Annotated in this window: 47 protein-coding genes (2 of these 47 cut by a window edge); 35 read left to right on the top strand and 12 right to left on the bottom strand. The window is 32.6% G+C overall.

Annotated elements, in window-relative coordinates; genetic code table 11:
- From J8L88_RS08190 to J8L88_RS08160, 7 genes are all read left to right on the top strand, one after another.
- Window positions 1–2,392, top strand: partial view of an efflux RND transporter permease subunit gene (locus J8L88_RS08190; protein WP_211060477.1) — the 3' portion only. The gene continues 1,292 nt to the left of window position 1, outside the view; 2,392 of the gene's 3,684 nt are visible here — the last part of the coding sequence; its start codon lies beyond the left edge, outside the window; it ends in the stop codon at window positions 2,390–2,392.
- A 5-nt stretch (window positions 2,393–2,397) separates the two neighbouring features.
- Window positions 2,398–3,678, top strand: coding sequence for a TolC family protein (locus tag J8L88_RS08185; RefSeq protein ID WP_147404025.1), 1,281 nt, complete (start codon window positions 2,398–2,400; stop codon window positions 3,676–3,678).
- A 39-nt stretch (window positions 3,679–3,717) separates the two neighbouring features.
- Complete coding sequence (locus tag J8L88_RS08180; RefSeq protein WP_211060476.1) at window positions 3,718–4,284, top strand: DUF3347 domain-containing protein; 567 nt, start codon at window positions 3,718–3,720, stop codon at window positions 4,282–4,284.
- Window positions 4,281–5,009 (top strand): heavy-metal-associated domain-containing protein, encoded by a 729-nt coding sequence (locus J8L88_RS08175; protein WP_211060475.1) that lies wholly within the window; start codon window positions 4,281–4,283, stop codon window positions 5,007–5,009. Before J8L88_RS08180 ends, J8L88_RS08175 begins: the two co-directional genes overlap by 4 nt.
- A gap of 16 nt (window positions 5,010–5,025) precedes the next feature.
- Window positions 5,026–5,724 carry a PepSY domain-containing protein gene (locus J8L88_RS08170; protein ID WP_211060474.1) on the top strand — a complete coding sequence of 233 codons (699 nt, stop codon included), beginning with the start codon at window positions 5,026–5,028 and terminating at the stop codon, window positions 5,722–5,724.
- 2 nt (window positions 5,725–5,726) lie between these two features.
- Window positions 5,727–7,448 carry an efflux RND transporter periplasmic adaptor subunit gene (locus J8L88_RS08165; RefSeq protein WP_369899297.1) on the top strand — a complete coding sequence of 574 codons (1,722 nt, stop codon included), beginning with the start codon at window positions 5,727–5,729 and terminating at the stop codon, window positions 7,446–7,448.
- A 232-nt stretch (window positions 7,449–7,680) separates the two neighbouring features.
- Window positions 7,681–8,439: a M15 family metallopeptidase gene (locus J8L88_RS08160; RefSeq protein ID WP_118387720.1), complete on the top strand. Its 759-nt coding sequence runs from the start codon at window positions 7,681–7,683 to the stop codon at window positions 8,437–8,439.
- A 50-nt stretch (window positions 8,440–8,489) separates the two neighbouring features.
- Here J8L88_RS08160 and J8L88_RS08155 read toward each other — a convergent pair whose 3' ends face one another.
- Both J8L88_RS08155 and aceB read right to left on the bottom strand, forming a co-directional pair.
- Window positions 8,490–9,788 (bottom strand): hypothetical protein, encoded by a 1,299-nt coding sequence (locus tag J8L88_RS08155; protein ID WP_211060473.1) that lies wholly within the window; start codon window positions 9,786–9,788, stop codon window positions 8,490–8,492.
- Between the two features lie 181 nt (window positions 9,789–9,969).
- On the bottom strand, window positions 9,970–11,568 hold the full coding sequence (aceB, locus tag J8L88_RS08150; protein WP_211060472.1) for a malate synthase A: 1,599 nt from the start codon (window positions 11,566–11,568) through the stop codon (window positions 9,970–9,972).
- 119 nt (window positions 11,569–11,687) lie between these two features.
- On the opposite strand from aceB, the gene J8L88_RS08145 reads away from it, so the two are divergent.
- On the top strand, window positions 11,688–13,169 hold the full coding sequence (locus J8L88_RS08145) for a helix-turn-helix domain-containing protein (RefSeq protein WP_233557498.1): 1,482 nt from the start codon (window positions 11,688–11,690) through the stop codon (window positions 13,167–13,169).
- Window positions 13,170–13,187: 18 nt separating this feature from the next.
- Here J8L88_RS08145 and J8L88_RS08140 read toward each other — a convergent pair whose 3' ends face one another.
- The 8 genes from J8L88_RS08140 to miaB all read right to left on the bottom strand — a co-directional run bounded on the left by J8L88_RS08140 (window position 13,188) and on the right by miaB (window position 20,866).
- A complete protein-coding gene (locus tag J8L88_RS08140; RefSeq protein ID WP_027394999.1) occupies window positions 13,188–13,958 on the bottom strand; it encodes a hypothetical protein in 771 nt (256 codons plus the stop codon).
- 184 nt (window positions 13,959–14,142) lie between these two features.
- Entirely contained in the window at window positions 14,143–15,780 is a 1,638-nt protein-coding gene (groL, locus tag J8L88_RS08135) for a chaperonin GroEL (protein WP_027395000.1), read from the bottom strand.
- A gap of 79 nt (window positions 15,781–15,859) precedes the next feature.
- On the bottom strand, window positions 15,860–16,135 hold the full coding sequence (groES, locus tag J8L88_RS08130; RefSeq protein WP_027395001.1) for a co-chaperone GroES: 276 nt from the start codon (window positions 16,133–16,135) through the stop codon (window positions 15,860–15,862).
- 149 nt (window positions 16,136–16,284) lie between these two features.
- On the bottom strand, window positions 16,285–16,617 hold the full coding sequence (gene secG, locus J8L88_RS08125) for a preprotein translocase subunit SecG (RefSeq protein WP_211060471.1): 333 nt from the start codon (window positions 16,615–16,617) through the stop codon (window positions 16,285–16,287).
- 9 nt (window positions 16,618–16,626) lie between these two features.
- Window positions 16,627–17,568, bottom strand: coding sequence for a hypothetical protein (locus J8L88_RS08120; RefSeq protein WP_027395003.1), 942 nt, complete (start codon window positions 17,566–17,568; stop codon window positions 16,627–16,629).
- A gap of 19 nt (window positions 17,569–17,587) precedes the next feature.
- Window positions 17,588–18,091, bottom strand: coding sequence for an LptE family protein (locus J8L88_RS08115; protein ID WP_233557497.1), 504 nt, complete (start codon window positions 18,089–18,091; stop codon window positions 17,588–17,590).
- A 35-nt stretch (window positions 18,092–18,126) separates the two neighbouring features.
- Complete coding sequence (locus J8L88_RS08110) at window positions 18,127–19,386, bottom strand: sigma-54-dependent Fis family transcriptional regulator (protein WP_027395005.1); 1,260 nt, start codon at window positions 19,384–19,386, stop codon at window positions 18,127–18,129.
- A gap of 34 nt (window positions 19,387–19,420) precedes the next feature.
- Window positions 19,421–20,866 carry a tRNA (N6-isopentenyl adenosine(37)-C2)-methylthiotransferase MiaB gene (miaB, locus tag J8L88_RS08105; RefSeq protein ID WP_211060470.1) on the bottom strand — a complete coding sequence of 482 codons (1,446 nt, stop codon included), beginning with the start codon at window positions 20,864–20,866 and terminating at the stop codon, window positions 19,421–19,423.
- Between the two features lie 138 nt (window positions 20,867–21,004).
- Between miaB and J8L88_RS08100 the strand changes: the two genes are divergently transcribed.
- The 8 genes from J8L88_RS08100 (at window position 21,005) to J8L88_RS08065 (ending at window position 31,469) form a co-directional block, all read left to right on the top strand.
- Window positions 21,005–21,787: a hypothetical protein gene (locus J8L88_RS08100; RefSeq protein ID WP_211060469.1), complete on the top strand. Its 783-nt coding sequence runs from the start codon at window positions 21,005–21,007 to the stop codon at window positions 21,785–21,787.
- 199 nt (window positions 21,788–21,986) lie between these two features.
- Window positions 21,987–24,485 (top strand): type I DNA topoisomerase, encoded by a 2,499-nt coding sequence (topA, locus tag J8L88_RS08095; RefSeq protein WP_027395008.1) that lies wholly within the window; start codon window positions 21,987–21,989, stop codon window positions 24,483–24,485.
- A gap of 9 nt (window positions 24,486–24,494) precedes the next feature.
- Window positions 24,495–25,658, top strand: coding sequence for a formimidoylglutamase (locus J8L88_RS08090; protein ID WP_027395009.1), 1,164 nt, complete (start codon window positions 24,495–24,497; stop codon window positions 25,656–25,658).
- A 110-nt stretch (window positions 25,659–25,768) separates the two neighbouring features.
- Window positions 25,769–27,142 (top strand): gliding motility lipoprotein GldK, encoded by a 1,374-nt coding sequence (gldK, locus tag J8L88_RS08085; protein ID WP_027395010.1) that lies wholly within the window; start codon window positions 25,769–25,771, stop codon window positions 27,140–27,142.
- A 90-nt stretch (window positions 27,143–27,232) separates the two neighbouring features.
- Entirely contained in the window at window positions 27,233–27,859 is a 627-nt protein-coding gene (gene gldL, locus J8L88_RS08080) for a gliding motility protein GldL (protein ID WP_108805060.1), read from the top strand.
- Between the two features lie 42 nt (window positions 27,860–27,901).
- Window positions 27,902–29,449, top strand: a complete 1,548-nt coding sequence (gene gldM / locus J8L88_RS08075) for a gliding motility protein GldM (RefSeq protein ID WP_027395012.1) — start codon at window positions 27,902–27,904, stop codon at window positions 29,447–29,449.
- Between the two features lie 15 nt (window positions 29,450–29,464).
- On the top strand, window positions 29,465–30,355 hold the full coding sequence (gene gldN / locus J8L88_RS08070) for a gliding motility protein GldN (RefSeq protein WP_027395013.1): 891 nt from the start codon (window positions 29,465–29,467) through the stop codon (window positions 30,353–30,355).
- A gap of 67 nt (window positions 30,356–30,422) precedes the next feature.
- Window positions 30,423–31,469 carry an FAD-binding oxidoreductase gene (locus J8L88_RS08065; protein ID WP_211060468.1) on the top strand — a complete coding sequence of 349 codons (1,047 nt, stop codon included), beginning with the start codon at window positions 30,423–30,425 and terminating at the stop codon, window positions 31,467–31,469.
- Here the strand turns inward: J8L88_RS08065 and J8L88_RS08060 are convergent.
- Entirely contained in the window at window positions 31,461–31,847 is a 387-nt protein-coding gene (locus J8L88_RS08060; protein ID WP_027395015.1) for a DUF983 domain-containing protein, read from the bottom strand. The genes J8L88_RS08065 and J8L88_RS08060 overlap by 9 nt on opposite strands.
- Before the next feature lie 56 nt (window positions 31,848–31,903).
- Between J8L88_RS08060 and J8L88_RS08055 the strand changes: the two genes are divergently transcribed.
- From J8L88_RS08055 to J8L88_RS07975, 17 genes are all read left to right on the top strand, one after another.
- Window positions 31,904–33,820 (top strand): ABC-F family ATP-binding cassette domain-containing protein, encoded by a 1,917-nt coding sequence (locus J8L88_RS08055; RefSeq protein WP_211060467.1) that lies wholly within the window; start codon window positions 31,904–31,906, stop codon window positions 33,818–33,820.
- Between the two features lie 226 nt (window positions 33,821–34,046).
- Entirely contained in the window at window positions 34,047–34,502 is a 456-nt protein-coding gene (locus tag J8L88_RS08050; protein ID WP_035086231.1) for a MarR family winged helix-turn-helix transcriptional regulator, read from the top strand.
- Between the two features lie 167 nt (window positions 34,503–34,669).
- A complete protein-coding gene (locus J8L88_RS08045; RefSeq protein ID WP_051336278.1) occupies window positions 34,670–35,833 on the top strand; it encodes an efflux RND transporter periplasmic adaptor subunit in 1,164 nt (387 codons plus the stop codon).
- Window positions 35,834–35,838: 5 nt separating this feature from the next.
- Window positions 35,839–39,063, top strand: coding sequence for an efflux RND transporter permease subunit (locus tag J8L88_RS08040; RefSeq protein ID WP_035086235.1), 3,225 nt, complete (start codon window positions 35,839–35,841; stop codon window positions 39,061–39,063).
- Window positions 39,035–40,405 carry a TolC family protein gene (locus tag J8L88_RS08035; RefSeq protein WP_240337522.1) on the top strand — a complete coding sequence of 457 codons (1,371 nt, stop codon included), beginning with the start codon at window positions 39,035–39,037 and terminating at the stop codon, window positions 40,403–40,405. The genes J8L88_RS08040 and J8L88_RS08035 overlap by 29 nt, the downstream gene beginning before the upstream one ends.
- Before the next feature lie 66 nt (window positions 40,406–40,471).
- Window positions 40,472–40,654, top strand: a complete 183-nt coding sequence (locus J8L88_RS08030; protein ID WP_211060466.1) for a CPXCG motif-containing cysteine-rich protein — start codon at window positions 40,472–40,474, stop codon at window positions 40,652–40,654.
- A gap of 145 nt (window positions 40,655–40,799) precedes the next feature.
- Window positions 40,800–41,210: a response regulator gene (locus J8L88_RS08025; RefSeq protein ID WP_211060465.1), complete on the top strand. Its 411-nt coding sequence runs from the start codon at window positions 40,800–40,802 to the stop codon at window positions 41,208–41,210.
- A gap of 46 nt (window positions 41,211–41,256) precedes the next feature.
- Complete coding sequence (locus tag J8L88_RS08020; RefSeq protein WP_211060464.1) at window positions 41,257–41,802, top strand: heme NO-binding domain-containing protein; 546 nt, start codon at window positions 41,257–41,259, stop codon at window positions 41,800–41,802.
- A complete protein-coding gene (locus J8L88_RS08015) occupies window positions 41,795–42,997 on the top strand; it encodes an ATP-binding protein (RefSeq protein ID WP_211060463.1) in 1,203 nt (400 codons plus the stop codon). Before J8L88_RS08020 ends, J8L88_RS08015 begins: the two co-directional genes overlap by 8 nt.
- Window positions 42,994–44,127 carry an FIST signal transduction protein gene (locus J8L88_RS08010; RefSeq protein ID WP_211060462.1) on the top strand — a complete coding sequence of 378 codons (1,134 nt, stop codon included), beginning with the start codon at window positions 42,994–42,996 and terminating at the stop codon, window positions 44,125–44,127. Before J8L88_RS08015 ends, J8L88_RS08010 begins: the two co-directional genes overlap by 4 nt.
- 3 nt (window positions 44,128–44,130) lie before the next feature.
- Window positions 44,131–45,183 carry an ATP-binding protein gene (locus J8L88_RS08005; RefSeq protein WP_211060461.1) on the top strand — a complete coding sequence of 351 codons (1,053 nt, stop codon included), beginning with the start codon at window positions 44,131–44,133 and terminating at the stop codon, window positions 45,181–45,183.
- 7 nt (window positions 45,184–45,190) lie between these two features.
- Entirely contained in the window at window positions 45,191–46,291 is a 1,101-nt protein-coding gene (locus J8L88_RS08000; protein ID WP_211060460.1) for an FIST signal transduction protein, read from the top strand.
- Window positions 46,288–47,451, top strand: a complete 1,164-nt coding sequence (locus tag J8L88_RS07995) for an ATP-binding protein (RefSeq protein ID WP_211060459.1) — start codon at window positions 46,288–46,290, stop codon at window positions 47,449–47,451. Before J8L88_RS08000 ends, J8L88_RS07995 begins: the two co-directional genes overlap by 4 nt.
- A 4-nt stretch (window positions 47,452–47,455) precedes the next feature.
- Window positions 47,456–47,776, top strand: a complete 321-nt coding sequence (locus J8L88_RS07990; RefSeq protein ID WP_118387690.1) for an Hpt domain-containing protein — start codon at window positions 47,456–47,458, stop codon at window positions 47,774–47,776.
- A 13-nt stretch (window positions 47,777–47,789) separates the two neighbouring features.
- On the top strand, window positions 47,790–48,515 hold the full coding sequence (locus J8L88_RS07985) for a LytTR family DNA-binding domain-containing protein (RefSeq protein WP_211060458.1): 726 nt from the start codon (window positions 47,790–47,792) through the stop codon (window positions 48,513–48,515).
- 388 nt (window positions 48,516–48,903) lie between these two features.
- Window positions 48,904–49,521 carry a matrixin family metalloprotease gene (locus J8L88_RS07980; protein ID WP_211060457.1) on the top strand — a complete coding sequence of 206 codons (618 nt, stop codon included), beginning with the start codon at window positions 48,904–48,906 and terminating at the stop codon, window positions 49,519–49,521.
- A gap of 332 nt (window positions 49,522–49,853) precedes the next feature.
- Entirely contained in the window at window positions 49,854–53,813 is a 3,960-nt protein-coding gene (locus J8L88_RS07975; RefSeq protein ID WP_211060456.1) for a DUF4114 domain-containing protein, read from the top strand.
- 58 nt (window positions 53,814–53,871) lie between these two features.
- Here the strand turns inward: J8L88_RS07975 and J8L88_RS07970 are convergent, their stop codons facing one another.
- Window positions 53,872–55,965, bottom strand: coding sequence for a lipopolysaccharide assembly protein LapB (locus tag J8L88_RS07970; RefSeq protein ID WP_211060455.1), 2,094 nt, complete (start codon window positions 55,963–55,965; stop codon window positions 53,872–53,874).
- A 508-nt stretch (window positions 55,966–56,473) separates the two neighbouring features.
- On the opposite strand from J8L88_RS07970, the gene J8L88_RS07965 reads away from it, so the two are divergent.
- Window positions 56,474–56,770 carry an STAS domain-containing protein gene (locus tag J8L88_RS07965; RefSeq protein WP_211060454.1) on the top strand — a complete coding sequence of 99 codons (297 nt, stop codon included), beginning with the start codon at window positions 56,474–56,476 and terminating at the stop codon, window positions 56,768–56,770.
- A gap of 108 nt (window positions 56,771–56,878) precedes the next feature.
- Window positions 56,879–57,671 carry the 5' portion of an oligosaccharide flippase family protein gene (locus J8L88_RS07960; RefSeq protein WP_211060453.1) on the top strand. Its footprint extends 452 nt past the window's final position, so 793 of the gene's 1,245 nt are visible here — the first part of the coding sequence; it begins with the start codon at window positions 56,879–56,881; its stop codon lies beyond the right edge, outside the window.

Here is a 57,671-nt window from a genome sequence, read left to right as displayed (position 1 = left end):
TGGGGTGATTCTTTCAGAAAATATCATAAGACATCTTGATGATAATAAAAATAACTTATCAATTAATACTGTAGTTTATAATGCAACTAGTGAAGTTTCCGGTGCTATACTAACAGCCGTTTTAACGACTATTATAAGTTTTATTCCTGTTTTTACGATGATAGGAGCAGAAGGAAAACTTTTTCGGCCATTAGCTTTTACCAAGACAATGGCACTTGTATCATCAATCATTATAGCATTATTTTTGATACCGCCTTTTGCTGCATTTTTATTTAAAAAACGATCTACTAAAAAAGTTATAGGGTATGTTTTTAATACGATATTAATTATCTCAGGTATTGTAGCACTTTATTATGGAATTTTATTAGGTCTTGTTCTTATAGCATTTGGTGTAACTAAATTGTTACAGTTTGTATTACAACTTTCTGTAGATAGAATAAATACAATTCAGATTATTATTTCTGGAATCACTATTGTTTTTCTTTTAGCGGTGTATTGGAGACCATTGGGAGTAGAAAAAAGTGTTGTTTGGAATGTAATCTTTGTTGGTTTTATCTGTTTTGGATTACTAGGTTTATTTGGTATGTTCAGAAAGTACTATGTAAAAATTTTAAATTGGGCATTGTGTAATAAGCTAGTATTTATGTTGTTGCCAATGACTTTAGTAGTAGTGGGTATTTTTATAATGAAAAATACCGGTAAAGAGTTTATGCCTTCTTTAAATGAAGGTTCATTTCTTTTAATGCCTACATCATTACCACACGCTGGAGTAGAAGAAAATAAAAGAGTATTACAACAGCTAGATATGGCGGTAGCCACAATTCCAGAGATAAAAACTGTTGTTGGTAAGGCAGGAAGAACAGAATCAGCATTAGATCCTGCTCCTTTATCCATGTATGAAAATATAATTCTGTATAAATCAGAATATGTATTAAATGATAATGGAGAACGACAGCGATTTAAAGTCAATGAAGATGGTTTATTCGAGCTTAGAGATGGTCGATTTGTAGGAAACGCCAAAGCTAAAAAACATCAATTAATTTCCGATGAGAACGGAGAATATTATAGAAACTGGAGACCACACATTAAATCTCCAGATGATATATGGAAAGAAGTTGTTAGTGTTACGAATCTTCCTGGAGTAACTTCAGCTCCAAAATTACAGCCTATAGAAACCAGATTGATAATGCTACAAACTGGAATGAGAGCCCCAATGGGAATTAAAGTAAAAGGGCAAAATCTCAAAGACATTGAAAATTTTGGTATTCAGTTAGAAGAAATTTTAAAACAAGTAGAAGGTGTTAAAAATGAAGCAGTTTTTGCTGATAGAATTATAGGAAAACCTTATTTGTTAATCGATATAGATCGTGATCGAATTGCTCGATATGGGGTTTCTATTGAAGGGGTTCAAAGAGTATTGCAAGTCGCTTTAGGTGGAATGATGCTTACCCAAACAGTGGATGGAAGAGAACGTTATGGGATTAGAGTCCGATATCCAAGAGATTTGCGATCCAATCCAGAAGATCTTAAAAAGATATATATACCAGTTTCAAAAGGTAATCCGATTCCATTAAGTGAGTTGGTAACTATTAGATATGAACAAGGACCACAAGTAATAAAAAGCGAGGATACGTTTCTTATTGGATACGTGTTATTTGATAGGTTGAAAGCGTATGCGGAAGTAGATGTAATACAAAATGCACAAGAATTAATTCAGAAAAAAATTAATAAGGGAGAACTTGTGGTTCCAAAAGGAATCAATTATCAATTTACTGGTACCTACGAAAATCAAATACGAGCTGAGAGAACATTATCTTTTGTTATTCCATTGGCGTTGGTAATTATTTTCTTGATTCTATACTTTCAGTTTAAATCTGTGACTACATCTCTTATGGTGTTTACAGGAATAGCAGTTGCTTTTGCTGGCGGTTTTTTAATGATTTGGTTATATGGGCAAGATTGGTTTTTTAATATTAATTTCTTTGGAGATAATTTAAGAGATTTGTTCCAGATGCAAACAATTCATTTAAGTGTAGCAGTTTGGATTGGGTTTATCGCTTTATTTGGTATTGCTACGGATGATGGAGTTATTATGGCAACTTATTTGACACAAACTTTTAAAAGAAATAAACCAAAAACATTACATGATATTAGATCTTCTGTAATAGAAGCAGGTGAGAAAAGGATACGGCCTTGCTTGATGACAACGGCCACTACCATCTTAGCATTATTGCCAATATTAACATCAACAGGAAGAGGAAGCGATATTATGATTCCGATGGCGATACCTAGTTTTGGAGGCATGTTGATAGCGTTAATCACATTATTTGTAGTGCCAGTTTTATTTAGTTGGAGAGCAGAGTTTTTATTAAAAAAAGAAAAAATAGAATAAAGGAAATGAATACAATAAATATTTTAAATAAAAGAAATAGCCATTTTTACTTTTTTACCTCGCTCTTTGAGGTGAAAAAGGGAGCAATATTGAGTTTTTTTATTTTCTTTTTAAATATTACCAGTGCTCAGACGTTGCAAGAATATATAAGAGAAGCAAAAGAAAATAATCCTGAACTTAAGGCAGCTCAGAATGTATTAGATGTAAGTTTAGAAAAGGTACATGAAGTTGGAGGGTTGCCGAATACAACAATTGGAACAGGATATTTCGTAAGTGAACCAGAAACACGAACTGGAGCCCAAAAAGCTAGATTCAATGTGCAGCAGAATATCCCTTGGTTTGGAACAATAAAAGCAAGAAAAGAAACTGCTTCTACTGAAAGTGAGGTAAATAAAAATGAATTAGAAATTGCAAAAAGGAAAATTACCTTGCTGGTAGAGCAAACTTATTATAGGCTATATGAATTAAAGGCAAGACAAAAAATATTAGTAGAACAAAATAAGCTATTAGATACTTATATTGAGATTGCACTTAAAGAAGTTGAGAATAATAGAGCATCTACCGTAGATGTCTTAAAATTTAATATCGCAAAAAATAATCTTCAGAACGAAGAAGAGATTTTAAAAGGAAAAATTCTTACGGCTGAAACAGCAATGAATCAATTGTTACATAGAGATGGTTTTGATCCATTAGTAGTTCCAGATAATTTATTTATTCCCGAAGAAGAACCTACAATGATATTAGATGATATCACGTACCATCCCGAATTGATGACTTATGATCATTTAGGTGATTTATTAGATAAAAAAGAGAGTGTTAATGCCAAAGAATCTTTGCCTTCAATAGGTATAGGTTTAGATTACGTAATTGTTGAAGAACGACCAAATATTAGTTTTTCTGATAATGGAAAAGACATTGTTATGCCAAAGATTTCACTTTCTGTTCCTCTTTTTTCTAAAAAACACAAGTCGCGTTCTAAACAGTATGAGTTACAAAAGGAGGAAGTATATCAAAAAAGAGAAGCTTCTCAGAATAACCTAGAAAATATGATGGAAGAAGCAATAAATAATAGGATTACCGCTCGAATTAATTACGACACACAACAAAAAAATATAATGCAGGCTAAACAAGCAGAAGAGATAATATTATCAGCATACCAAACAACTCAGCTTAATTTTGAAGATGTGTTAGATGTACAACAGATGTTGTTAGATTTCGAAAACAAGAAAATTGAAGCTATAGCAATGTATTTTATGCAAACGGCAGTGCTGAATTATTTAAGGTAGTATAATAGAAAAAAGTAGTAATAACAAAAAGATAAAATAATGAATAAAATATTTTTAAAAACCATTCTTGCAGGTATAATAGTTGTATCAATTTATTCCTGTGGGAAGGATCAGAAGGAATCAAAAAAAGAGATTCCAGTAAAAGAAGAAGTAGCTGTAGAAAGCAATGTGGATCTTAATCTTACAGATTCTAGAAGTGAAATTGTTTTTGATGATGATAATGTTACCAAAATTTATGATCAATATTTATTGATAAAAAGAGGGCTGGTAAATTCTAATTTTAAGGTTGTACAGCAAGAAGCGAAAAAGATGGGTAATCTTATAAAGGATACAGATCAAACAAAACAATTAAAATCTACAGCAAAATTAATCGCTCTTACTAAAGATATTAAAAAGCAGAGAGATTTTTTTGTAACACTTACAGTAGAAACCGAAAAATTAATTAATACTTCTGCTATTACTTCTGGAGAGGTATATAAGCAATTTTGTCCAATGGCTTTTGATGGAAATGGAGGGTATTGGTTATCCGACTCTAAAGAAGTGCGTAATCCTTATTATGGTAATAAAATGCTAAAATGCGGGAGCGTTAATGAAACAATAAAATGAAAATAAAATATCATATAGATGGGATGACCTGCGAAGGTTGCAGATCAGGATTAGAACATGTTTTGACTACTATTCCAGAAGTTTCTAGTGCCACCGTAAATCTGGAGAAAAAAGAAGCTGTTATTGTTTTTAGCGAGAGGTTGCCCGTTGATCACTTAATAAAAACAATTCCAACTAAGTATACAATTACAGAAAAAGGGAATCAAAATTATAATGCAGTAGAAGATATTCTCGTATCAGATAAGAGTGAATTAAAACAATTATTGCCACTTTTTTTGATTTTTGGATATATCACTAGTGCATCTGTAATGATCAATTATCAATCGTGGAATACGGATGATTTTATGATGGATTTTATGGGGTTGTTTTATGTCGTTTTTAGTTTTTTTAAAATACTAGATTTAAAAGGTTTTTTCGGGTCGTTTGCAATGTATGACCCTTTGGCTAAAAAAATACCCTTTTATAGTTGGGTATATCCTTTTATAGAAGTTGGATTAGGATTGATGTTTTTAATGCGATTTAAAATTAATATAGCATTAATAATTACCATATTAATTTTGGGTATCACAACCATTGGTGTTACTAAAGTATTAATAGACAAAAGAAGTATCCAGTGTGCTTGTTTAGGAACAGCTCTAAAATTGCCGATGACTAAAGCTACTTTTATTGAGAATTCGATTATGCTAGGAATGGCTTTTTGGATGCTCATAAAAATATATTCATAGAAGAAATATTGATAGAATGATTAAAAGAAAAACAGCAATATTTATAAGAAAAGCACATCGTTATCTGGGGGTGTTCTTAGGAATACAATTCTTAATGTGGACAGTTAGCGGATTATATTTCAGTTGGACGGATATTGATGAGATTCATGGTGATCAATTTAAGAATGAAATAATCCCAGTAGTACATTCTAATTTGTTAAAATTAGATTCGACTTTTTCATTACCTGCAGTTTCTTCTTTAGAATTAAGAACAATAGCTGGTCATCCATTTTATTGGGTAAATGATAGTGTTTTAATTAATGCTAGATCTGGGAAATTAAAATCAAAAATATCAAAAGAAGAAGCATTAAAGATAGCTTCGGTACATATGCGATCTGATTTAGAAGTTACTTCTGTTGATTTTATTGACAAAGTTGGAAAACATCACGAATATAGAGGAAGATCATTACCTGCATTTGTAATTAATTATAATCATCCAGATAATGTAAAAGTATATATATCTGCTTTAGATGGTTCTTTTCAGAGAGTAAGACATCAATCTTGGAGATGGTTCGATTTTTTGTGGATGACACATACGATGGATTATGAAGGAAGAGATGATTTTAATACTAAGGTGTTAAGAGTTTTTTCTCTATTAGGGTTGATAACGGTACTTAGTGGTTTTTTACTTTGGTATGTTTCCTCTCCAACACTTAGGAAATTTTTTAAAAGATAATTATGATGAAGAAAAATGTTGTTTATATAATCATTTCAATATTGATTGGGTTGCTTTTAGGGTATCTTATTTTTGATGGTAATTCGACTAGCGAATTTATTGAAGAACACAATCATTCGGCAGAAGTTTTAGATCAAATGTGGACATGTTCGATGCATCCGAAAATTATGAAATCCGAACCTGGAGATTGTCCAATATGTGGGATGGATTTGGTGCGTTCTGAAATCAAAGAAAATGGACTTTCGATGGATCAGTTTAGTATGACTGAAAATGCAATGGCTTTAGCTAATATTCGGACCTCTGTGGTAGGTATGACGACTTCAGAATCGCAAGAGGTGAAATTATCAGGTAAGATTAAAGAAAATGAAGAAACCAATACGGTTCAGGTAACCCATTTTTCGGGTAGAGTAGAAAAATTGTTGATTAATTCGGTAGGAGATAAAGTTTATAAAGGACAAACAATTGCAATTTTATATTCTCCGGAATTAGTGGCTGCTCAGCAAGAGTTGTTAACCGCTGTTAAATTAAAAAAAGAACAACCAGCTCTATATAAGGCGGTAAGGAATAAGTTGAAGCTAAGGAAAATTTCAGAAGATCAAATTGATTTAATCGAATCTTCTGGAAAAATCAAAGAAACATTTCCTATCCATGCGCATATGTCTGGTGTAGTTTCTGAAAAAATAATAGAAGAAGGAAATCATGTGGATAGAGGGCAAATATTATATAAAATATCAAATTTAAATTCGTTGTGGGCATCTTTTGATGCTTATGAGAATCAAATTTCTTTATTAAAAATTGGACAACATATTAAAATTAAAACGAAAGCATATCCCGAGATGAATTTTGATGCTAAAATTTCATTTATAGATCCAGTTTTAGATACAAATACAAGAACGATAACTGTGAGAGCTGTACTTGTAAATAAAGATAATGTTTTTAAACCTGGAATGTTTATAGAAGGAGTTATTGCGGTAGCAAACCAGGAATCTAATAAAACAATTGCAATACCTAGAAGTGCGGTCTTATGGACCGGAAAACGTTCAATTGTATATGTAAAGGTTAAATCTGATCAACCTGTTTTTGAGATGAGAGAAGTAACACTTGGCACTTCTTATGAGCACGAATATCAAATTTTAGAAGGCATAAAAGAAGGAGAGACAATTGTGACAAACGGAACTTTTACGGTAGACGCTGCGGCTCAATTGCAAGGCAAACGATCTATGATGAATCAGACAGAAACAACTGGTTCATCGGATAAAGAAGAAAGTGAGAAAATAAACCTAACAGGTGATTTTCAAAAAAGGTTTCTTCGGACATTGTCAGTGTATTTTAAGTTAAAAGATGCTTTGGTAAAGAGTGATGCTAAAGAAGCTTCCGTGTTTTCTGAAAAAATGATAGAAGGGCTAGAAGATATAGATACTAAGGAGTTACAAAACGATGTTGGCAAATATTTGAAGGAAGTTTTACTTGTTTTAGAATTAATCAAAGAAAAAGAAAGTCTAGAAGAACAAAGAGATTACTTTATTAGTCTAAATGAAAATTTAGAGAGTATGATTAAAAGAATAGATAGTTTTTCTGAACACATATATATTCAAAAGTGTCCAATGGCGGGCAACAATAAAGGGGCTATTTGGTTAAGTAAGGAAAAAGAAATTAGGAACCCTTATTTTGGAGAAGCAATGCTTACTTGTGGTAGTATAATTGATACCCTAGGAAGAAAATAACTTACTTAGAATAAATATTTTTAAACTCCTAAATGTTAAAATATTAACGTTTTTCTTTCATTGTAGGTGAAAACAACGTATCTTTAATTTAGGGAAATATTGGATTACGTTTTTTATTAGATTACAATCGTTAGTATTGTGGGGTGTTTTTTTAAAAACTCACCTACGATATGTTTTGCTATTGTTGTAAAATTAGATACTAATAAATATTGTGGTCAAAAACGAAAGGGATATGGTAAAAAAACTACTATTTATTACATTTTTAGCCTTACTTTTTTCTTGTAAGGAAACCTCTGTCACTACTATGACCAGTGCTAGTACATTAGCATTGTTAGAAAAATCAAAAGCCATTCAGTTAAGAGCGGAAAGGGTAGAAAAGAATATGCAGAAATGGCAAGATTCTTTAGATAGATTCGATAACAAGACAGTAGAGCAAAGTCCAATTGAGGATGGAGAGTTTGTAAATATTGAGGAATTATCTAATTATTTTGTGTTAGACATGAAATACGCCACCAGCGATAATTTTTTGAAAAAAGCAGTTTATTCTTGTGCTAAGTGTTATGTAAGAGGAGTTGTTGCCAAAGCACTAATTGCAGCTAATAAAGATTTTATGGCAAAAGGATATCGAATTAAGTTGTTTGATTGCTATAGACCGCATAGTGTACAGAAAAAGATGTGGAAAATATTTCCTAATCCTGGGTATGTTGCTGATCCTAAAGGAGGATCAATTCATAATAAGGGAGCTGCCGTAGATATAACCCTTACTGATTTGAAAGGGAATCAACTTGATATGGGTACTAAATTCGATCATTTTGGTAAAGAAGCACATCATTCTTATAAGTCGCTATCTGATGAGGTACTTGCTAATCGTAAACTACTTAAAGAAATTATGGAAAAACATGGTTTCTCTATTATTAGAACAGAATGGTGGCACTATAACTTTAAAAATAAAAAGTTTAAGATTTCTGATTTTAGATGGAAATGTGGTTAAAAATAGGAGTACTTTCTTATTTATAAAAACAATTAAAACCAAGTTTAAAATTATCGATTAAATGGATTTTCATTGATCCAATGAAACCCTCTATTAATCAATAAGAATTCTTCTCGTTCTTTCTTTTTAGCAATAATTTTAAGATTATCACATTTGTAAGTTCCTTCAAAAGTATAGATGCTATCCTTTTTCGTATAAGAAAAACTTCTTATATCTGTGCTATCACTATATGAAATTAGATTTAATGTTTGTGATGTCGAATCTGTTTTTTCTTTAAGTCGAATAAACATTTCATCCATAGTCTGAATATTACTATATCGTTTATCTACTATTAAGCGTTTCCAGCGGATAGTGTCTGTTGTTAATGGAGGTAAAGTGTCATCGTTTTTAATGAATTCTTTTACTTCGTAAATACCAAATAAAGCTGGTTTTGGCGCTTTTTTACCCCACTGTTTTTCTCCTTCAATAGAACCTTCGATATTGGTGTAAAATAGATATCCTATAACTATAATTTTTATTGAAATAGCAGCAATTTGTAGTTTCTTTTTACTAAAATATTGCGGAATATCTTTTTGATTCACCGTTTTGTTTAGAACAAAGAAATTTAGAATGTTTTTAATATCTGGTGCTAATAAAAATAATCCCATTATTGTTAGTAAAGCACTATACAACTTTACAGGAATATCATAACTCATGTTCATCATGAAAACATTGAACATTACACCTATGATCATAAATGAACCCAAAAGTGTAGTTTTTCTAAAAATCAATAATATCCCAGCAATGATTTCTGCATAACCTGAAAATTTCGTATAAGTATCACTATACTCCATAAAATTCCACATTAACCCCATAGGAGATTGATTACCAAAAGGTTTGATGAGGTCTATATTTCGTAACTCCGAAAATTGAAGGGTGAAAGCTTTAGAAAACCCATAAGAAAACATAGTAGCAATTAGGTAATACCTAACAAGGGTTCTTGTGTAAAGTAATAACTTGTTGTAGTTAGATCTTTTTAAATCAATAATGCTCCAGATGATAGTAGCGATAACTGCAATGTATAAGTATACGAATTGAAATACATAATCAGCCGTAGTATCTCCACTTCCCGAAGGTTGCATAGATATTTCATACGTGATATTTAGGATGTTTTTTCCACTCCAAAGACATAACTGCTCAAATCCGTCGTAATAGAAAGAGAAAATATTCCCTAGTCCTGGAATTAAACCTATATAATAGAATGGAAACGGAAAGATGTTTAGAAAGAGATAAACAAAAAAGAATCTAAAAATAATTTTTGTTGATAACTTCCAGTTATCTTGAGTGTTGATATCTTGTGTGACCGGCATTTGATTGATGGTTTGTTATATTACTTTTATAAGACTACAAGTGTAGTTAGATGTTACAAAAAAACAGCATTCGTTTAAAACGAATGCTGTAAGAGCACAATTATAAAATCGGAAAAAATTAGAATTGTTTAATTTTAGTGTGGTAGCTTTAATAGCTTTTTAACTATATGATTTTAATCTATTATAAGTATTTATAAGCTTGTGTTGTTAAAAATTCTTCAAATCTATCAGTGGTAACTAAGTTGTGAAATATCTGGATTGCATTTTGATAATTTTCACTATCAAAAAGATCTTTTCCTGCTTGATCTTCTATGGTTTTCAATTCATCTTCAAAAAGAATATGAAACATATTAGAATTCAGTCTCAATCCATTATCAAGTTTTACTTCGTTTTTGAGCCATTGCCAGATTTGGGTTCTGCTAATTTCTGCGGTAGCGGCATCTTCCATAAGATCGTATAGAGCTACAGCACCATTTCCTCCTAACCAAGTTGCGATATAGTGTATGCCAACATTAATGTTTTCTCGGATTCCCTTTTCTGTTATAGTTCCTTGAGGGGTTTCTAAAAGATCTTCTTCTGTTACAACTACATCTTCTCTTTTTACATCTAATTGATTTGCTTCTTGCATATGCATATCGAAAACACCCATAGCTAATGGTACCAGACCTGGATGTGCTACCCAAGTTCCATCATGACCATTCTTTACTTCACGTTCTTTATCAGCTTTTACTTTGGCAAATGCTTGCTTGTTTCTTTCTTCATCATTTTTGATCGGAATTTGAGCTGCCATACCTCCTATGGCTAATATATTCCTTTTATGACATCGTTGTATTACTCTTTTGCTATAAGCATCCATAAATGGACTTGTCATAGTTACTTGGGCACGATCGGGAACTACAAAACCTTTATGATTTCTTAGTTTTTTGATGTAACTAAATATATAATCCCACCTTCCACAGTTTAATCCAACAATATGTTCTTTTAATGCATAAATGATTTCATCTAATTGAAAACTAGCTGTAATAGTTTCTACTAGCACAGTAACTTTTATAGTTGCATGTTCTAAACCAAGATATTCTTCAGAAAAATCGATCACGTCATTCCACCAGATTGCCTCTGTAAAATGTTCTAGTTTAGGGATGTAATAATAAGGAGCGGTGCCATTTTCTTTTAGTTGTTCGTTGTTATGAAATACATACAATGCAAAATCAAAAAGAGAAGCACTAATTTCCTTGTTTTCTATTAAAAGATGTTTCTCATTAAGGTGTAATCCTCTGGGACGTACAATTAATGTAGCTACTTCTTCATTTAGCTGATACGTTTTATCTTTCTTAGGATTGTAGAACGAAATAGTTTTGTTGACGGCATCCATGAGATTTTTTTGTCCTTGTAAACAGTTTTCCCATAAAGGAGCATTACTGTCTTCAAAATCTGCCATGAATGTTTTTGCACCCGAGTTTAAGGCATTGATGACCATTTTTCTGTCAACAGGACCTGTGATCTCTACTCTTCTATCCAGAAGATCTGCAGGTATTGGAGCTGCGGACCATTCACTATTGCGAATTTCTTTAGTGTTTTCCGGAAATGCTGGAAAAGTTTCTAGATCAAACAGTTGTTGCTGTTGTTCTCTGTTGTTTAAAAGTGCTAATCGTCTTCCGTCAAAACGATTATGCAAAGCTTCAAGAAAAGCTAAAGCACCATCCGTAAGAATCTCTGGATGATAATTTTTCACCTCTTTTGTAAAGCTAATTTTCTGACTTAGGTTTGTTTGAGTTTCCATAACTATATCGTTTGAGTGAACAATATTAAAAAAAAGTTTTTTATAAAACAAGCGAACGTTCGCTAAATGTGAATTTTTTGTTTTTGAAAATATTCGCGAAAATCCCTACTTTTGGCTTTATGGCAATAGCAGAAGAATATATTAGATTGATTTTTGGTCTGAAAATCAAGCAAATACGGACAGATAAAGACTTGTCGCTTTTTGGTTTATCCAAGTTAAGTGGGTTGTCTAAGTCGTACCTTAATGAGATAGAAAAAGGAAAAAAATATCCAAAAACAGATAAGATAATTAAGCTTGCAGAAACCTTAGAGGTGCCTTATGATAGTTTAGTTTCCTTAAAATTAGATAAAAACCTTGCTCCAATTGGAGAAATTTTACAGTCAGGAATTCTTGATGAAATTCCACTAGAGTTATTTGGAATCCAGCAAAGTGACCTTATTGATATTATCGCGAATGCCCCTTCTAAGGTAAATGCATTTATAAGTACTATCATAGAAATTGCTCAGCATTATAATATGAGTAGAGAAGGTTTTTATTTAGCTTCTTTACGATCTTATCAAGAAGCGCATAACAATTTTTTCAAGGATTTAGAAGATACTGCCGTACGATTTGCCAATTCTTATCAATTAGACTTGTCGGGTAATATTGCTGCGTCAGAATTAGAAGAGATTTTGATCGAGGAGTATGGTTATACTATTAATACTGCAGGAATACCGCATCACGAAGAGTTGGATAATCTGAGATCTGTATTTGTACCATCAACAAAAACACTCCTTTTATCAGATAGAGTAGATGAGCCGCAGAAAACATTTATCTATGCAAAGGAGTTGGGGTATCAATATATGGAGATTAAACAGCGACCTTATACTTTTTCTTGGATACGTTATGATAATTTCGAAGAGGTATTGCATAATTTTTATGCTTCTTATTTTGCAGGGGCATTAATTATACCTAGGAATCATTTAAAAGGTCATCTAAAAGATCTTTTTACTGGAAAACGTTTTTCCGAAAAATCTTTTCATAAAATAATGAAGCTGTATAATGCTTCTCCAGAATCCTTTTACCAACGTCTAACTAATATTTTGCCTAAGGATTTTGGAATGCAGAATGTTTTCTTTTTAAGGTTTACTCATAGAAAAGGAATGGAGCGATTTAATTTAGTGAAGGAATTGCATATCACGCATCAACAACAACCTCATGCAAATGAGATTAATGAGCATTACTGTAGGAGATGGATGGCTATTAAAACATTACAACGTACTGCAAGTGATGATCTATCTTATTCTTTCGATATTCAGATTTCTGATTATGCAGATACGGATCAACAATATCTTGTGTTTACGTCTGCTACCAAAGATCCATTTAGAAAAGATTATTATCGTAGTATTGGTATTGGATTTTTAATATCATCTTCTTTGGAGAAAAAAATTGCATTTGTTAATGATTCTAAAATTCCAAAGGTGAAGGTTGGAGTTACTTGCGAATCTTGTTCTATTATGGATTGCGAGGTTAGAAAAGCACCACCAAAGCGATTATTAGCAAAAGAAAAATATAAAAGAACTTCTAGATTGGTAGCCGATATTGTTAAGGAGTATTCGTAATTACAATTAGTTCAATTATTAACGAAAAACGTTATTTAATTTATTTAAATATTGTGATGTAGTCTCTTTTAAATACATTCCCATTGCGATAGCTGTTTTATCTAATAAATTCATTTTGAAAAATGAATAATCAAAATGATATGATTTTCCGCTGGTTAAATCTATACGCTTTTGTGTTAAAATTTCGCATTCAGAACGAGAGATGTTATTTACTCCTCCAGCGTTGATATAATTCCGTAATCGATCTTCGGTATTTGCTAAAGCTTCTTCTAGAATTGATAAACTTGCTGCTGCATCTGCAAGAATTTTTCTTTGCATATTGATATGATCAATTGCTATTTCTTTATCTGATTGTACTTGCTTATCGGTCTTTTGGATGGAATAATAATCCTTATCAATATCACGATTAAATTGTTTAATTGTTTCTAGGTGTATGCTTCCTAGATCTCGCATTGAGGTAATGACAGCTTCAAATTTGTTTTGAAGTAAATTATAGTAATCACGTTCTTTTGCTAAAGTACCTTGATCGTATTTATCTTTTGCAACTAAGAAAAAATCAATGATTCCTTTTTCGATTTCATGATCGATTGCTCTGGTATTGGTAAGTAGCTTAGAAAATGGCTCTGCCTTTGTATTAAATTGTTTTGATAGTATTAATATCTCATCTAATGACTCTTTTCCTGTTTCTTGAAAACGATCATTGTCCAGGTCTATAGGCTGGGATTTAGAATCATTGGCTTTGCTCTTCTTTCCATCTTCTTCAAATAAGTCATCATATAGACTAGGCATACTACTAGTGAAGGTTAAAGTTGGTTTATTTTTTTATGAATCCAAAGATACTATTTTTAGAAAAAGGTTTTAATCATTGGGAATTCAATATTGATATTAAAAACAAACCCCGTTTCAAATTTTTGAAACGGGGTTAAGTATTGTAGCATAAACTAGCTAATTTTATATCTATAGCAATTTGCTATTACATCATTCCTGGCATTCCTCCACCCATTGGTGGCATTCCACCTCCAGCAGGAGCATCTTCTTTGATATCAATTAATGCACATTCCGTAGTAAGGATCATTCCTGAGACAGAAGCTGCATTTTCTAAAGCAATACGAGTCACTTTTTTAGGATCAATGATACCAGCTTTTAGCATATCTACATATGCTTCGGATTTTGCATCATATCCAAAATCGTCTTTGCCTTCTAATACTTTAGAGATTACAACAGATCCTTCTCCACCTGCATTTTCTACAATCGTTCTTAATGGAGCTTCTATAGCACGGTTTACAATTTGTATTCCTGTAGCTTCATCAGCGTTTTCAGTTTTTACTTTTTCTAGAACAGATTTAGCTCTAACTAAAGCAACACCTCCACCAGCAACAATACCTTCTTCTACTGCAGCACGAGTAGCATGAAGTGCATCATCCACACGATCCTTCTTCTCTTTCATTTCTACTTCAGAAGCAGCACCAACATATAAAACAGCAACACCACCAGCTAATTTAGCTAAACGCTCTTGTAGCTTTTCTCTATCGTAATCAGAAGTAGTTGTTTCGATCTGAGATTTGATTTGATTTACTCTGTTTTTGATTAAATCTTCAGCACCAGCTCCGTTTACAACAGTTGTATTGTCTTTATCAATAGCTACTTTTTCTGCAGTACCTAAATGTTCAATAGTTGTGTTTTCTAAAGTAAATCCTCTTTCTTCAGAAATTACAGTACCTCCTGTTAGAATAGCAATATCTTCTAACATAGCTTTACGTCTGTCACCAAAACCGGGAGCTTTTACAGCTGCGATTTTTAATGCGCCACGAAGTTTATTTACAACTAGTGTTGCTAATGCTTCTCCGTCTACATCTTCTGCAATAATTAAAAGAGGCTTCCCTGTTTGAGCAACTGGCTCAAGAACAGGTAATAAATCTTTCATTGCTGATATTTTTTTGTCAAATAAAAGAATATAAGGATTTTCTAAATCTGCAGTCATTTTCTCGCTGTTAGTAACGAAATATGGAGAAAGGTATCCTCTGTCGAACTGCATTCCTTCTACAACATCTACGTGAGTATCTGTTCCTTTAGCTTCTTCTACTGTAATAACTCCTTCTTTTCCTACTTTTCCGAAAGCTTTGGCAATAAGATCTCCAATAGTTTCATCATTGTTAGCAGAAATAGCTGCTACTTGCTTGATTTTGTCCGAAGAGCTTCCCACTTCTTTAGTCTGCTTTTCTAAATCTGCTGTAATTGCTAAAACGGCTTTGTCTATTCCACGTTTTAGATCCATTGGATTAGCTCCAGCAGCTACGTTTTTAAGACCTTCTTTTACGATAGCTTGTGCTAAAACGGTAGCAGTAGTTGTACCGTCTCCAGCAAGATCATTTGTTTTAGAAGCTACTTCTTTTACCATTTGCGCTCCCATATTCTCTAGAGCATCTTCTAATTCTACTTCTTTAGCTACAGAAACACCATCTTTAGTTACCTGAGGAGCACCAAATGATTTACTAATGATTACATTACGACCTTTAGGCCCTAAGGTTACTTTTACTGCATTTGCTAATGCATCTACACCACGTTTGATTCCGTCACGTGCTTCTATATCAAATTTTATGTCTTTAGCCATAATATTTTTAATTTTTTAATCTTGAATTCCTGATTTACTTCAGGGTATCAAAAATTTAGATTTGTGTTTTGATTGAATGTTAAACGATTGCTAGGATATCATCCTCGCGCATTATTAAATAATCGTTACCGTCTAATTTTAATTCAGTACCAGAATATTTTCCATAAAGTACAGTATCACCAACTTTTACGGTCATTTCGTGATCTTTTTTACCGCTACCTACAGCAGCTACTTTACCTTTTTGTTGCTTTTCCTGTGCTGAATCAGGGATGTATAATCCTGATGCCGTTTGCGTTTCCGCTGGAAGTGGCTCAATAACCACACGATCCGAAAGAGGTTTAATATTTACTCCCATTATTATTGGTTTTATATTTTTAAATTAAAATGAATTATTTGATGCTATGCATTTCAGAAATTATGCCAGTGGCTTGATACTGACAAATTGAAACAAAAAATGCCGACTGTATGACAAGTCGGCATTGTATCTTGGTTTCATAAACTGAATTATTCTTCAGGTGTGTCATCCGTTGCAGGAGCAGAAGGTGCATCCTGAATCAATTCTACATCATTCGTGTCTACTGTTGGATCTTGGTTTGTAGCTCCATCCATTAAGTCTACATTAGATAAAAGAATAAGAACTAATAGCAGTGTTGCTAATGCCCAAGTACTTTTATCTAAGAAATCTGTGGTTTTTTTTACACCGCCTAATTGTTGTGTTCCACCTCCACCAAAAGAAGACGATAAACCTCCTCCTTTAGGGTTTTGAACCATAATTACTACTACCAGTAAAAATGACACAACTACGATTAATATTAAAAAGATTGAAAACGTTGTCATTATATATTGTTATTTATTTTCTTGTAATTTTTTTACCGCTCGAATTTGGTCTGCAAAGAAACCACTTTTTTCGGGATTTTTCAAAATTAATATTTTATATGCCTGAATTGCCTTTTTGTATTTTTTTTGAGCTAAATAAACTCTAGCCAAAGTCTCTGTCATTAGCTCGTCTGGAGCTACCATATGTTCATTAGCTAAATTTCGAGATGGGGCATTTTTTTCTGCTGGTTTGATCTTTGGGTTGTTGGCAATAAATTCATCGATAAGGTTAAACTTGTGTTCTTGGTCAGAAGGTTTTTCAATTTCACCTTTTTTATCTTCGGTTTGATTTTTTACTTCAGTTTCTCTGTCAATTGGTTGTATGGACGAAAGTTTTAACCATTCTGCAAAAGAATGCGCTTCTTTTTTATCAAAATCAAATGGTTTATCTATATCCAATTCTTTTTCGGCATCTTTTGCAATTATAGTGTTTTCAGGTTTATTATTTTTTTCTGATTGTTCTATGATTGTTTCTGCAATTGTAATATTATTAGGGGTATCTTCATCTTTATGAGAGAACAAAGATGGGTCAAGTACATCTTCAGCTTCTTCCATATTCATGGATACAGCATCGTCTATGGAGATTCTTTCGAGTACTTTAACTTCTTGCGCGTCTACAACATCGATATCACTATTGATCTTCTTTTCTGTATCAAGTGTTTTGATACTGCTATTAAAGAGCTCAGATGTTATAAAATCAAACAAAACTCCTCTGTCAGTAGTATAAGCTGCTGTAGTTTTTAATTCTTGATTGTATCTGAAGTTTTCATCTTCTTTAAGCCCTTTTAAGAGTAAAGATCTTACAGACTGAAAATAAGGAAACTCTTGAATGATTTTCACTAGATTTTCTGTTTGTTCCTTTTTTATAGATAAAGGGTTTTGAAATAGATATGTAAGTTCTTTGGTATTCAAAAAATAATAATTTAAGGTTTTACCACTTTGCTAATGTAGCATTTAGTATATCCTGAGTAATTCTGTCATAGATTATTTGGACAGCTTCATCTCTAACAGCTGTCTCAGCTTGTGTAGCTGGGTAGTCGAAAAAGAATGAAAAACGTTGTTCTAAATCTTCCTTAGGGTTCTTTATGTCATAAAAACGAACATTTACAGCAATGGTAAGTCTGTTTTGTGCAGCTGTGTTTGCTGATGTTGCATTGGTTGGGGCTACATAATATTGAACAATTTCGCCTTCATAGGCAATATCTCCGTTAGAAGTTACCAGGTCTAGATTAGTTTGATTTAATATCAAATCTTGTAACTGATTGGTAAACGTTTGATCAATTCCAGGGATAATGATTGATGCTTGATTTTGGAAAAAACCTACCTGAAATGTAGTTGCTGTAGTGTTTATTCCACTAAAAGAGTATGCCCCACATCCTTGGATTATAATAATTCCGATGATTGCTACAATGGTATATTTAATTTTGTGTACCAATTTTATATGTTTTTAATGAGTGTTTATTTTTTGTGTTAAAGATCGTATTGTTTAATCTTTCTATATAAGGTGCGCTCACTTATTCCTAATTCTTCTGCCGCCGCTTTCCTTTTTCCGCGATGACGTTCCAGAGATTTTTTAATTAACTCTAATTCTTTATCATGTAAGGAAAGAGTTTCTTCTTCTTCAATTTCCTCTGCAAAATGATATTTGTCTTCGTCTTTTTTAATTGTGTCAGAAGGGGTTATTTGTAAAACTTCTGTTGTTTGCGTTACAGGTTCTTCAAAAGGTGTTTCTTCTTCTTTTTCTTCCCGATAAATCTTTCTAATTAACCCTTCATTTTCTTTCTGTACCTGTTGAGAATTTCCACTTTGCATTAATTCCATCGTCAGCTTTTTGAGATCATTAAGATCGTTTTTCATGTCAAAAAGCACTTTGTATAGTATCTCTCGTTCATTGCTAAAATCACTATCTTTTTTGTCCGAAGATATTATAGCGGGTAAATTACTTCCAATATCAGGTAAATATCCTCGTAATGTGCTAGCGGATATCGTTCTGTTTTGTTCAAGGACTGATATTTGTTCTGCAATGTTGCGTAATTGCCTGATATTACCGCTCCAATGATATTTCTCTAGTAATTGAGCAGCAGCATCTTCTAGTCGAATAGTTGGCATCTTATATTTTGTAGCAAAATCAGAAGCAAATTTTCTGAATAAGAGGTGTATGTCTTGCTCACGATCTCGCAAAGGAGGTAATAGGATCTCTACTGTACTTAGGCGATAATATAGATCTTCCCTAAACTTTTCTTTTTTGATAGCTTCGAACATATTTACATTTGTTGCTGCCACAATTCGTACATCAGTTTTTTGGACTTTAGACGATCCTACTTTAATAAACTCACCATTTTCTAGTACTCTTAATAGTCTTACTTGTGTTGTTAGTGGTAACTCTCCAACTTCATCAAGAAATATAGTTCCACCATCTGCTACTTCAAAATATCCACTTCTGGTTGAGGTAGCTCCGGTAAAGGCTCCTTTTTCATGACCAAATAGTTCACTATCGATTGTTCCTTCTGGAATAGCACCGCAATTGACAGCGATATATTTACCGTGTTTTCGATGTGATAACGAATGAACAATTTTTGGGATACTTTCCTTACCAACACCGCTTTCTCCAGTAACCAGAACCGATATATCCGTAGGAGCTACCTGAATAGCTTTTTCTATGGATCGGTTTAGTTTAGGATCGTTTCCTATAATACCGAATCGCTGTTTTGTGGCTTGAACTGATTCCATGTGATAAACTATATTGGTTGTTTAAATTGTTTTTTTAATTATTGTCAGAGTATTCAACAGCCTCTCCAAGTAGTGTTGCACTGGTACACTCATCAATACGAACCATTACAAAATCTCCAATTTTGTAATTTCCTTTAGGGAAAACGGCGACTATATTCTGAGTATTTCTTCCACTCCAGTGTGCATCGGATTTTTTTGATTCTTTTTCGATTAATATTTCCATAGTTTTACCTAAGAATGCTTCATGTCTTTCAGTACTATGGCGGCGTTGAGCTGTAATAATTTCGTTAAGTCTTCTCTTTTTAGTAGCTTCAGGAACATCATCTTCTAATTTACGACCAGCTAAAGTTCCTGGGCGTTCAGAATAAGCAAACATAAACCCGTATTCGTATTTTACATATTCCATTAAGGATAATGTATCTTGGTGATCTTCCTCGGTTTCCGTAGGAAACCCTGTGATAATATCCTGAGAAATAGCACAATCAGGAATCAACCTTTTAATATTGTCGATTAATTCAAAATATTCTTGACGAGTATGTAAACGATTCATTTCTTTAAGAATGCGATCACTACCACTCTGTATAGGTAAGTGGATATATTTACAAATGTTTTTATGGTTTGCCATTACTTTTATAACATCTAATGTCATATCCTGAGGATTAGATGTAGTAAAACGTAATCTTATTTTAGGATGTTTTTCTGCAACCATATCCAATAACTTAGCAAAATTTACCGCAGTAGCTTTTTGAAAATCACTTGCTTTTTCAAAGTCTTTTTTCAATCCTCCACCGTACCATAGATAGCTATCTACATTTTGACCTAATAGGGTAATTTCTTTGAATTTTTTTGCAGCTAAGTCATCGATTTCTTCCATTATACTTTGTGGATCACGGCTACGTTCTCTACCCCTTGTGAAAGGAACTACACAAAATGTACACATATTATCACAGCCTCTGGTGATAGATACAAATGCAGAAACACCGTTGCTTTGTAAGCGAACAGGAGAAATATCTCCGTATGTTTCTTCTTTAGAGAGTATTACATTCACTGCGTTACGCCCTGCGTCTACTTCTTCAATGAGATTAGGAAGGTCTTTATATGCATCCGGACCAACTACAAGGTCTACAATTTTTTCTTCCTCTAGGAATTTACTTTTAAGACGTTCTGCCATGCATCCGAGAACACCTACTTTCATTTTTGGGTTAATTCTTTTTACAGCATTATATTTTTCCAGACGTTTTCTTACCGTAAGTTCTGCTTTTTCGCGAATAGAGCAAGTGTTTACAAGGACCAAATCAGCATCTTCAAGCTTTTGGGTAGTATTAAATCCTTCTTTTGCTAAAATTGAAGCAACAATTTCACTATCACTAAAATTCATTTGACACCCATAGCTTTCAATAAAAAGCTTCCTAGTGTTTCCTTCTTTATTATCTAAAGACAATGCCTGTCCTTGAATGTTCTCGTCAATAATCTTCTCCATGTATAATAATGTCCTTGCTGATTTAACTCAAATAGTGTGCAAAGATACTCTTTAAAACGATATATGACAAAGTGGCAGTGTTATATTTGTTTAAATATTTATATTTGAGATAACTAATTAACTAAATCCATACGCATTATGAATTCCAACCAGCTCTTTGAAAAAATAGAAAACAGTAATTCTGTCGATTTTGGAAATATTTTTAATAATAGTATAGAGCTTTTTAAGAAAGTCTGGTTGCAGGGCTTTGTTCATTTGTTAATTTCTTTGGTTATAATGATCCCTTTACTTATTGTGATTTATATACCTCTTTTTGCAATAATTGGAGTGGCTGGATTAGAAAATAGTTATGGAGATTATGGGTATGTTCAAGAAGACTTGTCTATAGGTATGGGAATTTTGTTTGTAATATTAGTTATTATAGTATCTATGGTAGCCTCTGCGTTTCAATTAGCTATAACTGCTCATTTTTATAGGGTTTGTAAACAGGTGGATATGGGGCTTCCCCAGACCACCAGTTATTTTATGTTTTTTAAAGGTAAATATTTAGGTAAAATATTTACGTTAGCGATAGCAACTTTTGGGATTGCGTTATTAGCAGCATCTCTATGCTATCTCCCTCTTTTTTATGTTATAGTTCCTTTGCAATTGTTAGGGGTTATTTTTGCTTTTCATCCAGATGTCAGTGCTTCTGATTTAATCAAGGCAAGTTTTAAATTCGGAAATAAAATTTGGTTAATCGCTTTCGGATTGATTTTTATTTCATCAATGTTAGCACAAATAGTAGGAATGATATTGTGTTTTATAGGAGTTTTCTTTACGGCTTCTTTTGTCTACTTGCCTATATATTATTTATATAAAGACGGTATAGGTTTTGAAAATGAAAATGAATCTGAAAGCTGGAACGTAATTGTAGAATAATAAATAAAACAAAACCTGCTAATCTGCAGGTTTTTTTATGATAATTTCTGAGAAAAAATTTTGATCTCGAAAAATTGGTATACTTTTGTTCTCAGAAAAAAGCCCTCGTGGCTGGGTAACTACCAACTAAAAATGTTTATTAGAGATTCCATCTGTAAACTAATAGACATTAATTATCAACAGATGAAAAAAAAGGATTATGGCTAAGAATTTAGTGATTGTGGAGTCACCAGCTAAGGCAAAGACAATAGAAAAGTTTCTAGGAAAAGACTATAAAGTAGCTTCTAGTTTCGGACATATTGCTGATTTGCCGGCAAAAGAACTTGGAGTAGATGTAGAAGAAGGTTTTAAACCTAAGTATATTGTCTCCAAGGATAAGAAAGATGTGGTTAAGAAATTAAAAGATCTTTCTAAGAAGGCCGAGATGGTTTGGTTGGCGAGTGATGAAGATCGAGAAGGAGAAGCTATTGCTTGGCACTTAGCAGAGGAGTTGAAGTTGGATAAAGAGAGAACCCGTCGTATTGTTTTTCATGAGATTACTAAAAAAGCTATACTTAAAGCAATAGAGAATCCAAGGAGTATAGATTATAATCTGGTAAATGCACAGCAAGCCAGAAGAGTACTGGATAGGTTAGTAGGATATGAGTTATCTCCCGTATTATGGAGAAAAGTAAAGGGAGGGTTATCTGCTGGTAGAGTGCAATCGGTATCAGTTCGTTTAATCGTAGAGAGAGAACGTGATATACTTGGTTTTACACCTATAGCTTCATATCGTATTGATGCTGAGTTTTCTAATGAAAAAGGAAAGTCTTTTAAAGCAAAATTACCTAAGAACTTTAAAACAAAAGCTGAAGCTGAAGCATTTTTACAAAAAAATCTTGGAGCAGGATTTCAAGTCGCAGATCTTACTACAAAACCGGCAAAAAAATCTCCAGCTCCCCCATTTACAACATCTACACTACAACAGGAGGCTTCGAGAAAACTATATTTTTCTGTTAGTAAGACAATGACCATGGCGCAACGTCTGTACGAAGCAGGATTGATTACATATATGAGAACGGATAGTGTTAACCTGTCTACCGAAGCCCAGAATAGTGCAAAAGCAGAAATAATTTCTGCATATGGAGATGAGTATAGTAATCCTAAGCAATATAAAGGTAAATCAAAAGGTGCTCAAGAAGCTCACGAAGCGATAAGACCTACAGATTTTGCCAGGCATACAGTTCCTGTTGATCATGATCAACAACGCTTGTATGAATTAATTTGGAAAAGAGCGATCGCTTCACAGATGAGTGATGCTAAATTAGAAAGAACCAATGTTAAAATTGGATCGACTTCACATAATGAGCAATTCGTTGCAAATGGAGAGGTGATAAAATTTGAAGGTTTTCTAAAAGTTTATTTAGAGGGCAATGATGATGAAGATGAAGAACAAAGTGGAATTCTTCCTGCAATGAAGGTGGGAGAGAGTTTGTTTAATAATTATGTAACCGCTACCGAAAGGTTTACAAGACCGCCAAGCAGGTATTCAGAAGCAGCTTTGGTTAAGAAGTTAGAAGAATTAGGTATTGGTCGTCCATCTACATATGCGCCAACAATTTCTACTATTCAAAATAGAAACTATATAGAGAAAGGTTCTAAAGAAGGAGAAGAACGAGGATATGTACAGATTACGCTTTCTGGAGATGCCATTAAAGAAAAAAATCTAAAGGAAAAAGTTGGTAGTGATAAAGGAAAATTAATTCCAACTGATGTAGGTATGGTAGTTAATGACTTTTTAGTAAATCATTTTTCCTCTATTTTAGATTATAATTTTACTGCAAAAGTAGAACAGGACTTTGATGAAATTGCTGAAGGTCAAGAGGACTGGACACATGTGATGAAGGAGTTTTATGATGAGTTTCATCCTAGAGTGGAGGATGTTGCTCAGAATGCGGAACGTGAAGTAGGAGAAAGAATTTTGGGAGAAGATCCAGAATCAGGAAAACCAGTAAGTGTTCGTTTAGGTAAATTTGGCCCTATGGTGCAGATTGGTACGGCAGAAGATGAGGATAAGCCTAGGTTTGCTAGTTTGGCTCCGGGACAAACATTAAGTAGTGTTACTTTTGAAGAGGCAATGGATTTGTTTCAATTACCAAAGGAACTTGGAGATTATAAGGGAGAAACAGTTACTGTTAATAATGGACGTTTTGGACCTTATGTGAAATTTGGAGCTAAATTTGTTTCTTTAGATAAAGGAGAAGATCCATTAAGTACTTCTCTAGAGAGAGCAATAGAGCTTATTGATGCAAAGGAGAAAGCAGATGCTCCTATATATACCTATGAAGATTTACCAGTACAGAAAGGTACAGGTAGATTTGGTCCATTTATTAAATGGAAAGGTATGTTTATTAATGTGAATAAAAAATATGACTTTGATAATCTTTCTGATGAAGATATAATTCAGCTTATTGAAGAAAAGAAACAAAAAGAGATAGATAAAGTAATTCACAATTGGGAAGAAGAAGGTATCAGGGTTGAGAAAGCAAGATGGGGCCGAAGTAATATAATAAAAGGTAAAACTAAAATTGAATTACCTAAAACCGTGGATGCTACTAAGCTTACTTTAGAGAAAGTGAAAGATCTTATTGAAAAGAATGCTCCAAAGAAAAAGACAGCAAAGAAAAAAACTACAAAAAAGACTACTAAAAAGAAATAAGCTTAAAATATGTCGTTAGAATTCCTTTCGCCGGTTAGCGAAATAGTAGCTGCGCATGTTGCTTTGCTTCCAGATCAAGCACTTGGAAAAGAAATTAAGATCCATACCTCCGAGTATGGAGTGCCAGAGTTAGATAAGGTGAACATTGCAATAATTGGTGTTAGAGAAAATAGGAATGATATTAATTTTTTAGGAGAGGATCTTTATTTTGATACCATTCGTAAATCTTTATATGATCTTTTCCCAGGCAACTGGGATACTTCGATTGTAGATCTTGGAGATATTATTCCTGGAGAAGAGGTTAGTGATACCTATTTTTTAATGAAAGATGTTCTTTCAATGCTACTTCAAAAAAATGTTACACCTCTAATTATTGGAGGAAGTCAAGATCTGGTGTATGGTCAATATCGTGCTTTCGATATTTTAGAAAGGATGGTTAACTTAGTAAATGTAGATAGTAGATTTGATTTAGGAAATACTTCTCAACCGATAAAAAATAATTCTTTCGTTGGTAAAATTATTGTAGAGCAACCATATAATCTTTTTAATTATAGTAACATTGGGTATCAAACTTATTTTAATTCTCAAGAAGAGATAGATCTTATCGAAAAGCTATATTTCGATGCCTATAGATTAGGAGAGGTTACTCATGATGTTACTATTGTTGAGCCAATTATGAGAGATGCTGATATTGTAGCTATTGATCTTGGCGCGATGAGTTCTACCTGTCTTGACTATAAATACGCTTCTCCAAATGGATTTAATGGAAGAGAGATTTGTGCTATAGCAAGATATGCAGGTATTAGCGATAAAGTAAAAAGTTTTGGAGTGTATGAATTTAAAAATTTTAAACATGAAGAAACCACAGCTTTATTAATTGCTCAAATATTATGGTATTTTATTGAAGGAGTTAATTATAGGTCTAACGAACTGGATATTAAGAATCAAGCAGGAACGCTTCATTATAATGTTCCAATAGAAGACGAGGTTCTTTCATTTTATAAGAGTCCTAAAACAGAAAGATGGTGGATAGAAATACCATTTATTTCATCTGGAAATAATAAATTGAAAAGACACACGTTATTACCTTGCACATACAACGATTATGAGCGTGCTTGTAATCAAGAAATACCTGAAAGATGGTATAAGGCAAAACGAAAAAACGAAGTTTAACATTTTTATTAGGGAGATTTAAGGTTTTTTTTAGAAAAAAATTGTTTTTCTGGAAATAAATAAATAGGTTTACGACCTTAAATCTCAAAGATCTTAACCTAAAACACGTTATGAAGAAATTTGTATCACTCTTTGCTATTGTAGCAATGCTCTATAGTTGTGGTGGAGGAAACCGCGGAGAACTAGTCGGAGTAAAGGGTAAAAAATGGCATCCAGAGAAACCTTATGGAATGGCCCTCATCCCCGGAGGATCGTTTATCATGGGTAAATCTGATGATGACAAAGCTGCATTGGCTAATGCACCTACGAAAACAGTTACTGTTCGTTCTTTCTACATGGACGAAACTGAAGTTACTAACAGTGAATATAGACAATTTGTTCGCTGGGTTCGTGATTCTACAATCAGAATGAAGTTAGCTATCATGGCTGATGATTTGGGTAAAACCCCAGGTGATGATGGTATCGGAGAATATGCTTTCCTTGATGCGAACACAGAAGATATGTCTGTTTATGAAAAATATGTATACGACAATTATAGTGGAACAGGTGAGACTGGTTACGAAGGTCGTAAACTTAATAAAGATATAGACATCGAATGGGATACGGAAGATTATCCTGATGAGTTTTATACAGAAGTTATGGATTCTTTATACATTCCTTTAGAAGAATCTTATAACGGTAGACGAACATTTGATGTGCAGAATTTTAAATTCAGGTTTACTTGGATGGATATTCAAGCTGCTGCTCGTGCTAAGAAGGGAAGAAGAAAAGATTTTGTTAAGGAAACAGTAATCGAAGTATACCCTGATACGACAGTATGGATTAAAGATTTTAATTATTCTTATAATGAACCAATGCATAATGATTATTTCTGGCATAGTTCGTATGATGATTATCCAGTAGTTGGAGTTTCTTGGGAACAAGCAAAAGCTTTTTGTACTTGGAGAACTATCGAAAAAAATTCTTATCAGAAAAAACGTAACAAGGAATTCGTAAATTATTTTAGATTACCTACAGAGGCTGAGTGGGAATACGCAGCTAGAGGTGGTCTAGAATCAGGAACATATCCTTGGGGAGGTCCATATGCGCTAAATGATAGAGGTTGTTTCTTAGCGAACTTTAAACCTTTACGTGGTAATTATGCTGCGGATAACTTCCTTTATACGGTAGAAGCTAAAACATTTGAGCCTAATGATTATAACCTATATAATATGGCTGGAAATGTTTCAGAATGGGTGCAGTCTTCTTATGATCCTGCAGCCTATGAATATGTATCATCAATGAACCCGAATGTTAATGATGATCAGAACAAACGAAAAGTTGTACGTGGTGGATCTTGGAAAGATGTTGCTTATTTCCTACAGGTAAGTACGAGAGATTACGAATACGCGGATTCAGCTAGAAGTTATATTGGATTCAGAACGGTACAGGATTATATGGGTACTGACGTTACTGGAGAAGATAATACCCAAAATCAGAATTAGAATAAGTCCCAAAATTTATCTATCAACCTTAATTACTAACCCTTTTTTAATTTAATATTTAAAAAATTTAAAAAACTAAACACATTTATTATGGCAAATTCAAAATCAAGCAAGAAGTTAATGAACATGGTATACGGTCTCGGAGCGGCTGTAGTAATCCTTGGAGCTTTATTTAAAATTATGCACTGGCCTTTTGGAAACGAGATGCTTATCATTGGTCTAATTACAGAAGCACTTGTATTTACAGTTTCTGCATTCGAACCAGTAGATGATGAGTTAGATTGGTCTCTAGTATATCCAGAGTTAGCTGGTGGAAGTAAAAGAGATAAGAAAGAAGCTCAAACTCCTGAAGGTTTATTATCTAAAAAATTAGATGATATGCTTAAAGAGGCTAGATTAGATACAAATTTAATGAATAGTCTTGGAGAAAGTATCCGTAACTTCGAAGGTGCTGCTAAAGGTATTGCACCTAGTGTTGATGCTATCCAAGGAACTAAAAAATATAGTGAAGAAATGGCCGCTGCTGCCACTCACTTAGAATCTTTGAACAGCTTGTACAAAGTACAATTAGAATCTTCTGCAAAACAAGCTGAAGCTAATGCTGCAATTGCTGATAACGCTAAAGCGCTTGAAGAGCAAATGAAGAGCTTGTCTAGTAACCTGTCTTCTCTTAATGGAGTATATGGTGGTATGTTAAGTGCTATGAACAGAAACTAGTATTTAACTTAATTTAAAAAATAACTACCAAAATATAGAAATATGGCAGGAGGAAAATTATCACCAAGGCAGAAGATGATCAATCTTATGTACTTGGTATTTATAGCGATGATGGCATTAAATATGTCAAAAGAAGTATTATCTGCATTCGGTTTAATGAATGAAAAACTTACAGCAGCTAATACTATTGCTACTGAACGTAATTCAGCATTTATGACTGGATTAGCGGACAAAGTTTCGGAACAACCGGAAAAATATACACCACTTAAGCAGAAGGCTGATGAAATCAGTACTTATTCTAACGAATTTAATGCATATGTGGAACAATTAAAGTCTGAGTTATTAGAAACAGCTGATGATCCAACAGATTACGAGACAATGGATAAGCCTGATGCTTTAGATACTAAATTCTTTGAAGGAGGTAAAACTTCAGCAGCTGCGTCGGAGTTCCTTGAAAAAATCAAGACATATAGAGAAGGAGTTGTTACAGCTATCCGTTCTGTAAAAGAAGTTGATGGTCAAGTAGCAACTGATGTTGAGAAAGCTTTCTCTACAGAAGATGTAGAAAACAGAGATAAGGTAAAAGTAGACTGGTTGAAATATAACTTCGAAGGTTTTCCTTTAGTAGCTTCTCTTACTAAATTAACTCAAATGCAAGCTGATGTTAAAACTACAGAAAGTAAAGTGTTATCTGCTTTATTAGCTGGACAGCAAGCTTCTGAATTATCGTTTAGTAATTATGAAGCGATAGTTGTTCCGGATAAAACTGCTTTCTTTAGTGGAGAGAAATTTAAGGGACGTATTGTTCTTGGTCGTTTTGACGCTACATTAAAGCCAACGAAAGTAATGGTTAATGGTAAGGAGCAAACTGAAGTTCAGAACGGTCAGATTATGTTAGATTTCCCAGCTGGAAATGTTGGAGAAAGAAAAATAGACGGTGTACTTGAGTTTAAAGAAGGTGATTCTATCATACCAATTAAGATTCAAAGTACTTATGCTGTTATCCCAAAACCAAATTCTGCTGTAATTTCAGCTGATAAAATGAATGTGGTATATAGAGGAGTTCAGAATCCTATGACGATTTCTATTCCTGGAGTTCCTGCAGTTAGTGCAAGTGCACCTGGTCTAAAGAAAAGCGGTGGAGCAGGTAAATATGTAATGAATGTTACTACAGTTAAAGCAAGAGAAGTTGCTATCAAAGTAAGTGGTAAACTTCCAAATGGAACTACTGTTAGTGATAGTAAGAAATTTAGAATTAAAGATATCCCAAGACCTGTAGGTACTGCAAGAGGTGAAGATGGAAGTATTAAAATGTCCAAAAGTGGTTTAGAGAAAGCTTCTATTGGAGCAATACTACCGGATTTCGATTTTGATATTAAGTTAGACGTAACTAGCTTTAAGTTTAAAGTAAGTGGTCAGCCTACTATTAATGTAAGAGGACGTAGATTGGATTCAAGAGCAAAATCTGCACTTAAGAAAGCAAAGAGAGGATCTACAGTTCAGGTAATGGATATCAAAGCTCAGTTAAAAACGAATAAGGGATATAAATTGAAAAAAATATCTCCAGTTGTCATTGAGTTAACGAACTAAAATAAACTAATGATTATGAATTTGAAAAATTTGTTATTAACCGTTTTTGGCCTATTCGTGACGTTGTTTTCGTTTGGTCAAGCCAATATTTTGAATGCTGATAGTCCAGAAGATATTGGGAAAAAAACAATCGAACAGATTCAAGCGGATAATGACCTTCCGTTGGAATATGGTTATGTTGACAAACGTGATGTACTTTGGGCAAAAACTACTTGGGAGACAATCGATCTTGATGAGCGTATAAATTTCCCATTATATTATCCTATAGATACGGTTAATATTGGTGCTGATAGACGTGCATTATATGATGTACTGTTGTCAAATGTTAAGAATGGTAAAATCCAAAAAATTTACGCAGATTCATATTTTACAGAGACACGTACATTAAGTGATCTTGATGGTACTTTGTCTAAAATAGATACGTTAGATTTAGGGTATGAGCAGTTTAATGCTGGTGAGCCTGTAGATCCTCAATATATTGAGGTAACTACAATTAGTGCTGCTGACATTTCGGAATATAAGATCAGAGGATACTGGTATTTTGATAAGCGTCAGGGAGAATTAAGATATAGGCTACTTGGTATTGCTCCAGTTGCACCGGATGTAAACTTTATTAATGATGATGAGCCTGATATGGTTCCGTTATTTTGGGTTTGGTATCCTGATGTAAGAGAGATACTTCATAATGCGAAGGCTTTTAATAGGAAGAATACCTCAATGCCTTTTACTTATGATCACGTACTTAATGCAAGACGATTTAATTCGGTAATTTACAAGGAAGATAACATTCAAGGTGACCGAGAGGTAAATGATTATATCATTGACAATGCTTTGATGCAGTTATTGGAAAGTGAAAGAATTAAAGAAAGTATCAGAAATTTTGAAATGGATATGTGGAGTTACTAAACTCTATAGTTTCTAATATAATATATAAACGCCCAACTTTTGTTGGGCGTTTTGTTATTTTTATTCTATGGTAGATTATATAGTTGTTGGATTCGGACTAGCTGGGTTATCATTTGTTAATAAGTTAGAAGATAATAATAAGTCATATTTGGTTTATGAGAATAGCTCAGAACAATCTTCTAGGGTTGCTGGGGGATTGTTTAACCCAGTAATTCTTAAGCGATTTACTCCAGCTTGGTTGGCTTCGGAACAACTACAGTTGGCAATGAATGTTTATAAAAATATAGAGAGTAAATTAGATGTGCCTCTAATTTCTATGTTTCCAATTTTGAGACGATTTAATGATATTGAAGAACAAAATTTATGGTTTGAAGCTTGCGATAAACCATCATTAACAAGGTTTCTTTCTTCTGATTTAATTAAAAACCAAAATAAGGCTTTAGATATACCATTTCATTTTGGGGAAGTAAAACATGCTGGAAAAATTGATGTTAGTACGATGTTACGGTTGTATTTATCTTATATAGAAAGCAAGAATTCTTTGGTTACGGAGTCTTTTGAGTATGATAAACTAGTAGTCAAAGAGGATTTCATAGAGTGTAAAGGAGTAAAGGCTAAAAACATTCTATTTTCTGAAGGGTATGGTCTTAGAAATAATCCGTTCTTTAATTATTTACCGTTACAAGGAAATAAAGGGGAGTATATTATAATTAAATCAGAAGAACTAAAACTTAATGAAGCAGTAAAATCATCTATATTTATTATTCCGTTAGGAGATAATTTGTATAAGGTTGGAGCTACCTATAACAATCAAGATAAGACTCCTGATATTACAGTTTCTGCTAAGAAAAGTTTAGAAAAAAAGTTAAGTCGTTTCTTAAAAGTAGCGTATAAAGTTGTTGATCAAGTAGCCGGTATAAGACCAACAACTAGAGATAGAAGGCCTTTTATAGGTACGCATCCAGTATATAAAAACCTTCACATAATAAATGGTTTAGGGAGTCGTGGTATATTGATTGGACCTTATGTGACAGAAAAGTTATATGCCAGTATAGAAAAAGGAGTTACTTTAGAGAAAGAAATTGATATTAATCGCTATTTTGAATTAAGATAAGTTTTTCTTTTTGCCATAATGCATAAAAAGATTAATCCAAATGTTTCTTGATAACCTAAGAATTATAGGAAAGAAGAATATTAGTGTTCCTACGATTACAAAGAAGCTATTTAACAAATTAAGTTCTAGAAATAAGTTGCCAATCACAAACGCCGCAACTGCAAATGCGATGCCAACACCATAGCTTACATACATAGCGCCATAAAAGAAAGATGGTTCTATCTTGTATTTTGTGTTACAGTGACTACAACGTTCGTGCATTTGAAAGATTTTTCCAAGTTTGTATGGATTATTATCCTTATACATACTTTCTTTTTGACATACTGGACATGTCCCTGTAAAAATGCTGTAGATTTTAGTTCCTTTTAAGAAGCTCATAGTACTTTTATTCTATTACAAAATTAATCATCTTTGCACAAAAGATTCAAAAGCTGATGTTAAACATACATAACCTTTCAATTTCGTTTGGAGGAGAATATCTTTTCGAAGAAATCGCCTTTAGATTAAATGCCGGAGATAGAGCTGGATTAGTAGGAAAAAATGGTGCAGGGAAATCCACAATGCTTAAAATTTTATCCAAAGAACAAGAACCAGATTCTGGTCAGATAGCGATGGATAAAGAAATAAAAATTGGTTTTCTAAAGCAGGATATTGATTTTGTTTTAGGGAGAACAGTACTGGAAGAGTCGTATGAAGCCTTCACAGAAATCAAGAAGATTGAAAGAGAAATAGATAAGATTAATACTCAACTAGCAGAACGTACGGATTATGAAAGTGAGAGTTATAATCAATTGATAACAGATCTAAGTGATTATACGCATCAATATGAAATTCTAGGTGGATATAATTATCAAGGAGAAACCGAACGCGTATTGCAAGGTTTAGGGTTTGTAAGGGAGGATTTTGGTAAACTAACAGATACTTTTTCTGGAGGTTGGCGTATGAGAATTGAACTGGCAAAGTTGTTATTGCAAAATAATGATGTACTCCTGTTGGATGAGCCTACTAACCATTTAGATATTGAGTCTATTATATGGTTAGAAGGTTTTCTGAAAAACTATGTAGGAGTAGTAGTTATAGTTTCTCATGATAAAATGTTTTTGGATAATGTTACTAATAGAACTATAGAAATATCATTAGGTCGAATTTATGACTATAATAAACCGTATTCTAAGTATTTAGTGCTTCGTAAGGAAATAAGAGATCAGCAATTAGCAACACAAAAAAATCAATCTAAACAGATTGAACAGACCGAAAAGCTTATCGAAAAATTTAGAGCGAAAGCCTCAAAAGCCTCTATGGCGCAATCGCTTATTAAGAAATTGGATAAAGTAGAACGTATTGAAGTAGACGAAGACGATAATGCAGTAATGAACATCAGTTTTCCTATAAGTGTGCAGCCAGGTAAAGTAGTTATAGAGGCTGAGAAAGTTGGTAAAAACTATGGAGAAAAGGAGATTCTAAAAGATATTGATTTGTTAGTAGAACGCGGTTCTAAAACAGCTTTTGTGGGCCAGAATGGGCAAGGAAAATCTACATTAGCTAAAATTATAATAGATGAGATATCACATATAGGTAATCTGAAACTAGGTCATAATGTACAGATAGGATATTTTGCACAGAATCAATCAGAATATCTCGATGGTGAATTAACAATTCATGATACTATGATTAATGCTGCAAATGAGAAAACCCGAAGTAAAGTGAGGGATATGCTAGGAGCATTTTTATTTAGAGGAGATGAAGTGGAGAAAAAGGTAAAGGTGCTTTCTGGTGGTGAGCGTAATCGATTGGCTTTGTGTAAGATGCTTTTAGAACCTTTTAATGTATTGGTTATGGATGAGCCTACTAACCATTTAGATATTAAATCCAAAAACATATTAAAAGAAGCTTTAAAAAGTTTCGAAGGGACTTTGATTTTAGTGTCTCACGATAGAGATTTTCTTCAGGGATTAACCAATACCGTGTATGAATTTAGGAATAAGCAGATAAAAGAATATCTAGGAGATATTGATTATTATTTAGAACAAAGAAGGGTAGATGATCTACGCGATATAGAAAAGAAAGATAAACAAGCTAAATCTATTTCAGATACAAAAGAAACTGCTAAGCAATCTTATGAGAGTCAGAAAAAGTTAAAATCATTAAATAATAAGCTTAGTAATATAGAATCTAAGATCAACAAACTAGAAAAAGAAATAAAAGAAATAGACGTAGAGTTAGCGATTAATTATGATCAAACCATTGCACAACCAGATTTTTTTGACAAATATCAAGCAAAAAAAGAAAATTTAGCTTCATTGATGGAAAATTGGGAAACATTACAGGAAGAAATTGATAAATTATCTTAGCTCCTGTTTGGGGTGTTTAATTTACAGAATGTGTAAAAATAAAACCCTAAAATTATAATTCTGATAGTACAAGGTCACTTTTTTTAAACATACTTAAATTAACGTATGTTACCTAAATGTTAAGATAGAATGAACCTTATAATTGATGATAATTTTTGTCGTTTGTATCAGGTACAACTGAATATTTATAGATATTTTTGTACTCGTAAACTAAAGTATACAATGTATGAATGATACAAAAGCCATTGATTTAAATGCACATGCGTTATCTTGGGTAGGGAAAATCCATTATGATTTTGGGTTTCTGGTTCAGAAAGCGTTTGGTGAAAATGGATTGGATTTATCAAAAGAACAATGGAGTGTTTTGAAGCGTCTAAGAGTTAATGATGGGCAATCTCAAAATGATTTAGCATTTATTACGCATCGTGATAAGACCTCTATGACAAGATTGGTAAATACAATGGAGAGTAAGAATCTTGTGGTAAGAAAGAGCGATGAGAATGATAGAAGAGTAAATAGAATTTTCCTCACAGATTATGGAAAAGAAGTTATCGAAAAGGTAACTCCAATTATGTACGATTTGATACCAGCTGTTCAAGAAAGTTTGAGTAATGAAGAAATCGAAAATTTGATTGGCACACTTAAGAAAATAAAAGCTAAAATCGCTGAAATAGCAGATTAACATAAATAAATCTTAAATAAGATTAAAAAGACATTTAAAATTTTTAGATGTCTTTTTTGGTTTTTACAAGGTGGTTGTTTTTTATGAGTTCTTTAACTGCAACACACGTTTGTTGTTGATAGTTTTGTGCAGCTTTTCATGTTAGAAGTCTAAACAAATTATTGTGTATGAGAAACGTAATACTTTCTATCCTTGGATTATTACTAATTGCCGGAGCTTTATTTGGAGCTAAAAAACTTATTGATAGTAAGAAGAGAGTAAAGCCCAAATCCGCTAAGGTTATTAAAACTGTTTTTGTAGATACTATTAAGAATGGTACTGTTCCAATTAAGATTACTGCCAATGGTAATCTTATTGCTAAGAGACGATTAGAATTGTTTTCTGAAGTGCAAGGAGTTTTTAAAGGAGGCACCAAACTCTTTAAAACAGGTCAACAATATCAAAAAGGACAAACATTAATAAGTATAGATGCCTCAGAGTATTACGCATCTGTACAATCGGCTAAGAGTAATTTATATAACTTAATTACTTCAATAATGCCTGATTTACGTCTGGATTACCCTGATATATTTGATAAATGGCAAAATTACCTTACTAACTTTGATATAAATAAAGTAACTCCAGAGCTACCAGAAACTACTTCCGAAAAAGAAAAATATTTTATTACTGGTAGAAATATTTATACCACATATTATAATGTAAAAAATCTGGAACAGCGATTGTCTAAATATAGAATTTCGGCTCCGTTTTCTGGAGTACTTACAGAAGCTTTGGTTACAGAAGGAACTTTAATTCGTCAAGGCCAAAAACTGGGAGAGTTCATAGATACTAGCGCTTATGAAATTGAAGTAGCCATAGGGAAAGAATATTCAGATTTATTAAAAATAGGAGAATCAGTAGAACTTTCCGATCTTAATAAATCTAAATTCTATACAGGTATAGTCAGTAGGATAAACGGAAGTGTAGATCAGGCTACTCAAACGATAACCACTTTTATAGAGGTTAAAGATCCGTCTTTAAAAGAAGGAATGTATTTAGAAGCAAATCTTAATGCCAGAAAAGCAGAGAATGCAATAGAAATTGATCGAAATTTACTTCAACAAGGAGATAAGATTTTTGTGGTTAGAGATAGTATTTTAGATATTATCGATGTAAGACCAGTTTATTTTTCTGACAAAAAAGTGATCTTAACTGGAGTTCCTAATGGAGATGTAATCCTTAATAAACCTGTTCCTGGAGCGTATGCAGGAATGCTAGTGAAAATATATCAAGGCAAATCTAGAAATTCTTCAGCTGCGGATAATAACGTGATTAGTACCAATTCAAAATAGTAGTTATGCGTAAAATAATCTCTTATTTTATTAGGTACCACGTTGCCGTAGATGTAATTGTAATTGCTTTTATTGCATTCGGAATTTTTGGAGCAATATCGCTTAAGTCATCATTTTTTCCACTTACAGATTCTAAAAACATTAATATAAGTGTTGTTTATCCTGGTGCTTCTCCACTAGAGATAGAAGAAGGTATTATACTTAAAGTAGAAGATAATCTTAAGGGTTTGGAAGGGGTAGAACGAGTAACTTCGACTTCTAGAGAAAATAGCGGAAACATTAATGTTGAAATCGAAAAAGGAAAAGATATCGATTTTATGTTGCTCGAAGTTAAAAATGCGGTAGATAGAGTGCCTTCATTTCCAACAGGAATGGAGCCTATTGTAACCTCTAAACAAGAAGCAATTAGGCCTACTATAGATTTTGCAATAAGTGGTACAGATATACCTTTGGTTACTTTAAAACAGATTGCAAGACAAATCGAAAATGATCTTAGAGCAATAGATGGTATTTCGCAAATAAGTATAAGCGGTTATCCTGATGAAGAAATTGAAATTGCGGTAAATGAAAATAACCTACTAGCTTTTAGACTTAGTTTTAATGAAGTAGCACAGGCAGTAAGTCAGGCTAATATATTAACTACCGGAGGTACTATTAAGACGAATGCAGAAGAATATCTTATCCGTGCAAATAATCGATCCTATTATGCCAATGAACTCTCTAACTTAATTATACGTGCAGATGCATCGGGACGAACAATAAGGCTTAAGGATGTTGCAGAGATTAGGGATCGTTTTTCAGAATCACCAAATGCATCATATTTTAATGGAAATCTCTCTGTTAATGTACAGATAACAAGTACCAATACAGAAGATTTGATCTCATCGGCAGAGAAGACAAAAGCGTATATAGAAGAATTTAATCAGAAATATAACAACGTAACACTTAATGTAATTAGTGATCGTTCTATTACGTTGGTACAGCGTACCAAATTGCTTACAGAAAATGCGATTATAGGAATGATCCTGGTACTTATATTTTTATCATTATTTCTTAATACTCGTTTAGCATTTTGGGTGGCATTTGGACTACCAATTGCTTTTTTAGGAATGTTCGTGTTAGCAGGATATTTTGATGTTACCATTAATGTTTTATCTCTTTTTGGGATGATCATTGTTATTGGTATTCTAGTAGATGATGGTATTGTAATTGCCGAAAATATTTATCAACATTACGAAAAAGGAAAAAGCCCTGTTCAGGCTGCGATTGATGGAACAATGGAGGTAATTCCTCCGATAGTATCTGCAATTTTAACTACGATAATAGCTTTTGGGATCTTTTTATTTTTAGATGGTCGTATTGGTGATTTCTTTGGTGAAGTATCAGTTATAGTTATTCTAACTCTAGGTGTTTCATTAATAGAGGCCTTAATTATTCTTCCGGCCCATTTGGCTCATTCGAAAGCTTTAAAAGCAGAAGACAAAAGACCTAAAAGTGGTATTGCTAATTTATTTTCAAAATTGAGATATATAAATACTTTTGGAGATAAAATTATGAGATGGCTGCGTGATAACATTTATAGCCCGGCTCTAAGTTTTACATTAAAAAATAAGTTTTTTACGTTTTCCATTTTTGTGGTAATACTCATATTTACAATTGGAAGTGTTGGAGGAGGAATTGTAAGAACAGCGTTTTTTCCTCGTATTGCTAGTGATGTAATATCTGTTGATTTAGGTATGCCAAATGGTACTAATGAAAAGATAACAGATTCTATTATTTCTATGATAGAAGAAAAAGCATGGCTCGTAAATAAAGAACTGAGTGAAGAGTTTTTGGTAGGAGAAGATTATGGAGGGAAACAGTTATTCGAAAATATAATTAGAAGTGTAAATTCGTCTTCCAATGCATCTCTACGTATCAATATGTTACCAGGAGAAGAACGACCTAACGCAGTTAATTCTGGTTTAGTGGCTAACAAAATTCGAGAGAAAGTAGGACCTGTTTTCGGTACAGAGCGCTTGATTTTTGGATCAGGTGGAAATTTTGGAGGAAGTCCAGTTTCCGTTTCGTTATTAGGAAGCAACATAGGAGAATTAAAAGCAGCAAAAGAAGAATTTAAAACTATATTAGAAAATGATTCCAGACTTAAAGATGTTGCAGATAACGACCCTGCCGGAATCAAAGAGATTAAATTAGAGCTTAAAGAAAGTGCATATGCTTTAGGCCTTAATCTTAGAGATGTTATGGCGCAGGTAAGAGGAGGTTTTTTTGGAATACAAGCACAACGTTTTCAAAGAGGTCAAGATGAAATAAGAGTTTGGGTTCGTTATGATAGAGAAAATAGATCTTCGATTTTAGATCTTGATAATATGAGAATTTCTACGGCTGCAGGGGAGAGAATACCCTTAAATGAAATAGTTGATTACTCTATAGAGCGAGGAGACGTAGCGGTTAATCATCTAGATGGAAGGAGAGAGGTTCAGATTTCTGCGGATTTAAAAAATCCAGAAACTACGAGTTCTACAGATATTTTAGAAGAGATTCGTAACTCGATTATGCCAGAGATTATAGCAAAATACCCAACAGTAACACCTTCGTATGAAGGACAAAATAGAGAAGCTGGAAAATTTCTTGGTTCTTTAGGACCAGTTGGTCTTACTGCATTAGCATTAATATACATTACTATTGCGTTCACGTTTAGAAGTTATAGTCAACCATTGTTATTATTATTACTTATTCCATTGAGTCTTCCGGCTGTAGCTTTCGGTCATTGGATACATGGATTTCCTATTAATATATTATCGCTCTTAGGAATTATAGCTTTGATAGGTATTATGGTTAATGATGGATTAGTTCTTATAGGGAAATTTAATAGCAATCTTAGAGCAGGAATGACTTTTGATAGTGCAATTTATGAAGCCGGAAAATCTCGTTTTCGAGCAATTTTTTTAACTTCATTAACTACAATTGCAGGATTAGCACCATTAATTTTTGAAGAAAGTCGTCAGGCAAAATTTCTTATCCCTATGGCAATTTCAATCGCTTATGGAATCGGTTTTGCCACAGTACTTACGTTGTTAGTATTACCATTGTTTTTGTCATTTAGTAATACGTTAAAAGTAGGAACCAAGTGGTTAGTTACAGGAAATAAAATAACAAAAGAAGAAGTAGAACGTGCTATAAAAGAGCAAAAAGAGGAACATGAGGAGCAACATGAATTACAAGTATAAATATATAGTAAAATTAATCTTGTTTTTGTTTTTGGTTAGTGGTAGTGTTTTTGCCCAAAAATTAACAAAACAAGAAGCTATTAGATTAACATTAGAGAATAATTATGGTATTCTAATAGCAACTAATAATATAGATGTAGCAAAAAATAATAAAGGGCTACTAAATTCTGGTTATTTACCCACGTTAGCAGCCAATGCAGGAGCAAATTACCAAGAAACAACTTCTAAAACATCATTTCCTGGAGCTATTAATCCAGATACAGGATTACCCAGAGAAGATATTGAAATCGATGGGGCCGAAACTCAACGATACAACGCTTCACTTAATTTTAATTATACATTGTTTGATGGTTTAGGCAGGTATTATAATTATAAAAGGTTAAAGGAGCAGTATAATCTAACAGAATTACAGGCAAGAGAAACTATAGAGAATACTATGCTGCAATTGTTTTCTGTATATTATGAAATAGCACGACTTACAGAAAATGAACAAGTTCTAGAAGAAACCCTCAGAATTTCTAAAGAACGAGTAACTAGATCTACTTATCAGTTTGAGTATGGTCAAAATAATAAGTTAAATGTACTAAATGCAGAAGTTGATGTGGCAAATGATAGTATCAATTTACTAAATACAAAGCAACAACTAGCGAATACCAAACGAGACCTGAACGTGATTGTAGATAATGAATTGGAGAAACAATTTACGGTAGACACTATAGTAAAATTTATTTCAAGATTAGAAATTGATAGTTATTTAGAAAAATCAGTTGATAATAATGTAACCTTGTTACAGAATGAAAGTAATATTAGAATTAGTGATTATGATATAAAGGTTAGTAAATCTGGGTATTTACCAACGATTGGTCTCACTGGTTCTTATGGATGGAATGAAAACAGGAACCCTCCATCTGCTTTTTTTCCAGGTAATGTCGCCGATACGTATACTTTAGCAGGAGGACTTAGTTTGAGCTGGAATCTTTTTGACGGTGGTGGTACTATAACCAGAGTTAAAAACGCTAAAATTGCATTAGACTCACAGGAATTGGCAAAAATTCAAGTGGAGCAACAAGTCAAAAGAGATATTGCAAATGCCTTAGGGAATTATGATAATCGTCTTAAAGTATATGAAATACAACAGCAAAATGTAGTTACCAATCAAAACAATTTTGAACGTTCCAAAGAAAGGTTCAATTTGGGACAAATTACTTCTATAGAATTTAGACAAGCTCAAATTAATCTAATACAAGCTCAGACTAATAAGACATTGGCTAAGTATGATGCTAAATTAGCAGAGTTACAGTTATTACAGCTTACAGGGCAGCTATTAAATATTGATTTTTAGAATAACTTTAATCTAGTTTGTTTTAAATAAATAATATTAGGTCTTGAAACTGAAATAAATAATTATATGTTCGAACACTTTTTTCAATGCCCGTATTGTTGGGAACAGGTATCTATGTTACTAGATCCCTCTGTTTCTTATCAGGTGTATGTGGAAGATTGTGAGGTGTGCTGCAACCCAATAGAACTACACCCAAGATTTGAGGATCGGACTTTGATCTCCTTCGAAGCGATTAATATAGAACAATAATACGTCTATTTCCCATTCATCTATAGTAAACTACCACTCGTCGATAGTTTAAATGATTCCAACGATGACTAAAGGATTACGTCCTTAAAATTATTGAATTTTACAATATAAGAGCTATATCTGTAAGTATAAAACCTATACCTAAATGAAAAATTTAAAAATCCTATTAATCGAAGATGACGAGATAGAAAGAATGAAGTTTACAAGAGTTCTACAGAAGAACAGTTATACGTGTAAACTACAAGAAGCTACAAACGGTGAAGAAGCCGTAGAAATTCTAGATGACGATACCAGAACTCCAGATCTTATATTATTGGATCTTAATATGCCGAAAATGAATGGTATCGAGTTCCTAAAAAGTTTAAAAAATAATGACAAGTTAAAATATATTCCTGTTATAATCCTTAGTACTTCTAACAATCACCAAGATCTGAAAAGATGCTACGAAGAAGGGATTGCAGGGTATTTAGTAAAACCATTGAAGTACGAAGAGTATGTAGAAAAAATAAAATCATTGATAGAATATTGGGGAAAAAATGAGTTAATTTCTGTCTGAACTACCAGAAAACTCGTAACTTAACTTACCAATTTAATATTATATTATGAAAGGAATTGTTTTTACAGAGTTTTTACAACTTGTAGAGGATAAATTTGGTCTAGAAATGGTAGATCGAATTATCGAAGAGTCCAATTTACCATCTAATGGAGTTTATACATCAATAGGAACGTATGAGTTTTCTGAAATGTTAAGTCTTATTACTAGTTTAAGTAAAAATACTGACATAAAAACGGATGATCTTCTACTGACGTACGCGGAGCACTTTTTTAGTGTTTTAGCTTCAAATTATCCACAATTGATAGAACGTTATACGGATCCGCTGGATATGTTAGAGTCTATAGAAAATCACATTCACGTAGAGGTAAGAAAAATTTACCCTAATGCTGAACTTCCTACCTTTCAGGTATTGGAAAGAACACCTAATACCTTATCTATGATATACAAATCAAGTCGAGCAATGTATAGCTTTGGGTTAGGTCTGATGCACAAAACATTTGAACATTTTAACAAAAGGGCTGTTATATCTTATGATAAATTAAAAGATGATGGAACCGAAGTTAAATTTATGATTCAAATGAAAAATGGGTGAACTTAATGCTAATATATTGCAAAGAGCACTTGCAAGGGAAAAAGCAGCTCGTAAACAAGCCGAGGGGATTCTAGAGGATAAATCAAGAGAGCTATACGAAGTCGCACAAGAATTAAAAGAGGTTCTAGCGAAAAAAAGTTCTGAGCTTCAGGGAATGTCTGATAATCTCGTAGACGCATATGTTCTAATGAAAGTGAACGGTGATGTCATAGAGATGAATGAGGCAGCAAAAGAATTATTCGGTTATGATATTAATCAAGAAAAGCTTAATGTAATTTCTTTGATATATAAAGATGATTTTGATTATGCCTTGGAGTCTTTTCAACAATTAGTTACTAAAGGATCTTTTACGGATTACGTAGCTAGAGCAGTAACCAAAAGTAATGGTGTTAGAACAGTTCATATTAATGGAAGTGTTATTAGAGATAAAGATAATAAAGTAATAGCTGCACAAGGAATTGTACGAGATATTACGGATCAGATAGAGGCCGAAAAATTAAAAGAAGAATTACTTAAAAATTTAGAGCAAAGTAATAAAGAGTTAAATGATTTTGCGCACGTAGTATCTCATGATTTGAAATCACCTTTGCGCAGTATGAATGCACTTATAAATTGGTTAAAAGAAGATTATGAAGATAAGTTGGATGAAAACGCAATAACCTCTTTTAATGCTTTACTTAATAAAATAGAAAAAATGGATCACATGATTGATGGGATTCTAAGTTATTCGAGTATTGATAGAAATGAAAAGGCTGGAAAGGAAGTGAGTTTGGATAAAGTAGTATCTGATATATTAGAAATGATTTATGTTCCAGAAACATTTAGAATCAATATCCATGATACACTTCCTACAATGATAGGTGATCGATTTAGATTTCAACAATTATTTCAAAATATAATCAGTAATGCGATAAAATATAATGATAAAGAAAAAGGAATTTTGGACATTAAATGTAATGATATTGGAGATTTTTGGGAAATTACCCTTGCCGATAATGGCCCAGGAATTCCAGAAGCATACCACCGTAAAATCTTTGAGATTTTTCAAACAGCTCAGGATAAATCTAAATCCACCGGAATTGGACTGTCGATTGTAAAAAAGATAGTTAATATGTATGGTGGAGAGGTCGATGTATCCTCAGAAGAAAACAAAGGCACCACTTTTTTATTCACTCTTAAAAAACCTTCTAAATGAAAATTCAACAATACGAAAGAAAGAAAAATGGCAATTGGGAATCAACCACATCGTGTGATGAAAAGCTTAAAAACCCATTGGTATTAGTCTTTGGGAATCGGTTTATTCTAGAAAAAGAACCTATTTTGGAAGAGGTAAAGAAATTATTTGACGATAGTGAAATTATTATTGGTTCTTCTGCGGGAGAAATTTTGGGAGCAAATGTTACTGAAAACACTATTTCTTTGACAGCCGTAGAGTTTGAAAATAGCACCTATAAATTAAGTCATCAAAACATTTTGGATACTCAAAAGGATGCTTTTGAAACCGGAAAAAGGTTAGCTGATCAATTACCTTCAGAAAACTTAAAACATATTTTTATTGTAAGTGAAGGTAGTTATGTTAATGGTTCGGCTTTAATAGATGGTGTAGAGGCAATACATAAGGATATACCGTGTACGGGAGGTTTATGTGGAGATGATGCTAGGTTCGAAAAAACATTAGTAGGATATAATGAAAATCCAAAAGAAGGAGAAATCGTAGCAGTTGGATTTTACGGAGATAGTTTGCAGATTACTAGTGCACAGTATGGTGGATGGACTCCTTTTGGTCCTGAACGGATAATTACAAAATCAGATAATAATGTATTATATGAGTTAGATAATCAGCCAGCGTTAGATTTATATAAAAAGTATCTAGGGGATAAAGCCTCAGAATTACCACAATCAGCACTTTTATATCCATTAAGTGTAAAAACAGAAGGACGTAAAGAAGCGATAGTAAGAACCATCCTTTCTATTGACGAAGAAAAGAATGCGATGATATTAGCAGGAGATGTCCCAGAAGGATCCGTTGTACAATTAATGATGGCCAATATTGATAAGATTGCAGAGGGAGCTTCCAAAGCTGCAGAAATAGCTATGAAATCCAGAGATAAGGACCCGCAATTAGCATTGTTAGTAAGCTGCATAGGAAGAAAACTAGTAATGGATCAAAGAGTAGAGGAAGAGATCGAAGAAGTTATAGAAGAAGTAGGAGCAAATGCTGTTATATCGGGTTTTTACTCATATGGTGAATTAGCGCCCTTTAGCAATAGCACGAGATGTGAGCTTCATAATCAAACTATGACTTTAACCTTATTGAGTGAATAAAGAATGAATTCGTTATTGAAGAGGCAGATAAGGAAGAAACTATCTGATGATTTAAAAAATCATCCTGAAATTCAGGAGCTTTTAGCTGCGATTGATGGTTCGTATAATACCTATGAAGAGCAGTTTACTATGTTACAAAGAGCAATGTCAATAAGCTCGCAAGAATTATTTGATGCTAATAAGCAATTAACCGAAGAAGCAAAGCGACAAAGATTGGTTATTGAACGATTGAATGATGCTATAAAAACACTTCGATCAATCGACGAAAAAAAAGACAAAGAAACAGCAACAAATATAGAAGATCTTACAGGTATAGAATTGGCTACCTTGATTGAGAAACAAGCAGCTAAAATCTCTGATTTTGAAAAACAGAGAGCAAAAATGTTAAAGGACTTGGAGAAAAGTAATGAAGAATTAACTAGTTATGCGCAAGTCGTGTCTCATGATTTAAAATCTCCCTTACGAAACGTAAGTGCATTAATCGCTTGGATAAAAGAGGATGCTGATGAGTTGAGCGGTACTGTTTTGAGTCATTTTGGTCATATTGAACAAAATATTGAAAAAATGGATAGTATGATCGGAGGAATTTTGGAATATTCTCTGATCGATAAAAAAGATAAAATTGTAAATGAGGTAGATTTAAATGTATTGATATATCAAACAATAGAATCATTACATGCACCGGATTTTATAGAATTTAGTATAGATAATAAACTTCCGACAATAAGGAAAGATCCGCATAGGATTAAACAATTGTTTCAAAATTTGATTAGTAATGCCATCAAAGGGATGGATAAGGAAGAAGGGTATATCTATATTGGATCAAAAGAAGAAGAAGAGTATTGGGGATTTTATATAAAAGATAACGGGAAGGGAATACCGGATAAATATCACGAGAAGATTTTCAAAATCTTTCAAAGTATTGATTCTACAAAAGAGTCAACCGGTATTGGACTATCTATAGTTAAAAAAATCATAGACTACTATGAAGGAAAAATTTGGTTGGAATCAGTCGTCGGGAAAGGGACTACCTTTTTCTTTACGATAAAAAAATGAAAAAAATATGTTTATAAGTTCTACAGACCCCCATAATGTAGCAGCTAAAATAAAGGAAAAAGCAGCTGGAAGAAAAGTAATTTTAACGGTACCAGAAAAAACAATACTGGATATACCTCAATTAATTGAAGAATTAAATAAACTGGATGTGCAGTTTATGGGAGGAATATTTCCTAAAATTATTTGTCAAAATGACCTTTATGATGAAGGTATTGTTGTCAATTTTGTTGATCGCGTTGCTACCCTTTTTGTTACTCAAAATTTAAGAGAAAAAGATTTTACAATTCCATCTACTGCTTTAGATAGAGAAAAAGACTATTGTGCTTTTACCATGATCGATGGTTTAACAGGTAATATTTCTAATTATTTATCAGAGTTATATAGGGTGTTCGGTACTAACTGTCTGTATTTAGGAGGCGGTGCAGGAAGTCTCACTCTAGAACAAAAACCTTGTGTATTTAGTAATGAAGGTTTTTTTATGAATGCAGCTATTACGATTATTTATGAAACATCAGGAAGTATTGGTGTACAACACGGATGGGAAAAAATAGAAGGGCCAATTATAGCTACTAAAACCGATAAAAATATAATACAAGAACTTAATTGGAGAAACGCTCTCGAGGTTTATAAAGAGATCGTTAAATCTGATTGTGGAAAAGAATTGAGTGAAGATAATTTTTTCGATATAGCTAAATCGTATCCATTCGGAATTGTAAAGGATAATTCAGAATGTGTAGTTAGAGATCCAATTGCTACTAATGATAAGGGAGAATTGATCTGTGTAGGAGAAGTATTTAACAATACGATGTTGGATGTATTAAAAGGCAAAGAAGAAAATTTACTTGAATCTGCTAATAAGGCAGCTCAATTAGCCGTAGAAAGTTTCCCTAATCCAACATCGGCAGTTATAATTGATTGTATATCAAGAACATTGTTTTTAGAAGATCATTTTCAGAAAGAGTTAGATAACGTAGTGAGCCTTTTAAAAAAGGAAAATGATCAAATGTTTATTGGAGGAGCATTAACGTTAGGAGAAATATCTTCTTTCAATGGGTATTTAGAACTTTTTAACAAGACTATAGTGGTTGGATTATTTGGCAGAAAATGAGTGTAAATATTAACAAACATATCGCAGATATTTTACAGCTTTACGAGTTTTCTATGTCTATAGGTAGGACCTTAGATTTTGATAAAAATTGTGATAATTTTTTAAAATTGTTGCTTGCTCGTAAAAATCTGAGTGGCTGCTGTGTAATTTCTAAAAAAGAAGATGAATATATAAGGTCTTATTCTTATCCTGCTGGATTGGTGGATGATAAAATGATGGAGCATAGTGATTTTTTAAATGATTGTTTTAAAGATGAAACGATAAAAACAGGTATGTTTATAGAAGATGAAGAAGAAATGACATCATCCTGTAGAACCGAAGGATCTTGGTTGTTCTTTAATCTTAAGAATGATAAGGGTTTAATGCTTATTAATCATAAAGGAACGGCTTTCAACCAAGTAGAAATTAATCAGTTGTCTCCTATAATGGATAAATTTTCGATTTCTCTAAAAGCTTGCGAATCTTTTAACAAACAGGATAATTTATTGAAAAGGCTAACGGCTCAAAACAAGGAGCTTAGAGAATTTACACAGGCAATTTCACATGATTTGAAATCACCTCTAAGAAATATTGTAACCTTAATCGCTTGGACTAAAGAAGATGGCCAAAACCTACAGGAGGATGTGGTTCAAAATTTAGAGAACATCGAGTATAATATAGAAAAAATGGATAACCTTATTAAAGGTTTACATACATACTCGACCATTGATAAGTTCGAAGAGAATGATAAAGAAATTGATTTAGAACCTTTCTTAGGAGAGATTATAGAATCATTAATAATACCAGACGAGGTACAATTTCATATAGAAAGTAATACGTCTAAATTATTTATGTATCCTACATTATTTCAAAATCTTTTTTATCATTTGATCAGCAATGCTGTTAACAGTATGGATAAAGAAAAAGGAGAAATTTATATTAATATTAAGGAAGAAGAATCATATTTAAAGTGTAGTGTAAGGGATAATGGAAAGGGAATCCCTGAAAAATATCGAGAACGAATTTTTCAACTATTCGAAAGTATAGATTCTAAAAAAGAGTGTATTGGTATTGGATTACCGATTGTGAAGAAAATTGTAGATTATTATAAAGGTGATATACGGTTAGAATCAGAGGTTGGTAAAGGCACTACACTTTTCTTCACCTTACAAAAAGAGTAAAAACATGATAGAAACCCCAAACTTAGACTACATTAAAGACCTTGCGGCAGGTTCTGAAGAATTTGAACAAAAGGTAATTGGAATAATAAAGAAAGAATTTCCAGAAGAAAAAAAAGAATTTTTAAAAAATTATAATGCAAAAGCCTATATTGAAGCTGCAAAAGATGTTCACAAGTTAAAACATAAAATTGGAATGTTTGGATTCGAGGCTCAGTATAAAGTTACTGTTGCTTTTGAAGAAGATTTAAAAAAAGATGACACTTCTCTATATCCAAAATTTATGCTAATTTTAGAGAGTATTGAAGATTTTTTGAAGGTTATATAAAAACATTACGCTTATGAATTGTATTATTATTGATGATGAAGAAACTGCAAGATTAATTATTCAACAACTTTGTTCTCAAGTAGATCAATTGAATGTGGTTGAAGAATTTCCAAACGCAATTCAGGCTATCAAATTCTTAAATAGTAATTCGATTGATTTAATATTTTTAGATATTCATATGCCTGATTTTACAGGTTTTGATTTTATACAGACTTTAAAGAATCCTCCAAAAATAGTGCTAACCACTTCTGACGAAAAATTTGCTCTAGAAGCATTTGAATATGAATGTATAGTGGATTATCTGGTAAAGCCTATAACATTACCACGTTTTGTTAAAGCCATCCAAAAAGCAGAAAGCACCCCAGATATAATACCGGTTTCTGCCGCTGTACAGGATAAAAAAGAACCTTCGGGAATCTCCTCTGGAGAAAATGATCTTTATGTAAATATAGATAGAAGGTTGATAAAGATTGATATCCCAACGATTTTAATCATTGAAGCAAAGGGAGATTATATTCTTATCAAAACAGAAAGACAGAACTATACAGTACATTCTACGTTAAAAAAGATAGAGGAGAAATTACCGGATGACCTTTTCTTAAAAGTTCATAGGTCTTATATAATAAATATCAAAAGGATTATCGATATTGAAGATAACAGTGTTTTAATAGCTAAAGATGTTATTCCTGTTAGTAGATCTAATCGTCCGGAATTGATGAAACGCCTAAACTTATTATAATAAAATAGTCCAACATTAATAAAAGTATTTATTCAATAGGCCTAATTGTAGTATCCATTGAGTAAATTAATACACATACCGTATAAAAAATGCATTAATCTTTATAATATGATTAGTGCATTTTTCTTTTTTAAATCTTTTATGAGAAACCATTCGTCGATACACCCCTTAATTTAGTGCCGTCACAGCCTCATATAGCCCATCTATCGAAAATCGATGAAACGCCTGATCTTCAATAAAATACCAATTCATCGATAGATATCTACCACTCACCGAAAAATCTCGTTTAAACACCTATATCTAGGTAACTTTAAAGTAATGAAACGGAAAAGTATGCGCGCCTAAAATTAAGTTTCTGATTATTAATAAACCCCAATCTTCAGAAATTATGAAAAAATTATTACCTATTATACTGATCCTCTTAACTACCTATTCATGTTCAGTAGAAGATGATTCCGCTCCATTATTCATAGAACCAATATTTATGGATAATCCAACAGCAAAGTTGCTTGTTGATATAATATATGTAGTTCCTTCTGAAAGTCACGATAAGTCAATGTATCAACTGGATGAAGCTAAATATCTAGAATTTTTAAATGGTTGTTTTTTTAATAGAAATGATATCGGAATAGAAATGGGAGAATCAAGAGTCGTTATTAATAGCGAATTGTATGACCTTAAGGATAATAGAGGTAATGAATCAGCGGTATTTAGTAGAGAAACGCAGGATTCTTATAAACAAGATCGTTTAAATATATATGTAATCCTTAGAACTAATACCATTGCTATCGCAGGAATTGGTCTAAGACAAAGAGCTTTAATAACCGATGAATTTTTATTTAAATCTACTAGCCCACATGAAATAGGACATGCTCTTGGACTTTTTCATTGTGATGTAGAAGGGAATATTATGACTAGAGTAAGGCCCTATTTAAGAAAAGATTTTGACACAAATCAAGTGAATACGATGATGAGTAGTATTATGTCAATTAATTCTAATGATTAAAAATAATTGACTAATAGTTTTAAATAATACGTACTAGTAAACCTTTGGTAAAAACATGTTGAGATATTGAATTTACATCTAATAAACGATAGTTTGTTAACGATTTAAAAGAGTATGGTTTGTAGATTTAAGTTTGGTTTTGTTTTTGCCCCAGAGAGCGGAATAAATAATTATTTATTCCGCTCTCTTATGTAAAACCGTTACTAACTTCCTTTTATCTAGTAAAATAAACCATCCAACTGGTTATAGAGTTCACATAACGAGTAATTCATTAATTATCTACAAGTCTTAACTAATTTTGAGTAAACCAAATACCGAAAATCTATATTATTATGAAACGAATTTTTACTTTTTTAACCGCAATAATAAGCTTATCAATTTCTGCTCAGCAGGAGTTTGATTGTAATGATGGGACGTTTTATCAAGTAATTTCAGGATCTATGAAAGCGTACGATCCAATTACGGGATCATATTCAGAGGCGTTACATTCCTACAGCTCATATAATGCTGGAGGATATAATGCTGTAGATAATTTTTTATATGGAATAAAGAGTGGTGACGATCACTTACTACGAATAGCAAAAGACATGATTATCGATCTAGGAGCAGTAGCTCCTAATGGTACTACAGTCTTTGGCGGTGGTTATGCTGCGGATGTAGATCCCGACGGAAATCTGTGGGTATTCCAAAATAATAACAAAAGAACTTTTCATAAGATTATTAATCTAAAAGATTACGACGGAAGTTATTCTCCTCAATTCGAAATTGTGGAAGCAGATGTAACGGCACCAAGTACTTGTGCGGATATAGTATATGTTAACGGTGCTTTTTACGGAGGTAGTAGAGGTAAATTATTTAAATGGGATTTGTCTTCTGGTACTCCAGTATTCTCAAGTAAAACAGTAGCTAATTTGCCAAGAAGTACATTTGGAGCAGCGTATGCAGATAATGATAACAGATTATATGTTTCGGATAATAATGGTGGTTTATATTTAATCAATGATTATGAGGGAGCAAACCCAACGGCTACACTTTTAAATTTAACAGAAACTACGAATTCTAATGATGGATTTAAATGCGCAAGTGGTATATCACCATTAGATAAAGATAGTGATGGGATTTTAGATTCTATGGATGCTGATTGTGATGGAGATGGATTATCTAATATTTTAGAATGTAATGGAGTAGATCCTTATGGGGATAGTGACGATGATGGGATGTTTAACTATTTGGATAATGATATTAGTGGTAATGGAGATAATGTAGTACAAGATGCTTTTGATAGAGATGGTGATGGAAATCCAGATTTCTTAGACATAGATTCTGATAACGATGGGATTTATGATATTGTAGAAGCAGGTGCAGGAAATAATGATACTAACAATGATGGTATTTGTAATGGTCAGGATGCTGGGTATCAGGATACAGACAATGATGGGATTGCTGATGCATTTGATACAGATCAATTAGGAACTGAATTTATTCCTTTAGATACTGATAACGATCAAGTATATGATTGTTATGATATTGATTCTGATAATGATGGAATTATAGATATTATCGAAGGGCAAGATTCAACTACATTTTTAGGACTTTCTAATACAGATGAAGATAGAGATGGATTAGATGATAATTTTGATCCAGATTTCGGAGGATCAACGAATGGAGATGTTGATACAGATGGAGATAACGATTATAATCACTTAGATGTAGATTCTGATAACGATGGTATTTCTGATAACACTGAAGCGTATGATAGTGATGGAGATGGGAACGTAGAAACGTATCCTTCAGGAATTGATGCTGATAATGATGGTTTAGATGATCACTACGATCAAAGAAAAACTGGTTTTGATTCAGAAAATGGAGGTCAGACTCCTGAAAGTTTTCCAATACCTGCAATCTGTGATAGATATAATTATTTAGGAGATTTCGATTCTAATGGAAAGCCATTATATCTTGATGGTCAGGATGTAGTAAGTCAGGAAACTGTTGATATGATTAATAATGCATTGCCAGAAGGATATCCTGTGCCCGATTTTAATCCACACTATATCTCATCTGGATACGATACTGATGTAGTTCTACAAGAAGATGCTGAAATCTGGATCACCTTTGTAGGAGAAGGTGCTGGTTATAAAAATACGTTAGGTTTTTATACATATGATGCAGACAACCCTTACGAAACAATTCCGCAACCAGAAGACATCACTATTATTTTTCCTAATGTATCTGCAGTAGGAAGTGGTGGAGATTTAGAAGTAGGTGATAAAGTTAGTATCGGTAGTTTTCCTCCTAATACTGGTATAGGATGGGTGTTGTTAGCGGATGCTTGGAAAGATGGATGTGTTGATACAGGTAACTGGCAATTATATTCTAATCCAGATTATAATCCAGAAAGTGATGAAACATTAAGATATCATAACGTATTACTTAACGATCCAGATTCTGATAGAATAATTTTAGGATTTGAGGATATCAGAAGAGATTACGCTTCTTGTGATCAGGATTTTAATGATGCATTATTCTATATTACAGCAAGTCCAATAACGGCGATTAAAACAGATAATTATGCAGACATAAATAGTGCTACAGATGTTACATCCGCTAATGATGGAGGATTAGAAAGTAATGGAGATCTTGCAAGTTTAATAGCGCAACGTAATTTTAACAGAACGAAGTCAAACTTGATTTTTAATACTAAGAAATCACAGAAAAGATTTCAACCAGGTGTTGTATCATATAAGTCCAGAAATAATGAAGATTTAAGCCTTTATTTCCCTACTACAGGAGTAGTAGGATCAGAATCTACGTATGTATCTAGTCCAGAAGATTTACTTGGAATAACGAATGCTAATTCAGTATTCTCTGTAGACTATTATCAAAATGAAGAAAGAGTAGCTGCAGGATTAGCAACTACAACAACAGGAAATATTTATGACCATTCTAAGACTATATGTGATCGTCTTAACGGATCTAAATTATTAGATTTAAGAACAGTAGTGATTAGAAATCATACGATTATTAGTACTCGTATAGAAAGAGCTACAGGAGAAATAGAATATGCTTTGACTTTTTCTATAAAAGAAGGAGAATCTGAAAATGAAATCTATAGTCTGTGGAACATTGATAGCTATCCAGAAGGAGATTATACAAACTTCCAAGTTTGGGGTGGTTCTGTAGCGCAAGTTGCTAATATTGCAAATCATATTTTAGACACTTTTATTGCCGATAAACCAATGAGAAGTCATGAAGTATCTAATAGAATACCAACCATTTTCGTAGAAAAAGGAAGATATGATAATGGAGAATTAGTATTAGATATTGTAAACAAATCTGGAGCATCTTCAATGAATTTTGATGGAAACATTAGACGAACTGAGTTGTCTTCTGAAGTAGCATTAAGACAAACAGTTTCTTTATCAGGAGCATATAGAGAGCAAATAAAAGTAGATACTGGATTCTTATTTGACATTGGATTTTCTATCAACGGACAAGAGTCTACTCAAATAGATGCTTTATACTTAGCAGATGGACCTTGGGGAGTTGATTATAGAGAAGAAGCAGTAGTTCTAGAAAGTTTTGAAATCTTAGAACAAACCGAAGCGACTTCTGATGAGAACTACACAATAGAAAGAGGTGTTGCTGTAAGAGGAGAGGTAAAAGAAACGATAAACATTTTCAGAAATGTTTTAGCAGGTGATCTAACACTAAATGTAGAAAACTATGACGCATTACAGTTTGAGATGAATACTACCAGCAATATTGAAGTTATTTTGGTAACAAAAGACCTTACTGATTGGAATGATAGATTAAGATTTACAATAGAAGCGAATTCTGATAACACACTATATAATATAGCTTTTGCAGATTTTAAAAATGCAGCTGGCGTATCAGTTAATGTAACAGACGTAAGAAGCGTTGTGTTCTCTATCCAAGGAGACTATCAAAACTTTTCATCCTTTGATGTTGAGATTTCTGAATTAGTTTTCTCGAATAATACAGTATTGAGCACAGAAGAGTATGAGATTCAGGAAAAAGTAGAGAACGTACTAAATTATCCGAATCCATTTCAGGCAACCACTTTTATAAGAGTGCCTGAGACCTTAAAAGGAACGATAACGATTACTGTTGTTGATATGTTAGGAAGAATCGTAAGAAATGAAGAATTACAAATGATATCTAGCAATGAAGCTAAGTTTGATGCTCAAGATTTACATACTGGAATATATAAATATGTAGTTTCAGATACGAATAAGAGAAAATATCAAGGTAGTTTCATGAAAGAATAATGAAAGATTTAGGTTGAGTTTTGGGGTCTAATAGCGAGAATAAAATAATTTATTCTCGCTATTTTACTTGTGATTTATAAGCCTGAAGATTTAGTTTTTCGATCTTATTATTAAAAAGAGGTTTCTCTAAGAAATACCATTTTAGTTTAAAACCAATTTCTGTAAATTCAAAACCAGCTGCAGTAGCAGATGCTATATTACTGTATTTACCATAAATATTTGCAATAAATCTCTTTGAAAAATTATATCCAATTTTCCCTTCTGCTCTAAAAGTAGTAGACGCTGGATCATCTTCTACGTATTGGCGACCTATTGCGCTGCTAAAACGATAAAACCAATCATTATTCTGATCGTTTTGTATTTCAGCAAAAAATTCTACTAAATTAAATGACGAAGGACTGAAATAAATAGTGGGTACCTGATCCTTAAAAGAAATGTATTGATAGTTTAAACCAACTTTTAGCGTAGGTCGATTCAATACATTGTAGTATAAGGAAGTAAATAATAAGTTTCTACTATTGTCATCAGATTGCGAGGTATATATAGCTTGCGTATACCATCCTAAATTAATATTAGTTCCTAGGTTATAGTTAAGAGAATAATTATTCATAATTATTTCTCTATCGATAAGATCTGCGTTAAAATTTTGAAGTTCTCTTTTATAACCAATATCTAAACTCTGAAGTTTAAAGGGTTTTGTACTCAAAATAACTTCACCAATGATTCCGGTATAACTATTAGTTATAGCATTAGCACTATTAAATCCTAGATTAGTTTTAATGCCAATCTTACCAGTAAATTCATAATCTAGCCCTATAGCAGCTTCGTGAGATTCAGCTTTTACATTTGTTTCTGTATTTTCGGTAGATCTAAATGAATAACTACTTTTTACTTTTAACCTAGTAGATAAAGGAATTTCAGCGTTAAAATTGGTGTTGATTGCCTCATTATTACCATTGTCAAAAGTGTATGCCGTTTTGTTTTCAATAAATGGAGTATGAGAAATTTTTAAGTCAGAAATTAATTTTTCCGCATCTGGTTGTTTTGGGTAAAAAGAAAGTGTTTTAAAAGCGAATTCATACGCTTTCATATCCAATCCAGAAGCTCTGTAAGCATTTGCAATACCAAGATTGCCATCAAAAGAACTTTTGTCAGAATCAAGAATAGTACTGTATTGATCAAGACTCATTCCAAAATCACTGGTGTACATTCCATAAGTTGCTTGTAGGCTTGATAATTTAGAATTACCAGGGTATTTGTTTTTAAGTTCATCAATAGAGGTTTTAGCATCCTTAAATTTTCTATTCCAAAACAAGGCTTGTACGTATCTTTCGTAAGAACTAAGAAGAATTTCATTGTCCGATTCTAGGGTTTTGGCTTTTTTCAAAGATTCCTTAGCTAAATCAAGCGCTTTTTTTTCTTTATGCATTTTATGAGCAACTAGTGATAATCCTTGTAATGATATGATACTATCCTTACGGTTTTTTGCAGTTTTATAATACATCTCTTCAGCATCAGCATACTGATTAATCACTAAATAAATATTTGCTTTGTTTAGTAATGTATCTTTGTCATCAGGGAAATCTTCTAAATTTTTATCTAAAAGAGTTAAAGCTTTATCATACTCTTTATTTTGAGACAAAGTAAAGGCATACCCGAGTCTAATATATTTTCTGGATACTAATGCATTGTTATTACCAACTTGTATTTCTAAAGCTTTATTTACAGTTTCTAGAGCAGAAGGATACTTTTTTAAATTAGAGAGCGTATTAGCATAACCAAGAACAGCGGCAAAGCTATTTGGTTTTTCCTTTACGATACGCTCATAATATGTTTCAGCTGCATTAAAGTTTTTATCCCATAATAATGATTCAGCATAATTAAGTTTTATCTCGTAATCATCCGGATACATTGTTTTTAATTCTGTAAAAATAGCAACGGCTTTTTTGGATTCACCAAGAAGACCAATTGCCCTACCATAGCATAATTTTGCTGTTCGGTTATCTGGATATTCTTGAAGGATATTTTGAAAAAAAACTTTGGCTTTATCGTATGCACCATTCTCGAGATGATTAAATCCTTCTTTCATATCCTGTCCCATAGAGATATGGCTAATACAAAGAAAGAGCATTAAAAATAATACTTTGTTCATAGACAATTTTTCATTGTTAACAAGGTAAGAATATCTTTTCAGAATATTTTTTTATTAGTATAATCTTTACATAAAGTTTAGGTAGTTAAGGTATGTCTTTGTCTTAATAACGAAAAACATTAACGTACTTTTTTTAAGGGAATTTTCAACTTTTTATTCGGATTTCTATAATTTGAAATGAAAATAAGGCTTATTAGATGTTAAAAAGAATACTTAGAGGAGGTTTTTTCTTCCTAAAAAAGTTAATTAAAAGTTAAAATAACCGATAAAAAACAAGTAAAACGGTTGTAATACACGGATTTTGATTCAGACCTTAATTTTGTTGTGGTTTTACAGTAATGTTTAGCCGACTAATATATCTAAATTTACATAAGACTGATTAATAGTTGTTTATAATCAATCTGTTATTTTTCGCCATTCATCTATACTAACTTGTAGCTTATCTAAAATTAGAGTTTAGAATTAAAAAGGAAAGACATCTTTGCAGTATAACCTAAAATAAAATGATATGGCACTTAAAATAACTAATAATTATGGAGTTTATGAATTAGAAGGAAATGTTGAAGGAACAAATACAATGTCACTGAAACATCATTTTGAACAATTAATGAGCTCTTCTGAAAAGATAGTATTATCCCTAGAAAAGGTAAAAAGAATAGATGCCTACGGAATTCAAGTGCTAACTAATCTATATAATAGAGCTATTAAAAACAACAAAATATTTTATATGATTGGATCCGAAAATGATATGATTAACAAGGCCTTTGGTAAAATGAATATTATATTAAAGAAGAATTTTCTTTAGTAAAAAACTTAAAAGTTAATGATCATTATAAGAAAGTTGTAATGTATCTCAAAGAGGTAACAAAATTGATAGAAAAGAAAAAATGAACAGGTATTTAAGATTTTAGAAATGACTATTAGTACGCTTATTCCAAAACTTACGGCAGAGCAGAAATTTATGCTTAGCGTTATTGTAGTAAACGCTGGAAATTATTTATATAATTTATTATTGGGAAGGATTTTAGGCCCTGAGTTATTTGCTGATGCGGCGTTATTAATTACCTTTTTACTGGTATTATCGTTTGTAGCGATGACATTTCAATTAGCAACGGCCAAGTTTTCTGTTTTATTTGAGAATGATTCTTTTAGAAGTTTTATTTCTCTAGTGTATAAGTATGCTGGTGTTACTGGTATCATTATAGGGGCAGGGATGATTGTTTTTTCAAAACAATTACAAGAACTTTTTAATACCAGTTCTTCATTAATGTTCACCATTTTTGGATTAGGAGTACCGATCTATTTTATAATGAGCGTAAATCGTGGATTTTTTCAAGGCACTAAAAGGTTTGAAAAATTGGCTTGGACTTATCAAGGTGAAATGTTTAGTCGATTGATTATTACATTGGTGTTGATTTTTACTATCTCGCAAATAAGCTCTTCGATTTTAGTAGTAACAGGTATTGTAATTTCATTCTTTTTTGGTCTCTTACCTTTTAAGAAAGAGAACTTTTCTTTGCGGGTGCGAAATGTGTTAAGTAAAGAACAAACGAGTCAGATTAGTAAATTTTTTATACTTACCGCTTTTTATGAGTTAACCCAAATTATAATTAATAATAGTGATATCCTATTAGTTAAACATTATTTTGCAGAATATGATGCCGGATTATACGCCTCTTTAGCCCTTATAGGAAGAGTGGTGTATT

Origin of the sequence: Aquimarina sp. MMG015 (assembly GCF_018100855.1) — a bacterium.
In the GTDB taxonomy this organism is placed as follows: Bacteria; Bacteroidota; Bacteroidia; order Flavobacteriales; family Flavobacteriaceae; genus Aquimarina; species Aquimarina latercula.
Note: the sequence above shows the minus strand (reverse complement) of the source record. Positions and strands in the feature narration are given on the sequence as shown.

Excerpts from the sequence above, each read along its gene's own strand:
- J8L88_RS08185 (WP_147404025.1), top strand. The coding sequence starts at position 2,398 with ATGAATACAATAAATATTTTAAATAAAAGAAATAGCCATTTTTACTTT.
- J8L88_RS08180 (WP_211060476.1), top strand. The coding sequence starts at position 3,718 with ATGAATAAAATATTTTTAAAAACCATTCTTGCAGGTATAATAGTTGTA.
- J8L88_RS08175 (WP_211060475.1), top strand. The coding sequence starts at position 4,281 with ATGAAAATAAAATATCATATAGATGGGATGACCTGCGAAGGTTGCAGA.
- J8L88_RS08170 (WP_211060474.1), top strand. The coding sequence starts at position 5,026 with ATGATTAAAAGAAAAACAGCAATATTTATAAGAAAAGCACATCGTTAT.
- J8L88_RS08165 (WP_369899297.1), top strand. The coding sequence starts at position 5,727 with ATGATGAAGAAAAATGTTGTTTATATAATCATTTCAATATTGATTGGG.
- J8L88_RS08160 (WP_118387720.1), top strand. The coding sequence starts at position 7,681 with ATGGTAAAAAAACTACTATTTATTACATTTTTAGCCTTACTTTTTTCT.
- J8L88_RS08155 (WP_211060473.1), bottom strand. The coding sequence starts at position 9,788 with ATGCCGGTCACACAAGATATCAACACTCAAGATAACTGGAAGTTATCA.
- aceB (WP_211060472.1), bottom strand. The coding sequence starts at position 11,568 with ATGGAAACTCAAACAAACCTAAGTCAGAAAATTAGCTTTACAAAAGAG.
- J8L88_RS08145 (WP_233557498.1), top strand. The coding sequence starts at position 11,688 with ATGGCAATAGCAGAAGAATATATTAGATTGATTTTTGGTCTGAAAATC.
- J8L88_RS08140 (WP_027394999.1), bottom strand. The coding sequence starts at position 13,958 with ATGCCTAGTCTATATGATGACTTATTTGAAGAAGATGGAAAGAAGAGC.
- groL (WP_027395000.1), bottom strand. The coding sequence starts at position 15,780 with ATGGCTAAAGACATAAAATTTGATATAGAAGCACGTGACGGAATCAAA.
- groES (WP_027395001.1), bottom strand. The coding sequence starts at position 16,135 with ATGGGAGTAAATATTAAACCTCTTTCGGATCGTGTGGTTATTGAGCCA.
- secG (WP_211060471.1), bottom strand. The coding sequence starts at position 16,617 with ATGACAACGTTTTCAATCTTTTTAATATTAATCGTAGTTGTGTCATTT.
- J8L88_RS08110 (WP_027395005.1), bottom strand. The coding sequence starts at position 19,386 with ATGGAATCAGTTCAAGCCACAAAACAGCGATTCGGTATTATAGGAAAC.
- miaB (WP_211060470.1), bottom strand. The coding sequence starts at position 20,866 with ATGGAGAAGATTATTGACGAGAACATTCAAGGACAGGCATTGTCTTTA.
- J8L88_RS08100 (WP_211060469.1), top strand. The coding sequence starts at position 21,005 with ATGAATTCCAACCAGCTCTTTGAAAAAATAGAAAACAGTAATTCTGTC.
- topA (WP_027395008.1), top strand. The coding sequence starts at position 21,987 with ATGGCTAAGAATTTAGTGATTGTGGAGTCACCAGCTAAGGCAAAGACA.
- J8L88_RS08090 (WP_027395009.1), top strand. The coding sequence starts at position 24,495 with ATGTCGTTAGAATTCCTTTCGCCGGTTAGCGAAATAGTAGCTGCGCAT.
- gldK (WP_027395010.1), top strand. The coding sequence starts at position 25,769 with ATGAAGAAATTTGTATCACTCTTTGCTATTGTAGCAATGCTCTATAGT.
- gldL (WP_108805060.1), top strand. The coding sequence starts at position 27,233 with ATGGCAAATTCAAAATCAAGCAAGAAGTTAATGAACATGGTATACGGT.
- gldM (WP_027395012.1), top strand. The coding sequence starts at position 27,902 with ATGGCAGGAGGAAAATTATCACCAAGGCAGAAGATGATCAATCTTATG.
- gldN (WP_027395013.1), top strand. The coding sequence starts at position 29,465 with ATGAATTTGAAAAATTTGTTATTAACCGTTTTTGGCCTATTCGTGACG.
- J8L88_RS08065 (WP_211060468.1), top strand. The coding sequence starts at position 30,423 with ATGGTAGATTATATAGTTGTTGGATTCGGACTAGCTGGGTTATCATTT.
- J8L88_RS08060 (WP_027395015.1), bottom strand. The coding sequence starts at position 31,847 with ATGAGCTTCTTAAAAGGAACTAAAATCTACAGCATTTTTACAGGGACA.
- J8L88_RS08055 (WP_211060467.1), top strand. The coding sequence starts at position 31,904 with ATGTTAAACATACATAACCTTTCAATTTCGTTTGGAGGAGAATATCTT.
- J8L88_RS08050 (WP_035086231.1), top strand. The coding sequence starts at position 34,047 with ATGAATGATACAAAAGCCATTGATTTAAATGCACATGCGTTATCTTGG.
- J8L88_RS08045 (WP_051336278.1), top strand. The coding sequence starts at position 34,670 with ATGAGAAACGTAATACTTTCTATCCTTGGATTATTACTAATTGCCGGA.
- J8L88_RS08040 (WP_035086235.1), top strand. The coding sequence starts at position 35,839 with ATGCGTAAAATAATCTCTTATTTTATTAGGTACCACGTTGCCGTAGAT.
- J8L88_RS08035 (WP_240337522.1), top strand. The coding sequence starts at position 39,035 with ATGAGGAGCAACATGAATTACAAGTATAAATATATAGTAAAATTAATC.
- J8L88_RS08030 (WP_211060466.1), top strand. The coding sequence starts at position 40,472 with ATGTTCGAACACTTTTTTCAATGCCCGTATTGTTGGGAACAGGTATCT.
- J8L88_RS08025 (WP_211060465.1), top strand. The coding sequence starts at position 40,800 with ATGAAAAATTTAAAAATCCTATTAATCGAAGATGACGAGATAGAAAGA.
- J8L88_RS08020 (WP_211060464.1), top strand. The coding sequence starts at position 41,257 with ATGAAAGGAATTGTTTTTACAGAGTTTTTACAACTTGTAGAGGATAAA.
- J8L88_RS08015 (WP_211060463.1), top strand. The coding sequence starts at position 41,795 with ATGGGTGAACTTAATGCTAATATATTGCAAAGAGCACTTGCAAGGGAA.
- J8L88_RS08010 (WP_211060462.1), top strand. The coding sequence starts at position 42,994 with ATGAAAATTCAACAATACGAAAGAAAGAAAAATGGCAATTGGGAATCA.
- J8L88_RS08005 (WP_211060461.1), top strand. The coding sequence starts at position 44,131 with ATGAATTCGTTATTGAAGAGGCAGATAAGGAAGAAACTATCTGATGAT.
- J8L88_RS08000 (WP_211060460.1), top strand. The coding sequence starts at position 45,191 with ATGTTTATAAGTTCTACAGACCCCCATAATGTAGCAGCTAAAATAAAG.
- J8L88_RS07995 (WP_211060459.1), top strand. The coding sequence starts at position 46,288 with ATGAGTGTAAATATTAACAAACATATCGCAGATATTTTACAGCTTTAC.
- J8L88_RS07990 (WP_118387690.1), top strand. The coding sequence starts at position 47,456 with ATGATAGAAACCCCAAACTTAGACTACATTAAAGACCTTGCGGCAGGT.
- J8L88_RS07985 (WP_211060458.1), top strand. The coding sequence starts at position 47,790 with ATGAATTGTATTATTATTGATGATGAAGAAACTGCAAGATTAATTATT.
- J8L88_RS07980 (WP_211060457.1), top strand. The coding sequence starts at position 48,904 with ATGAAAAAATTATTACCTATTATACTGATCCTCTTAACTACCTATTCA.
- J8L88_RS07975 (WP_211060456.1), top strand. The coding sequence starts at position 49,854 with ATGAAACGAATTTTTACTTTTTTAACCGCAATAATAAGCTTATCAATT.
- J8L88_RS07970 (WP_211060455.1), bottom strand. The coding sequence starts at position 55,965 with ATGAACAAAGTATTATTTTTAATGCTCTTTCTTTGTATTAGCCATATC.
- J8L88_RS07965 (WP_211060454.1), top strand. The coding sequence starts at position 56,474 with ATGGCACTTAAAATAACTAATAATTATGGAGTTTATGAATTAGAAGGA.